Below are 57671 nucleotides of genomic sequence, written 5' to 3'. Positions count from 1 at the left end.
AGGCAGCACCCAGCTCTTGTTATCGAAGTTGAAGCGCGGCTCGGCCTTGGCCAAGTCAGCGTCTTCAGCCGACTGCGACTGGGAGCGGGCGAAGTCTTTACGCAGGGCGCGGGTAAGGTCACGCACCTGCACCAGCACGCCGTACTCCCAGCTCGGCATATTGTCCATCCACAAGCCCGGAGGGAAACGGTCGTTGGAGATGTAGCCGCCTGGCTTGTTCAGCAAGGTGCCGACCACGGTCTTGAGTGTTTCAACGGTGGTGTAACCCACCACCATCTGCTTGCCTTCCTTCTCGGCGGCAAGCTGGGCGTTTTGCTGCACCGGAAACAGCGCCGGCTCCTGGCTCCAGTACCAACCCAGGCCACCGGTGACCAGCAGGTACAAGCCGATGATGCTGAGCAACGCCCGGCTCATCAGCAGGTTGCGAAAATAGCTGCGGTTGGCCGACTTGGGCTCAGGGGCGGGGCCTTTGGCACTGCCTTCGCGGTTTTTCCAGTCCAGCATGGCGATATCCTTTCAATCACTTGAGTTCATGCACGTCAATTGTCCGGGTGCGTTCAGACATTCCGACCACAACCCTACCCCATCGTGCCCATCGGTGCGGGGCTTTTACACGAAAGTGGCGCACCGGGCCGCTTGGACTATAAAGGATGCACACCTTTTACGCTGGGCGACCAGCCGGTCAATAACTGAATCTCTGGCATGCAGACTTAATTGACGTATGACACTCATCTATCAGAAAAGAGGTGCTAGCATAGAGCCATCAGTCGACCTCAGCATGCACCCTCACAGTAGTCAGGATATGACCGAGTCAGAAGACCCCAGCCGCGAGCGTCTCAAGCAGCACTTTGCCCAGCGGGTAATTCATCAGGCACGTCAAATTCTTGAGATCTGGCAGCGCCTGCAACGCAGCGAGTGGTCGAACGCCGACTTTTCCGAACTCAGCGAAGCCAACCTGCGCCTGCAGCGCTTCGCCGAACGCTTCGAACAGCCCGAACACACGCAACTGGCACGGCATATCAGTGAGTCCCTGCAAGCCGTGGACGAGAACCGTGGCCGCCTGAGCAGCCAACTGATCACCGAGCTCAACCGCTTGATGCAACGCCTGTCCCGCACCGGCCTGCGCCAGGGCGACCAGCTTGAGCAAACCTTCCTGCCGCCGATGCGCAAGCCGATCTATGTGATGCTCGCCGACCATGACCGCGCCGAGCGCCTGGCCAAGCAGCTCGAATTTTTTGGCATGAGCGCCCACGCCCTGGACAGCGTCGCCGCCTTTCGCGCGGCCATGGCCGAGCGTTTGCCGTCGGCGATCGTGATGGACGTGGACTTCTGCGGCACAGGCCTGGGCCTGAAGCTCGCCGCAGAAGCCCAAGAGGGCCTGGAGCACAAGCTGCCACTGTTGTTTTTCAGCCTGCACGAAACCGACACCCCGACGCGCCTGGCCGCCGTGCGCGCCGGTGGCGAAGAGTTCCTGACCGGCACCCTGGAAGCCTCAAGCCTGCTGGAAAAGATCGAAGTGCTGACCTGCGCGGCCCAGTACGAACCGTACAAAGTGCTGATCATCGACGACTCGCGGGCCCAGGCGCTGCACACCGAACGCCTGCTCAACAGTGCCGGGATTATCACCCGCACCTTGATCGAACCGATCCAGGCCATGGCCGAGCTGGCGGATTTCCAACCCGACCTGATCATCCTCGACATGTACATGCCTGCCTGTACCGGCACCGAACTGGCCAAGGTGATTCGCCACAACGACCGCTACGTCAGCGTGCCGATCATCTACCTGTCGGCTGAGGACGACCTGGATAAGCAACTGGATGCGATGAGCGAGGGCGGTGACGATTTCCTCACCAAACCGATCAAACCGCGTCACCTGATCACCACTGTGCGCAACCGGGCGTCGCGTGCGCGCAACTTGAAGGCGCGGATGGTGCGCGACAGCCTCACCGGGCTGTACAACCACACGCATATCCTGCAACTGCTCGAAGATTGCAGCTTCCGCGCCCGCCGCGAGAACAAGCCTCTTAGCTTTGCCATGCTCGATATCGACCACTTCAAGCGCGTCAATGACAGCCACGGCCACCCCATGGGCGACCGGGTGATCAAGAGCCTGGCACTGTTTCTCAAGCAGCGTTTGCGCAAGACCGATTACATCGGCCGCTACGGCGGTGAAGAGTTCGCCATCGTGATGCCCGACACCGACCTGGAATCGGCCTGCAAGGTGCTAGACGACATTCGCCGGCGCTTTGCAGAAATCCACTACCCCGCCCAACCGCAGGATTTGTGGTGCACCTTCAGCGCCGGCCTGGTGGAGCTGTGCGACGATTCCGACAGCCTGATGATGGCCGCTCAGGCTGACGAAGCGCTCTACCGCGCCAAGGATGCCGGACGCAACCGCGTGCAAGCCGCTCGCACATCAAAGCAAAGTGCCATCTTTTCACCAGAATCCACCGATTCGGTCATAACGCTGTAATACAAACGCAATAAATTCAGGCGCTTATCTCTTGCCGTCGGTTGAAACCCCGCATGCGCCTGAAGCTGCTGACCAATCTCAATACCCTTCTGCTGGTGGCCGTGTGCCTGGCCCTCGGCGCGACGCTGTGGTGGTCGCAACGGGCGCTGGAGCGCCCGTACTTGTTGATGGAGCGCTACCTGGGGTTGTCCCAGATCTTTCAAAACCAGGCCGCCCGAAACATCGAGGACTACTTGGCCAGCGGCGATGCCCTGCGCCTGAGCAGTGCCACCCAGAGCCTGGAAAGCCTGCAGCTGCAACTGGGCGAACTGCCGCCCGAATTGGCGCAAAGCCTGCGGCCCAGCCTCGTGGAGTTGGAGACCTTCAGCAAGACTGACCTGTTGGCCGCCGGTAAATTAGCTGGCGACCCGCAAGCGCTGTTGCTGCAAGCCGAACGTGAACTGGGCGCAAACCTGGAACAACTGAGCCAGTACGCCAGCGGCGTCAATTCCGCGGAGGCTGCGCGCTATATGTCGCCGCTGCTCGCCGCCTCGCAACATTTGGGCAAACTGTCCCTGGCCCGCGACAAGCTGGTCAGCAGCGGGCGCCCCGAGTTGGCTGCTGATGTCGAGCGGGAGGTGACTAACCTGCGAACCCAGGCCGACCTGCTCGCGCAACTGCCCCTATTGGGAATAAAGGCCAGCGCTGAATCCAACACCGATGATTTTTCCGCGCTGATGGGGCTGGAAAACACCGAAAAAACCGAAGCTCAGGACACCGGCGTCGACCTCAAGCGCGAACTCAACAGCCTGCTGACCCGCTACCCCGCCGAGCTGCAGCGCACCCGTGAACAGATCCAGCAACGCGCCGATCTCGCCGCCAGCACCCACCTTAAAATCACTAACGTGCAACAAGCCATCGCCGGCCTGGAACCCGTGGTGCGCGCGCAACATGCCAGGATCCAGGGCGAAGTACGCGTGATGCAGGGCGTGATGATTGGCCTGATCCTGCTGATCGCATTGCTGATCGACACCCTGCAACGCCGCCTGGCGCGCGTACTGACCAACCTGGCACCCGCCTTGTCGACCTGGGCCGAAGGCGACTTCAGCCAACCGATTGCCCTGGGCAAGACCAACCGTGAACTGCACGATATCGAGGCCTCCCTCAACCGCCTGCGCGCCTACCTGGTGGATTTGGTAAGCACCATCCGCGGCAATGCCGAAGAAGTGGCGGGCAGCAGCCGCGCCCTGGCCGAACTGAGCAGCGGCCTGCACGACGGCGCCGAACGCCAGGCCGGCGACACCGCGCAAATCCGTGATTCCCTGGGTGAGTTGGAAGCCACCATCCAGCAAGTTGCCGGGGATGCCAGCCAGGCGGCCGGCGCCAGCCGCAGTGCGGGCCAGGCCGTGGAGCAAGGCCAGCGTGTGATCGGCCTGAGCCTCACCGGGCTGCATGCGCTGGTGGGCGAAGTGCAGCAAAACGCGCAGATGATCGAGAAACTTGCCGAAGAGTCCGCCACCATCGGCGGCGTGCTCACGGTGATTCGCTCGATTGCCGACCAGACCAACCTGCTTGCGCTCAACGCCGCCATCGAAGCCGCCCGCGCCGGTGAGGCCGGACGTGGTTTCGCCGTGGTAGCCGACGAAGTGCGTTCCCTGGCCCAGCGTACCGCCGGTGCCACTGCCGAAATCCAGGGCCTGATCGCCGGCCTGCAAACTGCCGCGCACCAGTCGGTAGAAGGCATGCGCGCCCAGGTCGAACACGCCGAAGCCACCGCCCAGCAGGCCCAGGCGGCGGATGGCGCGCTGGATGAAATCGTCGGCGCGATCCAGACCATCTCGGATACCGCCGTACGCATTGCCGATGTGACCGCGCAGCAAAGTGGAGCCGTGAGCGAGATTCGCGACAACAGTGAACGGATACATCAATTGGGTGAGGATAATTTACTGCGCATTGGCCAGGGCCGTAGCCAGGGCGAACACCTGCTGGTACTGGGCGGGCAACTGACTACCGCCGTGCAAGCCTTCCGCGTCTGACCCGATCTAATGTGGGAGCTGGCTGATCGTTCCCACGCTCCGCGTGGGAATGTCGCCCCAGACGCTCCGCATCCCGCTTTAAAGCCGTGACGCAGAGCATCACTGGATGCGTGCCCACGCGGAGCGTGGGCACGATCAGCTCCCACACTGACCAGATGCAGGGTCTTGGTCACAAATTTTGCGCAATCCTCGCTAATCGTGCCGGCTACTGCATAGAACTGGACAGTCACAAAGGCTTTGCGGCATAGTCGCCGGGTTCTGACGTACCCACACCAATAACAAGGAACAGCCAATGGCGACCTTACTGGTTCTTCACGGACCCAACCTGAACCTGCTTGGCACCCGCGAACCGGGCGTCTACGGGGCAGTAACCCTCGATCAGATCAACCTCGACCTGGAACGACGGGCACGTGAAGCCGGCCACCATTTGCTCTACCTGCAAAGCAATGCCGAGTATGAATTGATTGATCGTATCCATGCCGCGCGCGGCGAAGGCGTGGACTTTATTCTGATCAACCCCGCCGCTTTTACGCATACAAGCGTTGCATTACGTGACGCGCTGCTGGCGGTGAGCATCCCATTCATCGAAGTGCATTTATCGAACGTGCACAAACGCGAAGCTTTCCGCCATCACTCTTACTTCTCCGACGTAGCGGTAGGAGTGATCTGCGGCCTTGGCGCCAGCGGTTACCGACTGGCCCTGGAGGCCGCCCTGGAACACATTGAAGAACAGGCTAAACGCCCCTGACCGACCCTTGGGAGTTGATGATTCATGGATATCCGTAAAGTTAAGAAACTGATCGAACTGCTGGAAGAATCCGGTATCGACGAGCTGGAAATCAAGGAAGGCGAAGAGTCCGTACGGATCAGCCGTCACAGCAAGACCCCGGCCCAACAGTTCTACGCACCACAGATGCAAGCGCCGGCTCCAGCCGCTGCTGCTCCGGCTGCCGCGCCTGCCGCCGCCACTGCACCTGCCGCCCCAGCCGCGCCTGCGCTGAACGGCTTCGTGGTCAAGTCGCCAATGGTCGGTACTTTCTACCGCACCCCGGCACCGACCTCGCCCGCCTTCGTTGAAGTGGGCAAAACCGTGAAAGTGGGTGACACCATCTGCATCGTTGAAGCGATGAAAATGATGAACCACATCACCGCGGAAAAAGCCGGCGTCATCGAATCCATCCTGGTAGAAAACGGTCAGCCGGTTGAGTACGACCAGCCGCTGTTCACCATCGTTTGAACCGCGGAGCGCCTTCGATGTTGAAACCTGCGAAGAAACTGCAAAAAGTCCTGATCGCCAACCGCGGCGAGATCGCGCTGCGTATCCTGCGCGCCTGTAAGGAAGAGGGCATCAAGACCGTCGCTGTTTACTCGACGGCCGATACCGAATTGATGCACGTGAAGCTGGCGGACGAAAGCATCTGCATCGGCCCGCCACTGGCCACGAACTCGTACCTGAAAGTCTCGAACATCATCGCTGCGGCAGAAGTGACCGGCGCCGATGGCATCCACCCCGGCTACGGCTTCCTCGCGGAAAACGCCGATTTCGCCGAACAGGTGGAAAAATCCGGGTTTGCCTTCATCGGCCCGAAAGCCGAAACCATTCGCCTGATGGGCGACAAGGTCTCGGCCAAGGACGCCATGATCGCGGCCGGCGTGCCCACCGTTCCAGGCTCCGACGGCCCACTGCCTGAAGACGAGGAAACCGCTCTGCGCATTGGTCGCGAAGTCGGCTACCCGGTGATCATCAAGGCCGCCGGTGGCGGTGGTGGTCGCGGCATGCGCGTGGTGCACAAGGAAGAAGACCTGATCGAAGCCGCCAAGCAGACCCGCTCCGAAGCGGGCGCCTGGTTCGGCAACCCGATGGTCTACCTGGAGAAGTACCTGACCAACCCACGTCACGTGGAAGTCCAGGTACTGTCCGACGGCCAGGGCCACGCTATCCACCTGGGCGACCGCGATTGCTCGCTGCAACGTCGCCACCAGAAAGTCCTGGAAGAAGCTCCGGCTCCGGGCCTGGATGAAAAGGCGCGTCAGGAAGTCCTGGCACGCTGCGTCAAGGCTTGCATCGATATCAACTACCGTGGTGCCGGCACCTTCGAGTTCCTCTACGAGAACGGCCGTTTCTACTTCATCGAGATGAACACTCGTGTGCAGGTAGAGCACCCGGTATCGGAGATGGTCACCGGTATCGACATCGTCAAGGAGATGCTGAGCATCGCCGCCGGTAACGTGCTGTCGTTCACCCAGGACGACGTGAAGATGCACGGCCACTCCCTGGAGTGCCGCATCAACGCAGAAGACCCGAAAACCTTTATCCCAAGCCCTGGCCTGGTCAAGCATTTCCACGCGCCCGGCGGCAACGGCGTACGTGTGGATTCGCACCTGTACAGCGGCTACAAGGTTCCGTCCAACTACGACTCGCTGATCGGTAAGCTGATCACCTGGGGCGCCACTCGCGACGAGGCCATGGCCCGTATGCGCAACGCCCTGGACGAAATCGTGGTCGACGGCATCAAGACCAACATCCCGCTGCATCGGGATCTGGTTCGTGATGAAGGCTTCTGCGAAGGTGGTGTGAACATTCACTACCTGGAACACAAGCTGGCCAACCAGTAAGTGCTCCACCCAACAAAGCCGCCTTCGGGCGGTTTTGTTGTTTATGGGCCACCGACCCCTGATCGTTCCCACGCTCGGCGTGGGAATGCCGCCTCGGACGCTCCGCGTCCCGTTGTTAAGGCGTGGCGCGGAGCGCCACAAGAGGCGTTCCCACGCCGAGCGTGGGAACGATCGTCGGCGCAGTCGTCTTCTGGCTTGCTCTCGCGTAAACTTGCGCGCTTTCGCGGCCTGCCCGCCGCACATTCATTTTTTTCAAAGGTGCCCGCCATGCCTTGGCTGCAAGTCCGTCTCGCCATCAGCCCAGAACAAGCCGAAACCTACGAAGACGCGTTCCTCGAAGTGGGTGCCGTGTCGGTGACCTTCATGGACGCCGAAGACCAGCCGATCTTCGAGCCGGAACTCAATACCACGCCGCTGTGGTCCCACACCCACTTGCTGGCCCTGTTCGAAGACGGCACCGACGCCGCTGCCGTTCTGGCCCATATGGAACTGCTCACCGGCAGCCCGCTACCCGAGCATCACAGCGAAGTCATCGAAGACCAGGACTGGGAACGCAGTTGGATGGATAACTTCCAGCCCATGCGCTTCGGCCAGCGCTTGTGGATCGTGCCAAGCTGGCACGCTGCTCCTGAGCCAAACGCCGTCAACCTGCTGCTGGACCCGGGCCTTGCGTTCGGTACCGGCACGCACCCGACCACCGCCCTGTGCCTGGAATGGCTGGACGGCCAGGACCTGACCGACAGCAACGTACTGGACTTCGGCTGCGGCTCGGGGATCCTGGCCATCGCCGCCCTGCTGCTGGGCGCCAAGGAGGCCGTGGGCACCGATATCGACGTGCAGGCCCTGGAAGCCTCCCGCGATAACGCCGGGCGCAACAACATTGCCGAGGGCAAATTCCCACTCTACCTGCCTGAGGACCTGCCCCAGGTTCAGGCCGATGTGCTGGTGGCCAATATCCTCGCCGGGCCACTGGTGTCGCTGGCGCCGCAACTGTCGAGCCTGGTCAAGCCGGGCGGGCGCCTGGCGCTGTCGGGCATCCTCGCCGAGCAAGGTGAAGACGTGGCTGCGGCCTACGCCAAGGACTTCGAGCTGGACCCGATCGCCAACCGTGATGGCTGGGTACGCATCAGCGGTCGTCGGCGCTAGAATGAGCGCTTGCCTGAATCGGATGGCCGCATGACCGACAGTTTCGTCACCCAGTGCCCACATTGCCAATCGCGTTTTCGCGTCAACCACGCTCAGCTGAGCGTGGCTCGCGGCGTGGTGCGTTGCGGCTCGTGCCTGCAAGTATTCAACGCCGCTCGCCAGTTGCTGGAGCAACGGGCCCAGGCGTCTGCGCCGGAGCCTGAAGTGCCGACCACCGCCGAGCCGGCCGCCGAACCGACTGTCGAAATGCCTCCCCCGCCACCGCGGGCCATCAGCCAGAAGCAGTGGACGGCCGAAGAGCTGGACCTGGATAACCTGGACAAGGAACTGGCCAGGCTGGAACGTCGCGAGATCCAGCACACCCAGGCAGTGGGCGCAGAACGTCGCCAGCCAGGCGCCGACCGTCGGCAAAAGGAAGAGTCCTTCAGTGCCAGCCGCGACACGGTCAAGGCCGAGGAAGAAAAATGGGCGGCCAGCCTGTTCAGTGAGCCACCCGAAGAGCGTGCACAGGCACCAGAAGAAGAGCCCGAGCCGGTTAAGGCACCTGCGTCCAAACAGCGCACCGAACCGTCCATGTCGGCCCACGTCGACGAACTCGATGACGAACCAGCTCTGCACGCCACTACCGTGGATGACGACCTCGACCCGCCGCTGACACCCACCCGCGACGAGCACGATGAGCCTGAACCCGAAGACCGCGCGTTCGCGCGACGCAAGCGCGCGCGAACGGAGGCCGGTGTACACGACGAGTTGCTCCAGGACCTGGAAGACGACCCCCTGCACCTGTATGCGCAGAAGCGTCCGTCAGGCTGGGGTCGCCGTCTGCTCTGGATATTGTTGGTCGCACTCGCCGCCGCCGGCCTGGCCGGCCAGTACATCGCCTACCAGTTCGACGACCTGGCCCGCCAGGACGCCTATCGCCCGTGGTTCCAGACGCTATGCCCGAAACTGGGGTGCACCGTGCCATCGCGGGTCGACATTACCCATATCAAGAGCAGCAACCTGGTGGTGCGCAGCCACCCCGAGTTCGCCGGGGCACTGGTGGTAGATGCCATCCTCTATAACCGCGCGACCTTCTCCCAGCCCTTCCCACTGCTGGAGCTGCGCTTTGCGGACTTGAACGGCAGCCTGATTGCCAGTCGTCGCTTCAAGCCCGCCGAATACCTGAGCGGCGAGTTGGCCGGCGTGAGCGAAATGCCCTCGCAGACGCCGATCCACATCTCCCTGGACATCCTGGACCCCGGCAACAAAGCCGTGAATTACAGCCTGAGCTTCCATTCACCCGAGTGAAACGGCGCGCCCACCGAGGTTTGACGGCGGATTATTGACTTGGCCATCGTCAACCAAACCGATGGCGATAAAAAAATAACTGTTCAGATTTTATCCAATTCAGCCTTTAACCCGTCATCGAGAGCGGGTATCATGCCAACCCTTTTTCGAACTCTAATGATCCGGCCCCACAACAGGGAAGTCCTATGTCGGCGGTACGCATCGGCCCATACACATTGCAGAACGGCTTGATCCTCGCCCCGATGGCGGGTGTCACCGACCAGCCCTTTCGTCAGCTGTGCAAGCGTTTGGGCGCGGGTCTAGTAGTCTCTGAAATGGTTACCAGCGACATGAGTTTGTGGAACACCCGCAAGTCGCGGATGCGCATGATCCACGAAGGTGATCCCGAGCCACGCTCGGTGCAGATCGCCGGTGGCGATGCGCAGATGCTGGCGGATGCAGCCCGGGCCAATGTGGAGCTGGGTGCACAGATCATCGATATCAACATGGGCTGCCCGGCCAAAAAGGTCTGCAACAAGGCCGCCGGTTCCGCGCTGTTGAAAGATGAGCAGTTGGTCGCCGAGATCCTGCAGGCCGTTGTCGGCGCAGTAGATGTACCGGTGACCCTGAAGATTCGTACCGGTTGGGACCGGGACAACAAGAATGGCCTGACGGTGGCGAAGATCGCTGAACAGGCTGGTATTGCAGCGCTGGCGGTGCATGGCCGCACCCGCGCCGACCTTTACACCGGTGAAGCCGAGTACGACACCATTGCCGCGATCAAGCAGGCCGTGTCGATGCCCGTCTTTGCCAATGGCGACATCGACAGTGCCGAGAAAGCCCGGCGCGTGCTGCACGCGACCGGTGCCGATGGTTTGTTGATTGGCCGGGCCGCCCAGGGGCGGCCGTGGATTTTTCGTGAAATCGAGCATTTCCTGCGTACTGGTGAAGTTTTGCCGGCACCAGAGTTGGTCGAGGTGGAACGTATTCTGCTAGAGCATCTGGCCGCCCTGCACGCCTTCTATGGGGACGTGATGGGAGTACGCATTGCTCGCAAGCATGTCGGCTGGTATCTCGCCACCTTGCCGGGCGCCAAGGAATTCCGCGCTCAGTTCAATCGTTTGGATGAAACGCAGGCACAGGTCGCCACCGTTCGTGAGTTCTTCGCCGGACGCGACAAGAGCCTGGGAACAGGGGATGGAGAAGGGGTGGCCGCATGACGATGATGACCGAGACTTTAGTGAGTGGAACAACACCCGTGAGCGACAACGTCAATTTGAAACAGCACCTCAACACGCCGAGCGAAGAAGGCCAGACCCTTCGCGGGAGTGTCGAGAAGGCGCTGCACAATTATTTCGCCCACCTTGAGGGCGCTTCCGTCACGGATGTGTACAACCTGGTGCTCTCCGAAGTCGAGGCGCCCTTGCTCGAAAGCGTGATGAACTACGTCAAGGGCAACCAGACCAAAGCCAGTGAGCTGCTGGGCCTCAACCGTGGCACCTTGCGCAAAAAGCTCAAGCAGTACGATTTGCTGTAAGCATTCAATCAAACCAGAAAGGCGCCCGCGTAAAACCGGTCGCCTTTTTTGCTGACTTCCTTTGCTTTTGATGGAAATTGAGATGACCGACCAGACCACCCGCCTGCCGATCCGCCGTGCCTTGATCAGTGTTTCCGACAAGACCGGGATCCTTGAATTTGCCCGGGAGCTGGAAGCCCTGGGTGTGGAAATCCTCTCCACGGGCGGGACCTTCAAACTGCTGCAGGACAACGGCGTGGCCGCAGTGGAAGTCGCGGACTACACCGGTTTCGCAGAAATGATGGACGGTCGCGTCAAGACCCTGCACCCGAAAATCCACGGCGGCATCCTTGGCCGTCGCGGCATCGACGACGCCATCATGACCGAGCACGGCATCAAGCCGATCGACCTGGTGGCCGTTAACCTCTACCCGTTCGAAGCCACCATCAACAAGCCAGGCTGCGACCTGCCGACCGCCATCGAAAACATCGATATCGGCGGCCCGACCATGGTGCGCTCGGCGGCCAAGAACCATAAAGACGTGGCCATCGTGGTCAACGCCAGTGACTACGCCAACGTCCTGGAAAACCTCAAGGCCGGTGGCCTGACCTACGCCCAGCGCTTCGACCTGATGCTCAAGGCGTTCGAACACACCGCCGCCTACGACGGCATGATCGCCAACTACATGGGCACCGTGAACCAGGCGGCTGACACCCTCAGCACCGAAGGCCGCAGCCAGTTCCCGCGCACCTTCAACAGCCAGTTCATCAAGGCCCAGGAAATGCGCTACGGCGAGAACCCGCACCAGAGCGCGGCGTTCTACGTGGAAGCCAAGCCTGCCGAAGTGGGCATTGCCACCGCGACCCAACTGCAAGGCAAAGAACTTTCCTACAACAACGTGGCCGATACCGACGCCGCGCTGGAATGCGTGAAGAGCTTCGTCAAACCGGCCTGCGTGATCGTCAAGCACGCCAACCCGTGCGGCGTGGCCGTCAGCCCGGACGCTGAAGGCGGTATCCGCCAGGCGTACGAACTGGCCTACGCCACCGACACCGAATCCGCATTCGGCGGCATCATTGCCTTCAACCGCGAACTGGATGCCGAGACCGCCAAGGCCATCGTCGAGCGCCAGTTCGTCGAAGTGATCATCGCCCCAAGCGTCAGCGAAGAAGCCCGCGCCATCGTCGCCGCCAAAGCCAACGTGCGCCTGCTGGCCTGTGGCGAGTGGTCGGCAGACCGCGCCGCGGCCTGGGACTACAAGCGCGTCAATGGCGGCCTGCTGGTACAGAGCCGCGACATCGGCATGATCGGCAGCCAGGACCTGAAAGTCGTGACCAAGCGCGCGCCGACCGAGCAAGAGATCAACGACCTGATCTTCGCCTGGAAAGTGGCCAAATACGTCAAGTCCAACGCCATCGTCTACGCCAAGAACCGCCAGACCATCGGTGTCGGCGCTGGTCAGATGAGTCGCGTGAACTCGGCGCGTATCGCCGCGATCAAGGCTGAGCACGCCGGTTTGCAGGTGGTGGGTTCGGTGATGGCTTCCGATGCATTCTTCCCGTTCCGTGACGGCCTGGACAACGCTGCAAAAGCCGGCGTGACCGCCGTGATCCAACCGGGCGGTTCGATGCGTGATGCAGAAGTCATCGCCGCCGCTGATGAAGCTGGCATTGCGATGGTCTTCACCGGCATGCGCCACTTCCGCCACTGATTGATCGTTCCCACGCTCCGCGTGGGAACGCAGCCAGGGACGCTCCGCGTCCCTCGGACGCAGAGCGTCCGTAGAGGCATTCCCACGCAGAGCGTGGGAACGATCATCCTAACGAGGTTTTTGAAATGAATGTTTTGATCATTGGCAGCGGTGGCCGTGAACACGCCCTGGCCTGGAAAGTAGCCCAGGACCCACGCGTGCAGAAAGTCTTCGTGGCCCCCGGCAACGCCGGCACCGCCATCGAAGCCAAGTGCGAAAACGTCGCCATCGACGTGCTGGCCCTGGAGCAACTGGCAGATTTTGCCGAGAAGAATGTTTCCCTGACCATCGTCGGCCCGGAAGTGCCACTGGTGGCAGGCGTCGTCGATCTGTTTCGCAGCCGTGGCCTGGACTGCTTCGGGCCTACCGCGGGCGCCGCCCAGCTGGAAGGCTCGAAAGCCTTCACCAAGGACTTCCTGGCTCGCCACAAGATCCCCACGGCCGACTACCAGAACTTCACCGAGATCGAGCCGGCCCTGGCTTACCTGCGTGAGAAAGGTGCACCGATCGTGATCAAGGCCGATGGCCTGGCTGCCGGTAAAGGCGTGATCGTCGCCATGACCCTGCAGGAAGCCGAAGACGCCGTGCGCGACATGCTCGCCGGCAATGCCTTTGGTGACGCCGGCTCGCGGGTGGTCATCGAGGAATTCCTCGATGGCGAAGAAGCCAGCTTTATCGTGATGGTCGACGGCAAGAACGTATTGCCGATGGCCACCAGCCAGGACCACAAGCGCGTCGGCAACGGCGACAGCGGCCCGAACACCGGCGGCATGGGTGCCTACTCCCCGGCACCCGTCGTAACCGCCGACGTGCACCAGCGCGTCATGGACCTGGTGATCTGGCCAACCGTGCGCGGCATGGCGGATGAAGGCAACGTATACACCGGTTTCCTCTATGCCGGCCTGATGATCGACAAAGCAGGTAACCCCAAAGTCATCGAGTTCAACTGCCGCTTCGGCGATCCGGAAACCCAACCGGTGATGCTGCGCCTGCAATCGAGCCTGGTGCTGCTGGTGGAAGCCGCCCTCGCCCAGGCCCTGGACAAGGTCGAAGCGCAGTGGGACCCACGTCCTAGTGTTGGGATTGTGCTGGCGGCCGGTGGCTACCCTGCCGACTACGCCAAGGGCGATGTGATCGAAGGCCTCGACGCCGCCGCTGCGCTGGAAGGCAAGGTGTTCCATGCGGGCACCGCGCTCAAGGACGGCAAAGTTGTAACCGCCGGTGGCCGCGTATTGTGCGCCACCGCGATGGGTGCCAGTGTCGATGCCGCGCAACAACAGGCCTACAAACTGGCGGCGAAAATCGACTGGAAAGGCTGCTTCTACCGCACCGACATTGGCTACCGTGCCATTGCCCGCGAACGTGGTGAGAACAACTGAGCAGCTACACTTGCAGTAGCTATCCGTTCGGTTAGGTAAGGGCCTTTGGCCCTTGCCGTACCCTGTCGCCCCGCGCATAGTTAACCCGTGCATCCACCTACCGAAGGGATTTCGCCGTGCGCTGGCTCAGGATCGCCATAGGTTTCACAATCAGTCTACTGACCCTGCTCTGCTTGCTACCGGCCCAGGCCGCCGCACAAGGCAGTGGCTGGGCGGTATTGCTTGATGAACAGGCCGACCTGCAACTGAGCGACATCCGTTCCGCCCGCTATACCAATCAATTCAGCCCCATCGAACTGGACCGGATCACTGCCGCGCAGCCGGACGGTGCGTTGTGGGTGCGCTTCAGGCTGCAACCCGGCAAGCACGAACAAGTGCTGCGGGTGTTTGCCCCGGACCTGTCCAGCCTGAGCCTGTACGTACTGGACGGCGACACCCTGGTGGAGCAGCAAATCACCGGCACTCGCCAACCCCAGGCTGAGCGCCCGTTGCCCAGCAGTGACTTCATGTTACCGATGCCCCAGAGCCCGCGGCCCCTGGAGGTGTATTTGCGCCTGGTCTCGGAACACGAACTGCGCCCTTACATCACCCTGGAACCGGCGGTGCTGGCCGCTGCCAACCAGAACCAGACATTGATCTACGGTCTGCTGTTCGGCGTGCTGTCGATGCTGATCCTGCACAACCTCACGCGATTCGCCTACCACCGCTCGCGCAGTAGCCTGTGGCTGGCCGCGTGCGAATTCCTGTTGATGCTCAGCCTGGCGCTACTGCTCAACCTGGTGGGGCCGTGGCTGCCGAACTGGCACGCGATCCAGACCCCTGGCGCCTACCTGGCCCTACTGCTGACCGCACCCTGCGGGTTGATGTTTGCCTACCGCTTTTTCATGCCACTGGGCCCGCACCCGCTGAATAAAGTGTTGATGGCGGACATCCTGCTGATCGTCCTGTGCGGCTTGCTGTTGTTGTTCGTCAACACCTTGCCGCTGAACATCATCACCTATGCCCTGGTCGCGCTGGCGGGCCTGAGCATGCTGTTCGTCTCGGCCTATCATTGGCAAAAAGGCTACCGCCCGGCGCGCTTGTTCGTGGCGGCCATGGTGGTGTTCAACATCGGCACGCTGATCATCCTGCCCGCCCTGCTCGGCCTCACCCTGGTGGCGCCACAAGGCCTGATCGTCACCCTGCTGAGCTTTATCTGCCTCAGCGGCCTGCTGATGAGCCTGGCCCTCGGCGAGCGCCAGCGCGCCATTGTCGAAACCCGCTTCAGCCTGAGCCGCGACCTGGCGGCCAGCAACGCCGAAATCGCCGCCAAGGCCGAGTTCCTGGCGAAGATCAGCCACGAAATCCGCACGCCCATGAACGGTGTGCTGGGCATGACCGAGTTACTGCTGGGCACGCCGTTGTCGGTGAAGCAACGCGACTATGTGCAGACCATCCACAGCGCCGGTAACGAGTTGCTCACCCTGATCAACGAAATTCTCGACATTTCCAAGCTCGAATCCGGTCAGATCGAACTGGATGATGTGCAGTTCGACCTCAATGCATTGATCGACGACTGCCTGAGCATCTTCCGCGCCAAGGCCGAGCAGCAGAATGTCGAGCTGATCAGCTTTATCCAGCCTCAGGTGCCACGGGTGATCAGCGGTGATCCGACGCGGCTGCGCCAGGCGCTGCTGAGCCTTTTGGAAAACGCCCTGCACAAAACCGATGAAGGCGAAGTGCTGATCGTCGTCGCCCTGGATGAGCGCAGCCCCAAGCCACGCCTGCGCATTGCCGTGCAAGACAGCGGCGTGCCTATGGAAGCCGCCGAACGCGACGCCCTGCTGCACAGCGAACTGCACAGCAAGAACTTCCTCTCGGCGACGCGTTTGAGCGGCCACCTGGGCCTGGTCATTGCCCGCCAATTGATCCTGTTGATGAACGGCGAGTTCGGCATCAAAAGCGGCAGTCACCAGGGCAGCACCCTGTGGCTGACCCTGCCCCTGGACCCGGAACGCCTGGAGCATCCGACCAGCGACCTCGACGGCCCGCTCAAGGACGCCCGCGTACTGGTGGTGGACGATAACGACACCTGCCGCAAAGTGCTGGTGCAGCAGTGCACGGCCTGGGGCCTGAACGTCAGCGCCGCGCCTTCGGGCAAGGAGGCCCTGGCGCTGCTGCGTACCAAAGCGCACCTGCGTGATTACTTTGACGTGGTGCTGCTGGACCAGAACATGCCCGGCATGACCGGCATGCAACTGGCGGCGAAGATCAAGGAAGATCCGAGCCTGAACCACGACATACTGCTGATCATGCTCACCGGCATCAGTAACGCGCCGAGCAAGATCATTGCGCGCAACTGTGGGATCAAGCGCATTCTCGCCAAGCCAGTGGCGGGTTATACCCTCAAGACCACCCTGGCCGATGAGCTGACCCAGCGCAGCAAAGGCGCCCTCGTTGCACGCCCGGCCCCCAGCGCACCGGCAGCCATTACCGTGCCCAGCGATTTCCGCATCCTGGTAGCCGAAGACAACAGCATCTCCACCAAAGTGATTCGCGGCATGCTCGGCAAGCTCAACCTCAACCCGGACACCGCCAGCAACGGCGAAGAAGCGCTGCAGGCAATGAAAGCCCAGCGTTATGACCTGGTATTGATGGACTGTGAGATGCCGATCCTCGATGGTTTCTCCGCCACGCAGCAACTGCGGGCGTGGGAAATCAGCCATCAACGCGTGCGCACGCCGGTGGTGGCGCTTACCGCGCATATCCTGTCGGAACACAAAGAACGCGCACGCCAGGCGGGCATGGACGGGCATATGGCCAAGCCGGTGGAACTGTCGCAACTGCGCGAGCTGGTGGACTACTGGGTGGCGCAGCGCCAACAGCGCCCTGAGCACAGCACCCTTTCCTGATGATCGTTCCCACGCTCCGCGTGGCAACGCCGCCCGGTAAGCTCCGCGTCCTGCTTGAACGCGACGCAGAGCGTCACTGGATGCATTCCCACGCAGAGCATGGGAACGATCAGCAGAGCGCGGGAACGATCAGCCAGCTCCCACATTTGATCTGTGTCGGATAGACTCCTCCACACTTTCCCCGCCCGCGAGCCGCCCCCATGCTCCATGTGTTGTTCAGCGTTTACCTGAAGATGCTGGTGCTCTACAGCCCGTTCTTTGTGCTGTCCTGCTTTATCAGCCTGACCCGTGGCTACTCCAGCAAGGAGCGTCGGCGCCTGGCGTGGAAAGTTGCACTGGCCACCCTGGTATCGAGCGTGTTGCTCTACCTGTTCGGTCGGGTAATTTTCAGCGTGTTCGGCATTACCGTGGATGCGTTCCGTATCGGCGCCGGCAGCGTGTTGTTTATCTCCGCATTAGGCATGGCTCAGGGCAAGTCGGCGGTGCAGACCGACAACGTGCAGCAGGACGTGACCATCGTGCCGCTGACCATCCCGCTCACCGTCGGCCCCGGCACCATTGGCGCCTTACTGGTGATGGGCGTCAGCCAACCGCACTGGGACGATAAGCTCACCGCCATCCTCAGTATTGCCCTGGCCAGCCTGACAGTGGGCGTGGTGCTGTACCTGTCCAACCGTATCGAACGCATTCTCGGCGACCAGGGCTTGCAGATTGTCAGCCGGTTGATGGGCCTGTTCGTCTGCGCCCTGGCCGCGCAAATCATTTTTACCGGGGTACGCGGCTACCTGGTGCCCTAGATCCGGTATTTGGCGATAGCCATTTCCACTTTGTCACCGGCGCTTTCGCGCATCAGTTGGATGGTTTTCTCGTTGACCATCGAGGTACTGAGCACCAGGCAAGTCTGCCCGCTGAAGGCCTCGAACGAGGAGCTGTCCCACTCCAGGAAGGGCAGGCCCACCTGTTTATCCACACCATGGGTGCTGTAGGTCACCAGCACCATGATCAACTCGCCGTCTGTTTCAGCGCAGGAGGCCAGGCCGAAATCGCCGCCCTCACGCACCGCGCAATTGCGCTTGAACAGCTCGAAAGACGCTGGCTGGCGCTTCAGTGTGTCCAGCGCATCGGCGGCCAGCTTTGGCAATGCGCTGAGCAGTGGCCCGGACAGCGCCGTCGACGTCAGCATCGAGGCGATGATATTCAGCGCCGCCAGTTGCACCGTCAGGCCCTTGCCCGCACGCGAGACTCGCTCAAAGCGACTGCGCAGCGGCAGCCACCCCAGGCTGACCATCACCTTGATAAATTCCTCGTACCACGCCTCGCTGCCTCGCTGGACGTTCAGCACATCGCTCACATAACTGCTGGCCAGCAGATAGCTTTTGCGCACGTATTCCCGATTCAACGCCGACAAGCCTTCGGCAAACGAAATCACGCCATTGTTGACCACGGCCGCATTGCAATCATCCTCGCTATCCAACACTGCCGTGGCCTGCCTGGCAGGTGCGCCCGGTAACTTGTAGGCGGCAATCAACTTGCGCCTTTTTTTGCTGTTGATCCTTTTGTGACGTCGCTCCATTTTCTGTTCTCCACAAGCACCCCACATGGGGCTTGCTTCCACACTAGTCCAGGGAGCGGCGGGGTTTCCATGCGACAAACATCCCTTGGCCTGCCCCGCCCAAAACCAGCGTCCAGCAATGACAAGGCGCGGCGGGCAGGCGTGCGGTTTTCATCGCATAAAAAAGAAAAAGCTCCGAACAACGCCAGGGGAATCCCTGGGATATTCGGAGCTTTCCGGCAGCCAACGGGGCTGTTTCAGGAGTTGGGTTTGTTGCCATACCAACGTGGCGTGTACACCCACTCGCCGCCACCCGCACGCGGGAGCACACAAGTGGTGGATGAACCGATCAGTACCATGGTGCGCATGTCCACCTGCTCGGGCGTCAGTTGCCCCAAGGTGGTGACGCGCAGTGTCTGGCCTGGGCGGCCGATGTCACGGCCCAGCACCACTGGCGTCTGTGGCGTGCGATGCAGCGCGACGATTTCCAGGGCGCGCCCCAGTTGCCAAGGCCGCGACCGCGAGATCGGGTTGTAGAACGCCAAGGCCAGGTCGGCCTGGGAAGCCAGGTCCAGGCGTTTTTCGATGATAAACCAAGGCTTGAGGTTATCCGACAGCGACATCACACAGAAGTCATGCCCAAGCGGCGCGCCTGCCTGGGCGGCGGTGGCCAGCGAGGCGGAGACCCCTGGCAGGATTTCCAGGTCGACCTGATGCCAGGCCGGCTCGCTGGACTCGTGCAGCGCCTCGATCACCGCCGCGGCCATGGCGAATACACCCGGGTCACCAGAGGACACCACCACCACCGAGCGGCCTTGCGCAGCTAGCTCGAAGGCGTGGCGGGCGCGCTGCATTTCTTCGCGGTTGTCGGTGCAGTGTTGCACTTGATCGTCACGGAATGGCCCGGCCATGCGCACGTAGGTTTCATAGCCCAGCACATCGGTGCAACGCGCCAGTTCCGCCTTCACCGCCGGCACCATCAGTTCTGCGGCGCCGGGGCCCAGGCCAATCACCGCCAGCCGCCCGCGCGGGCGCCCAACCTGTGACAGGTCCAAGGGCTGCTCGGCCACGGTAATACTGATGTCCGCAACGGGTGTCAGCGCGGCAAAGCGCAACGGTACACCCAAGGCCGACGCGGCCTCATGCAAGGACGCGTCAGCCATCTGCAGGTCGCTGGCCAGCAGGCAGGCCAGGGATTGCACGGCCACGCCCGCCTCCTGCAACGCCGTGCGCACACGCTCGGCCAATTGCGCACCCGGCCGGCAGGTAACGTAGACATTCTGCGGGTAAATCAGCAACTCGTTGGCTGTCGGTGTGCGCTCGGCACTGCCTACATGAATCGCCAGGCGCGCTTGTTGATCCTGAGGCAGGTTAGCCTCCTCCAGCCATGGCGCCGTGCCTTCGATGCGCACGCTTTCGCCGGCCAGAAGGTCGGAGACAAAGCGTTTGCCCAACTCGATGTCGGCCAGTTGATAACCCGCTGGCGGGTTGAGCAGGCAGGTGCCAAAACGCAACTCGCCGCTGGTGGTGATGGCGGCAGACACGCCAAGTGCTGCGCCAATGTCGCGCGCCATCAGGTTCACGCCACCCAGGCCACCGAGCAACGGCACCACCGCGCTGCCGTCTTCGGCCACGGCCAGCACGGCGGGCTCTTCGCCCTTTTCCAGCAGCAACGGCGCCAGGGTGCGGATCACAATGCCCGCGGCGCACAGGGCAATCAGTGGCGTGCCCTGCTGATAAAGCTGACGCAAGGTCGCGCCGAATTCGCTGTAGGTGCGGTCTGCACCTTCAACCCGTGTGGCCAAACCGTGGATCAACGCGCCGGGGTAAACCTGCTGAAGCTTGCGCGCAGTCGCCAGGCTGCCCTGGCCCAGAATCACAATCGCCGGGGTCATCAACCTTGCCACCGTTCACCGGGCACGATGATCAGTGAGAAATACGGCGACGACATCGGCTCCACCTGATCCAGCGGCACGATCTTCTGGTTGGCCATGGTCGCGCGTTCCACGTACAACGCCCGCTCGGCCAGACCCAGTTCTTCCAACACCTGGCGCACTTTCGGAAAGTTGCGCCCCAGCTTCATGATCACTGCGGCATCGGCATCCGCCAAGCGGCGCTTGAGGTCCTCGTGGGGCAACACGCCCGAGAGCACCGACAAGCTCTGGTTGCGATACACCAACGGCGCGCCGAGTACCGAGGCACCACCGAGCATCGAGCACACGCCTGGAATCACCTCGGCGTCGTAGCGCTCGGCCAGGCGGTCATGCAGGTACATGTAGGAGCCGTAGAAAAACGGGTCACCTTCGCAGATCACCGCCACGTCGCGGCCCGCGTCCAGGTGCGCGGCCACGTCGAGGCTGGCGTTGTCGTAGAAGTCGCTGATCACTTGCTCGTAGGACAGCGGCGCGGGCAGCACTTCAGTGGTCACCGGGTACACCAGCGGCATCAGGGTCTGTTGCGGCACCAGGTGGTCCTCGATGATGCCGAAGGCGTTGCCCTTCTTGCCCTTGGCCACGAAGTACGCCACCACCGGCGATTCGCGCAGCAAGCGCAGAGCCTTGACGGTGATCAGTTCCGGGTCGCCGGGGCCTACGCCCAGGCCAAGCAAACGTCCGCGCACCTGCATTATTCGACCTCCGTGGCCAGGGCATTGACGGCGGCGGCAGCCATGGCGCTGCCGCCCAGGCGACCTTGCATGATCACGAACGGCACCCCACGGCTGTCAGCGGCGAGCATGGCCTTGGATTCGGCGGCGCCGACAAAACCCACCGGGAAACCGAGGATCAACGCCGGTTTCGGCGCGCCGGCGTCGAGCATTTCCAGCAGGTAGAACAACGCGGTCGGCGCGTTGCCGATCACCACCACGCTGCCCTCCAGGTGCGGGCGCCACAGCTCAAGGGCGGCGGCGGAACGGGTGTTGCCCAGCTCCCGCGCCAGCTCCGGCACGCTGTCGTCACGCAGGGTGCAGATCACCTGGTTATTGGCCGGCAGGCGTGTGCGAGTCACGCCTTCGGAGACCATCCGCGCATCGCACAGAATCGGCGCGCCAGCGGCCAACGCGTCACGCCCGGCCTTGCCGGCCCCTTCGGAGAATTGCAGGCCGTCGATGGCTTCGACCATGCCGCACGCATGAATCACCCGCACCGCGAGTTTTTCCAAATCAGCCGGGATGCGGTCCAACTTGGCTTCCGCGCGAATAATGGCGAAGGAGTTGCGATAGATCTCCTGACCGTCGCGGATGTAATCAATCATCGGTGTTGCTCCGTGGACGAGCGCGCAACAGGGCGCCCGCCGCTTCAATGGAAAGAGTGCGCGCGTGCAGCCGGCCAAAACCAGGCTGGGCTGCATCGCGAAAATAGAGGTCGTAGTGGCCGGGGCTCACCGCCAGCAAGGTGACTGGCGCGGTGTGCGCGGCAGCACAGGAGCGCGGGCAGCCGGACAGATGCACCTCAACGCCCGATTGCAGAGCGGCCAGTTGCACGGCGTCAGCCTTGGTGTCGGCCAGGCCTTTTGCGCAGCCGCTGGAACCGGTGCAGGCAATCATGCGCGCCAGCGGGTGGCCGAGCGAGCAGATAAAGCCCAGTTGCGCCAGGCGCTCGGTCACGGCGTGAGGCTTTTCGACGTTGGGCACCAGCACACCTTGCCAGGGGGTGAAGCGCAAGGTGCCGTCCCCATAGTCGCTGGCCAGTTGTGCGGCGCCCTTGAGCATCGTCGGGTCCAGGCGGCCCAAGGGCGCGAGGGCGGCGACGTAGAACTGATTCTTTTGCACTTGTGGATAAGTGCCCACCTGGAGCGACGCGTCGCTGGGCGGGCGTGTGAAGCCGTCGGCTGGCAGCAACGGCAAGCGCAAATGGCTCAATACGTTATCCACAGGCAAATGACGCATACGCGTTTGCTCTGGGGTGGCGAGGTCCAGAAAGGCTTCCAGCACAGCCACTACCAACTCAAGGCCTTGGCCCAATGGCACGGCGGCCAGGGGCGCATCCAGGCCCGGACAGCCGGCCAGGCCGAACGCGAGCAGGGTTTCGCCGTGGCGTACGAAGGCCGATAACCACAGGTCGTGGTGATGTTCGAGCATCGCCAGGTCCTCGCCACCATCGAGTTGCACCGCGAACTTGGCCGACAATTCATGGAAACGCGGATGGTTCTCCAGAGTGGCGAGGATCTGTGCGGCCAGCGGGCGGGTGTCGAACAGCATCTGCGGGTCGATGCCGGCGCTGGGGCTGAGCATCAGGTTGCGCACGTCGTCACCGCCCGCGTTGCTGGGGCCCAGGCCCGCCGCCAGCAGCCGGGCGATCAACGCCTCCTGCTCGGCGCCGATGCCGCGGATCTGCAGGTTGGCGCGGTTGGTCGCCTCGATCACCCCGCCCGCATACGCCTGGGCCGCGTCCGCCACGGCGTGGGCCTGGGCGGCAGTGATCGCGCCGCCCGCCAATTTGACTCGGCAAATGCCACCGTCCAACGCCTGCACAATACGCAGCAACCCCGGACAAGCCGAGGGGCGCAAGGTATTCACAGCGGGCGTTGGGTTCACGGGGCTACCGGTTGATGGGCAAAGGCGCGGTATTATGCCTGCTTTGTCCGGCGGCATGAAAAGCCTGCCCGTCGGATGTCGTTCAAGGAATTGATATGTCGCCCTGGCTGACGGTTGTAGGCATCGGTGAAGACGGCTTCAAAGGCCTGGGCAGGAATGCCCGGCATGCCTTGCTGCGCGCCACGCGGATTATAGGTGCTCAGCGCCAGTTGGACCTGCTGCCGCAATGTATTGGTGGCGAGCGCCAGCTGTGGCCGAGCCCGTTTTCCCTGGAGCCGGTGTTGTCGCGGCGTGGAGAGCCTGTGTGCGTATTGGCCAGTGGCGACCCGATGTTCTATGGCGTCGGCGCCAGCCTGGCCCGGCAAGTGGCGGCTGAGGAGTTGACGATTTTGCCCGCGCCCTCGTCGGTATCCCTGGCGGCGGCGCGCGTGGGCTGGCCGTTGCAGGAGGTGGTGACATTGTCGGTAGTGGCGCGGCCATTGGCGGCAATCAACGCGCATTTGGCCAGTGGTGTGCGCTTGTTGGTACTGAGCAATGATGGCAGCAGTCCCGCCTTGATTGCTGCGTTGTTAACCGAGCGCGGTTTTGGCCCCAGCCGCATCAGTGTGTTTGAACACCTGGGCGGCCCGGCTGAACGGCGTATCGACGGGCACGCGCAAGCGTGGGAGCACACCGCGGTTGCTGATTTGAACCTGGTCGCCATCGACTGCCTGGCGGATGCGAACGCACCGCGTCTGTCGCGTCTTGCCGGCTTGCCGGACTCAGCCTTCAAACACGATGGCCAACTGACCAAGCGCGATGTGCGCGCCATGACCCTCGCCCGCCTCGCGCCCATGCCGGGCGAACTGTTATGGGACGTGGGCGCGGGCAGTGGCTCCATCGGTATTGAATGGATGCGCACCCATCCCAGCTGTCGTGCCTTGGCGATTGAAGCCGACACCGGCCGCCAAGGCCTGATCGAACACAACCGCGACGCCCTCGGGGTGCCCGGTCTGCAACTGATTCGCGGCAAGGCGCCGGAGGCGTTAAGCGGCCTGGAAACACCAGACGCCATCTTCATCGGCGGCGGCGTCACCCGCGACGGCGTGCTCGATACCTGCTGGCAACACCTGCGCCCCGGTGGCCGCCTGGTTGCCAATGCCGTGACCCTGCAAAGCGAAATGACCTTGATGAACTGGCGTGCCGAGCATGGCGGCGAACTGACCCGCATCCATGTGGCCCAGGCGCAGCCCTTGGGCGAGTTCGATACCTGGCGCCAGGCGCTGCCGATCACGTTGCTGGAAGTGATCAAGCCGCTATGAAAAGGATTCTATTACTGGGCGGGGTCACGGAAGCGCTGGCCATCGCCCGCACCTTGGGGCCTGAACACGTCTACAGCCTGGCCGGCGTGGGCCGCGTACCCACCGACCTCACCTGCCAGGTGCGGGTCGGCGGCTACGGCGGTAGTGAAGGCCTGGCGCAGTTTGTACGTGCCGAACGCATCAGCCTGATCCTTGATGCTACGCACCCGTATGCGGCGCAGATCAGCCGCAACGCGGCCGAGGCTGCAAGGGCATGCGGCGTACCTTGCTGGGCATTGCGACGCCCGGCCTGGCAGCCGCAGCCGGGGGATGACTGGCGAGAGGTCGCCGACTGGGCCGAACTGGTCGAAGCGCTCAAACCCTTCAAGCGCCCGCTGTTCACCTTGGGTCGCGAACCCTTGCAGCACCTCGACGAAATCCCCGCCGACCAGTTCTGGACCTTGCGCGCGCTGGATGTGTATCCGGGCAACAAGCGCTGTGAAGTGATCGGCGCACGCGGGCCGTTCCTCATCGAGGACGAGCGGGCGTTATTCGAAGAACGGCGAATTGATGTGCTGATCAGCAAGAACAGCGGCAGCACCGCCACCGAGCCGAAGCTGGAAGTGGCGCGTGAGCGTGGGGTGCCGGTGTTGGTGTTGAAGCGGCCGATGTTGGCTCAAGTAGATAGGGAATTCCTGTCGTCTGAAGAAACACTCAGCGCGTTGGCAAACTTCACTCGATGAGTCAGGATCGCTCGCTTGCTTGATTAGTAACCTATTTGTTACCTTCAGGACGGCTAATGATTGAGATCGAAGAATACCAACGCGACAACGATTCCAGTCCGTTCGATGAGTGGTTTTCATCCTTGAGTGTCCCAGCGGCAACTCGAGTTTCAACCGCTTTAGTTCGGCTTGAAACAGGCAACACCAGCAACATCAAGTGGTTCGATGGGCTAGGCGAATACCGTATCGACTGGGGACCCGGCTTGCGAATCTATTTGATACGAGAAGGACATCGATTAATCATCCTGTTCGGTGGTGGTGATAAGTCCAGTCAAAAGCGCGATATCAAGGTCGTAAAGTCGCTGATTAACGAGTATCAGCGTGACAAGAAATTGAAACAAAAGAGGTGACCAGCATGGCGCTTACCCGTAGCTACAAACACACCATCGCTGAACGTGCCCAGCGAGACCCTGCATTCGCCCAAGCGCTTCTCGACGAGGCCGCTACGCTATTTCTCAATGGCGAGCCGGAAATCTCTCGCGTGATCCTGCGTGATTTAGTCAACGCCACAGTAGGCTTTGAAGGCCTTGCGAAACAAACCGCCAAACCTAGCAAAAGCCTGCACCGAATGCTTTCGGCCAGCGGCAACCCCAGCATGGATAACCTTGCGGCGATTTTTGCCGTGATTAGAAAAGCCCTGGGTGTCGATATGCAGGTCCACGGCGTACCCGCTGCATAATTTGGGAGCGGGCTCGCTCGCGAAGGCAGTGTGTCGGCCAAAACATCCAGCGACTGACACACCGCTTTGCGAGCAAGCCCGCACACACTTTGGAATTGCGTTATCAAATGACGGTAGTAGATCAGCCAGCCAAGGCGCTAGCTCAATCAACTGCGCAACCATTGGCTGGAAAAAGCCCTATACCTGACTTGATCGTTCCCACGCTCCGCGTGGGAATGCATCCTGTGACGCTCCGCGTCACGGCTTTAAAAGCGGACGCAGAGCGTCCAACGCGGCATTCCCACGCAGAGCGTGGGAACGATCAGCCCGCCTGGTACGCTGCGTCCCTTCTGCAAAATTGGCAAGCGGCCGTTCTCGTCTATCCTCAAACCCACCACTGCGACACCAAACCACACCCGCCCTTTTTACTTATCCCCCCCGATCAGGCTAAATACCCGCCTGATCGTTTAACCCTACGGATTATCCGCCATGGCCCGTCAACGCTTTGCAATTGCCTGGATCGCCTGCCTTGCAGTGCTGTTCAATGCGTTTGCCATGCCGTTGGCCAGTGCGATGCAGCAGACGGATGACCCGATCAAGCGTCTGATGTGGGGCGGGTTCTGTTCGTCCAATGGCGCGAGCCTCAAGGCGATTGCCCTGGGCAAGCTGGAAATCCCGGCGCCGCCGGATGATCACTCGGCTATGCAGCATTGCTGGTGTTGCTCGGGTTCGGCGCCGTTGGTGGCGTTGCCAGGGCATGTGCCGCAGTTGTATGTGACGCGCTTCGAGGCGGTGCAGAGCCTGCCGCCGCGCTTATTGCGCAATCCCACCCCGCGCCAGCAATGGCCAAGCCTTAACCCCCGCGCCTCTCCAACGGTCTGATCTTCTTCGCAAGTGAACTGCGTTTAGAACCGTTCTGGAGAACTGCCATGCTTAAATCTTCCCTGCTTCTGGCCGCGTTGCTGCTGCCGGTGTTCAGTGCTGCCAATGCCGATGACTACAAGGCCGGCGACTTGGAGGTCAGCAATCCCTGGTCCCAGGAATTGCCGCCGAATGCGCCCACCGTCGCGGCGTACTTTGTGATTCACAATACTGGGGAGACGGCAGATCGCCTGCTCAGTGCCGAGACGCCCTTGGCGGAGAAAGCCGAATTGCATGAGCACGTAATGCAAGGCGACCTGATGAAGATGCAACAGGTGCCCAACGTGGCCGTACCAGCCAAGGGTGAACTGACCTTCGCGCCAATGGCCTATCACGTCATGCTGCTGGGCCTCAAGGACCGCAGCCTGCTCGCCGATGGCAAGCAATTCCCGCTGACCCTCACCTTCGAGAAAGCCGGCAAGGTCGAGGTGCAAGTGTCGGTGCACAAAGCGCCACCGATGGCTGGCCACGAGCATATGCACGCTCAGTAAGCCAACCTCGATGGGCGCTCCTCGCGCCAGGTTGTCTCCCCACTACCGCGTGAAGCGCGGCAGTTGGATCAGCCTGTTCGCCATGCTGATGATCTTTATCGGTCCGCTGATTTCCCAGGCGATGCCGATGGATCATCACGCCGGTATGTCCATGGAAATGCCCATGGATATGCCGAGCGACCACGGTAAATCCCATCACACCCAAGCTCCAGCCGAACACCACGCACTCTGGGCCAAGTGCGGCTATTGCGACCTGCTATTCAGCTGCCCGGCCCTGCCCGGCAGTGTGTCGTTCGTGGCCCTCGGCACCCCGCCGCCCGCCAACGCCCTCACACCCGCCACGCGCCTGGGCCATTCCCGGCAGAGCATCTTCCCCGGCGCCCGTAGCCGTGCGCCGCCCATCGTTTCGTAAGCCCTTCACAGCGTTACTTCACCCCGGCCGACTTTAGACAGACAGCCGCAGGCTGCTGGCCGTGTTGTTTACGATTGATTGATGGAATTTGTCATGTCCAGGTTTTCTGCTGACACCCGTTTGGGAAGTACTGCCCTGCTCACCGCCTTATGCGGCGCACTATTGGCTGCCCACGCTCACGCCGACGAGCATGAGCTGAGCCCCACCGTCATCACCGCGATCGCCCCCAGCTCACCGCTGACCGTGGTCACCAACCCCAAAGACCCTCGCCAACCGGTGCCCGCCAGCGATGGCGGCGACTACCTCAAGACCATCCCCGGCTTCGCCCTGGTGCGCAACGGCGGCACCAACGGCGACCCGGTGCTGCGCGGCATGTTCGGCTCGCGCCTGAATATCCTCACCAACGGCGGCATGATGCTCGGCGCCTGCCCGGGCCGCATGGATGCGCCAACTTCGTATATTTCGCCGGAAACCTACGACAAGCTCACCGTGATCAAAGGCCCGCAAACCGTGCTCTGGGGCCCGGGCGCGTCTGCCGGCACCATCCTGTTCGAGCGTGAGCCGGAGCAGTTCGGCGAGCTGGGCACACGGGTCAACGCCAGCGTATTGGCCGGCTCCAACGGGCGTTTCGACAAGGTCATCGATGCCGCTGCCGGCGGGCCATTGGGCTACGTGCGGGTGATCGGCAACCAGGCCCATGCCGACGATTACAAGGACGGCAACAACGACACCGTCGCCTCGCGCTATGACAAGTGGAACGGTGACGTGGCCGTGGGTTTCACGCCCGACGCCGACACCCTGCTGGAACTCACCGCCGGGCGTGGCGACGGCGAGGCGCGCTACGCCGGGCGCGGCATGGACGGCTCGCAGTTTCTGCGCGAAAGCCTGGGGCTGCGTTTCGAAAAGTCCAATATCGGTGAGGTGCTGGATAAGGTCGAGGCCCAGGTCTACTACAACTACGCCGATCATGTGATGGACAACTACAGCCTGCGTGTCCCTTCGGGCACCGGCATGATGGCGGGCCCCATGGCGTCCAACGTCGACCGCCGCACCCTTGGCGCACGCATCAAGGCCACCTGGCGCTGGGCGGATGTGCAATTGATCAGCGGCCTGGATGCGCAGACCAATGAACACCGTGCGCGCAGCAGCATGGGCATCGACACGTATAAGGATTTGCCGCGCAACAAGGACGCCAATTTCCACAACTACGGTGTGTTCGGCGAACTGACCTGGTACGCCGCCGACAACGATCGCCTGATCACCGGCGCGCGCTTGGACCGCGCCTCGGCCAAGGACTTCCGTCAACGCACCGGCTCGGGAATGATGTCGCGCCCGAACCCGACCGCCGGCGACACCCGCGCCGATACATTGCCCTCGGGCTTTGTGCGTTATGAGCACGACCTGGCGGACAGCCCCACCACGCTGTATGCCGGCCTGGGCCACGCGGAACGTTTCCCGGATTACTGGGAGCTGTTTTCCCCCAACACCGGCGCGGCCGGTTCGGTGAATGCCTTCGACGGCGTGAAGCCCGAGAAAACCACCCAGCTCGACTTCGGTGCCCAGTACAAGAGCGCCGACCTGGAAGCCTGGGTGTCGGGCTATGTCGGCCAGGTGCGCGACTTCATCCTGTTCGACTACAGGCCCGGCATGATGGGTACCACCTCCCAGGCGCGCAATGTGGACGCACGCATCATGGGCGGCGAAGTGGGCGCGGCGTACAAACTGAGCCAGCACTGGAAAGCCGACGCCAGCCTCGCCTATGCCTGGGGCAAGAACAGCAGCGACGGCAAGGCCCTGCCACAAATGCCACCGCTGGACACGCGCCTGGGCCTGACCTACAGCGAAGACGATTGGAGCGCTGGTGCGTTGTGGAGGGTGGTCGCGGCGCAACACCGTATCGACCCGAACAAAGGCAACGTGGTCGGCAAGGACTACGACAAGAGTGGCGGCTTCGGCGTGTTCTCGCTGAACGCGGCCTACCGCATCAACAAGCACTTCAAGGTCAGTACCGGGGTCGACAACCTGTTCGGCAAGGCTTATGCCGAGCATCTGAATCTGGCCGGTAACGCAGGCTTCGGTTACCCAGCCAACGACCCGCAGGCCATCAAGGAGCCGGGGCGTACGCTCTGGACCAAGGTGGACATGAGCTTCTAAAAGCATCGCAGGCAAGCCAGCTTCCACAGGTGGATTACAGTCCCCTGTGGGAGCTGGCTTGCCTGCGATGACGGTGTAACAGACCAAGAAAAATCAAAAGCCTTATGCGGAGCAGCCGATGACCACACAAAAAATTTCCTTCTACAACCTGGCCTGGCGCTGGCACTTCTACGCCGGCCTCTTCGTCGCCCCCTTCATGGTGCTGCTGGCCCTCACCGGCATCATCTACCTGTTCAAACCCCAGCTCGACCCGCTGATGTACGGCCACCTGCTCACCGTGCCCGCCGCCGAACACGCGCTGAGCGCCGACGAGCAACTGCAGCGCGTCCAGGCCGCCTACCCCCACGCCGCGATCAGCAAATACCTGCCCCCTGCCGACGCCACTCGCAGCGCGCAGTTCGTGACGCGCAACGATGCCCACGAAGTGACGGTGTTCATCGACCCCTATCGCGGCACCGTCCTCGGTGAGCAGGACGCAAACAACAACCTGCAAGCCATCGTCCGCGCCCTGCACGGCGAACTGATGATCGGCACCGTGGGCGATCGCCTGATCGAATTGGCCGCTGGCTGGGGCGTGATGCTGGTGGTGTCCGGCCTGTACCTGTGGTGGCCGCGGGGCAAGTCCTCGGCCGGCGTGTTATGGCCGCGCTTCGGCAGCCGTGGCCGCTTGTTCTGGCGTGACCTGCACGCTGTCGCCGGCTTCTGGGGCGCAGCGTTCCTGCTGGTGATGTTGCTCAGCGGCATGACCTGGACCGGCTTCTGGGGCAAGCAATACGCCGACCTGTGGAACACCTTCCCAGCCGCGATGTGGAACAGCGTGCCGCAGTCCGACCAGCAGGCCCGTGTGCTCAACACGGCCACCCAGCAAACCGTGCCCTGGGCCCTGGAAAACACGCCGATGCCAATGTCCGGCGACCACGCCGAGCATATGAATCACGGCGCAATGCACGCAGGCCCGGCCGCACCCACGGTGCGCCTGCAACAGGTGGTCGACCTGGCCAACACACGCAAGGTCGAGCCCGGCTACAGCGTTACCTTCCCCACCACCGCCTCCGGTGTATTCACCGTCGCGGTGTTCGCCGACGACCCGCGCAACGACGCCACCCTGCACGTGGACCAGTACACCGGCAAGGTCCTGGCCGATGTACGCTGGGATCATTACAACCTGGTCGCACGCGCCACCGAGACCGGCGTGATGCTGCACGAAGGCAAGATGTTCGGCTGGGTCAACCAACTGATCGTGCTGGTGATCTGCCTGATGATTCTGCTCAGTGCGGTCAGCGGCGTGGTGATCTGGTGGAAGCGCCGGCCCCAGGGTGGACTGGGTGTACCGCCGCTGCGCCACGACCTGCCCAAGTGGAAAACCGCGATGGCGATCATGCTCGGGCTGGCGATCATTTTCCCGTTGGTAGGGGCTTCGTTGGTCCTGGTGTGGGCGCTGGATCGCTTGCTGCTGTCACGCATTAGCGCAAACGCCTGAAGCATTGTCGCCCAACGCCCTCTTTTGAAGCCTGCCGTGCACCCAACGGCCTCCGTGGCGCCAACCTGGTGCGCCACGGAGCGGCTTTACCTCCCGAACCCGCCGGTAAACCCGTGTCTGGCGTAGCAGGCACAGCCCTTGCAAAGCCCTGTGTATCTGCCCCACAACAATTATCGGTACACGGAGATCGCACCATGAAGCGTCGCAGCTTGATCAAGGCTTTCACTTTGTCGGCATCCATTGCCGCCATGGGTTTGACCTGGACCGTCCAGGCCGCCGAGACCATCAAGGTCGGCATCCTGCACTCGTTGTCCGGGACCATGGCGATCTCCGAAACCTCGCTCAAAGACATGGCGCTGATGACCATCGACGAGATCAACGCCAAAGGCGGGGTGAACGGCAAGATGCTCGAACCGGTGGTGGTAGACCCAGCGTCCAACTGGCCGCTGTTCGCCGAGAAAGGCCGCCAACTGCTGACCCAGGACAAGGTCGCCGTGGTGTTCGGCTGCTGGACCTCAGTGTCGCGTAAATCGGTGTTGCCGGTGTTTGAAGAACTCAACGGTTTGCTGTTCTACCCGGTGCAGTACGAAGGTGAAGAGATGTCGCCCAACGTGTTCTATACCGGTGCGGCGCCGAACCAGCAGGCGATCCCGGCGGTGGAATACCTGATGAGCGAAGAAGGCGGCAGCGCCAAGCGTTTCTTCCTGCTCGGCACCGACTATGTGTACCCGCGCACCACCAACAAGATCCTGCGCTCGTTCCTGCATTCCAAAGGCGTGGCGGATAAAGACATCGAAGAGGTCTACACCCCGTTCGGCCACGCCGATTACCAGACCATCGTCGCCAACATCAAGAAGTTCTCCGCCGGTGGCAAGACGGCTGTGGTCTCCACCGTCAATGGCGACTCCAACGTGCCGTTCTACAAAGAGCTGGCCAACCAAGGCTTGAAAGCCACCGAGGTACCGGTGGTGGCGTTCTCGGTGGGTGAAGAAGAACTGCGTGGCATCGACACCAAGCCGTTGGTGGGCAACCTCGCGGCCTGGAACTACTTCCAGTCGGTGGAAAACCCGGTGAACCAGAAGTTCGTGGCCGACTGGAAAGCCTACGCCAAGAAACACAACCTGCCGGGCGCCGACAAAGCCGTGACCAACGACCCGATGGAAGCCACCTATGTGGGCATCCATATGTGGGCGCAGGCGGCGGAAAAAGCCAAGTCCACTGACGTCGACAAAGTGCGTGAAGCCCTGGGCGGCCAGACCTTCGCCGCGCCGTCGGGCTTCACCCTGACCATGGACAAGACCAACCACCACCTGCACAAGCCGGTGATGATCGGTGAGATCCAGGCCGACGGGCAGTTCTCGGTGGTGTGGCAGACCGAAGCGCCGATTCGTGCACAGCCGTGGAGCCCCTACATCCCGGGCAATGACAAAAAGCCGGACTATGCCGTGAAGAGCAACTAACGCCCCCACAGCTCGAATGTGGGACATGGTCACTGTGGGCGCTGGCTTGCCTGCGATGCAAACAACTCGGTGTGCCTGACACACCGCAGCGATGCCATCGCAGGCAAGCCAGCCCCCACACAGCCTGCTCCCACACTGTCCCCGCATGATCAGGACATTTTGCTATGCCCACTGCCCTCCACCGCCTCATCCTCGCCGTGCTGCTGTTGCTGCCCTTTGGCGCACACGCCAGCGACGCCGAAGACTTCCTTGCCGCCAACCCGGTGCAGCAAGCCAAACTCCTGCAGGACTGGGCCGCCCACCCCGACCCAACGCGTATCGAGTTGGTGGACGCCCTTGAGCAAGGTCAACTCATGCTCAACGGCGAAACCAAGACCGTGCGCCTGAACAACCGCCTGCGCGGCTTGATCAATAACGTGCAAGCCAGCCAACAACTGCTCGCCGCCGACCCCAAGGTGCGCCTGGACGCAGCGCGCACCCTGCAAAAAAGCGCGGTGCCTGCACAACTTAAATTCCTCGACCAGCAGGTCGCCGCCGAAACGGATGAGCAGGTGCACAGCGCCCTGAGCCTGGCCCTGGCCAACCTGCAATTGGTCGACCCCGACCCGGTGGTGCGCCTGGCAGCCGTGCGCTTGCTCGGCAGCACCGGCGACCCGCTGGCCCGCACGCGCCTTGAAGCGCTGCTGGCGCCAGGCGTGGAAGCCGACGCCGCCGTGCACACCGCCGCTGAAACCAGCCTGGCCCAGGTCAAACGCAAACTGATGATGGGTGAAATCCTCGGCCAGGCGTTCAGCGGCATGTCCCTGGGCTCGATCCTGCTGTTGGCGGCCCTGGGCCTGGCGATCACCTTCGGCCTGCTCGGCGTGATCAACATGGCTCACGGCGAGATGCTGATGCTCGGCGCCTACTCCACCTATGTGGTGCAGTTGATGATGCAGCGCTATGTGCCCCAGGCCATCGAGTTCTACCCGTTGATCGCGTTGCCGGTGGCGTTTTTTGTCACCGCGGCCATCGGCATGGCGCTGGAACGCACAGTCATCCGTCACTTGTATGGCCGCCCACTGGAAACCCTGCTCGCCACCTGGGGCATCAGCCTGATGCTGATCCAGCTGGTGCGCCTGGTGTTCGGCGCGCAGAACGTCGAAGTGTCGAACCCGGCCTGGCTGTCTGGCGGCATCCAGGTACTGCCCAACCTGGTGCTGCCGTACAACCGCATCGTGATCATCGCCTTTGCGCTGTTCGTGGTGGTGCTCACCTGGCTGCTGCTGAACAAGACGCGCCTGGGTCTGAACGTGCGCGCCGTCACCCAGAACCGCAACATGGCCGCCTGCTGCGGCGTGCCCACCGGGCGCGTGGACATGCTCGCCTTTGGCCTCGGCTCCGGTATCGCAGGTTTGGGCGGCGTGGCGCTGAGCCAGATCGGCAACGTCGGCCCGGACCTGGGCCAGAGCTACATCATCGACTCGTTCCTGGTGGTGGTGCTCGGCGGCGTCGGCCAGTTGGCCGGCAGTGTCATGGCCGCCTTTGGCCTGGGGATCGCCAACAAGATCCTCGAACCCCAGATCGGCGCCGTGCTCGGCAAGATCCTGATCCTCGCGCTGATCATTCTGTTTATCCAGAAACGCCCGCAAGGACTCTTCGCACTGAAAGGACGGGTGATCGACTGATGAACCAGCCATTGATGCTTACGGCCACGCAAAAGGCCGGCCCCAAGGTCACGATTGCAGTCGGTGCAGTCATCCTGCTCCTGCTGCTGGCGTTGCCCCTGTGCTCGCTCTTGTCTGCCGACAACCCGCTGCATGTGTCGGCCTACACCTTGACCCTGGTGGGCAAGATTCTCTGTTACGCCATCGTCGCCCTCGCGCTGGATCTGGTGTGGGGTTACGCCGGGATGTTGTCCCTGGGCCACGGTTTGTTCTTCGCCTTGGGCGGCTACGCCATGGGCATGTACTTGATGCGCCAGGCGGCAGGCAGTGAGTTGCCGGCGTTCATGACCTTTTTGTCCTGGACCGAATTGCCCTGGTACTGGGCCGGCACCGACCACTTCCTGTGGGCGTTGTGCCTGGTGGTACTGGCCCCCGGGGTGCTGGCGTTGGTGTTCGGTTTCTTCGCCTTCCGCTCGCGAATCAAGGGCGTGTATTTCTCGATCATGACCCAGGCCCTGACGTTCGCGGGGATGCTGTTGTTCTTTCGCAACGAGACCGGGTTCGGCGGCAACAACGGCTTTACCAACTTCCGCAGCATCTTAGGTTTTGGCATCACTGAACCGGGCACGCGGGCGGTGTTGTTTTTCGCCACGGTGTTGTTGCTGGTGGCCAGCCTCTACATCGGCTGGCGCCTGGCGAAGAGCAAGTTCGGGCGCGTGCTCACCGCCCTGCGCGATGCCGAGAACCGCCTGATGTTCTGCGGTTACGACCCACGCGGTTTCAAGCTGTTCGTGTGGGTGTTGAGCGCCGTGTTGTGCGGCCTTGCCGGTGCGCTGTATGTGCCGCAAGTGGGCATCATCAACCCCAGCGAAATGTCACCGACCAACTCCATCGAAGCCGCCGTGTGGGTAGCGCTGGGCGGGCGTGGCACGCTGATCGGGCCGCTGCTCGGCGCCGGTGTGGTCAATGGCATGAAGAGTTGGTTCACCGTGGCCTTCCCCGAGTACTGGCTGTTCTTCCTGGGGGCGCTGTTCATTATCGTCACCCTGTACCTGCCCAAGGGCGTTATCGGCCTGCTGAAGAAATGAGGAACGTCATGCTTGAACCTATTTTCGACGCAGGCAGCGGCCGCGATGCGATTGGCATCGGCCAGGTCGCGGGCAAAGGGCTCAACACCCGCCACGGTACCATTCTGACCCTGGAAGATATCAGCGTCAGCTTTGACGGTTTCAAGGCCCTCAACGACCTGAACCTGTACATCGGCGTTGGCGAATTGCGCTGCATCATCGGCCCCAACGGCGCGGGCAAGACCACGCTGATGGACGTGATCACCGGCAAGACCCGGCCCAGCCACGGCAAGGCCTGGTTTGGCGAAACCCTGGACCTGACGCGCATGAGCGAAGTGCAGATCGCCCAGGCCGGCATCGGGCGCAAATTCCAGAAGCCCACGGTGTTCGAAGCCCTCAGCGTGTTCGAAAACCTGGAGCTGGCGCAGAAGACCGACAAGTCGGTGTGGGCCAGCTTGCGAGCGCGCCTCAACGGCGAGCAAAAAGACCGCATCGAGGAAGTGCTCGACACCATCCGCCTCACCGCCTCGGTGCATCGCCCCGCCGGCTTGCTGTCCCACGGCCAGAAGCAGTTCCTGGAAATCGGCATGTTGCTGATGCAAGACCCGCAACTGTTGCTGCTCGATGAACCAGTGGCGGGCATGACCGACGCCGAGACCGAGTTCACCGCCGAACTGTTCAAGCGCCTGGCCGGCAAGCACTCGTTGATGGTGGTGGAACACGACATGGGGTTTGTCGGCTCGATTGCCGACCATGTGACTGTGTTGCACCAGGGCAGCGTGCTGGCCGAAGGGTCGCTGGAACAGGTGCAGGAAAATGAGCGGGTGATCGAGGTTTACCTCGGCCGCTAACGCTGACACGAACGGCTGTATGTGGGAGCTGGCTTGCCTGCGATAGCGGTTTACCTGACACACCGGGTCGCCTGCATCGCAGGCAAGCCAGCTCCCACAGTTGATCCGGTTCCCGCAGGGGGATTGAGGAGGTTTTGAGAATGCTGCAAGTCGACAAGCTGCACCAGTATTACGGCGGTAGCCACATTCTGCGCGGGCTGTCCTTCGACGTGAAGGTCGGCGAAGTCACCTGCCTGCTCGGGCGTAACGGCGTGGGCAAGACCACCCTGCTCAAGTGCCTGATGGGTCTGCTGCCAGCCAAGGAAGGCGCGGTGAACTGGGAAGGCAAGGCCATCACCGGCTTCAAGCCGCACCAGCGCGTACATGCCGGCATCGCCTACGTGCCCCAGGGCCGCGAGATTTTTGCGCGGCTGACCGTGGAGGAAAACCTGCTGATGGGGCTGTCGCGCTTCCCCGGCGCCGAAGCCAAAGAGGTGCCAGCCTTCATCTACGAACTGTTCCCGGTATTGCTGCAAATGAAGCACCGCCGCGGCGGCGATTTATCCGGGGGCCAACAACAACAGTTGGCGATTGGCCGCGCCCTGGCGAGCCGCCCGCGCCTGTTGATTCTCGATGAGCCCACCGAAGGCATCCAGCCGTCGGTCATCAAGGAAATCGGCGCGGTGATCAAGAAGCTCGCGGAGCGCGGCGACATGGCGATCCTGTTGGTGGAGCAGTTCTATGACTTTGCCGCTGAACTGGCTGACCAGTACCTGGTGATGTCCCGTGGCGAAATCGTGCAGCAGGGCCGTGGTGAAAATATGGAAAGCGAGGGTGTGCGTGGGCTGGTAACCATCTAATCTGTAGCCTCCTAACGATAAGCACACGCCATGAACCTGCCCATTACCCCTGCCCTGTTCACGCCCAGCTGGCACGCCGAGCTGGAACTCGGCTACGCGCGTGTCAAAGACACCACACGCCCGGTATTGCGCCGCCACCTTGGCCCGCTGCGCGTGCAAAAACACTTGTACGCCGAAGGCCCCGAGGTGTGCCAGCACATCATCGTGCACCCACCCGGCGGGATTGCCGGTGGCGATCGCCTGGACATCAGCGCCCATGTGGGCACGGGTGCCTGGGCACAACTGACCAGCCCCGGCGCCGCCAAGTGGTACCGCGCCAGCGGCCCGGCGTATCAGCAACTTGAACTGACTGTGGAAGCCGGCGCGACCCTGGAATGGCTGCCTCAGGAAACCATCGTGTTCAGCGCGGCCCAGGCCGAACTCACCACGCGAATCGAGCTGTTGGGCGATGCACGGTTGTTCTATTGGGATGTGGTCGCCCTGGGGCGCCCGGCCAGTGGCGAACGGTTCGACCTGGGCCATTTCCAATCGCACCTGGACATTCGCCGCGACGGCCAGTTGCTCTGGCATGAGCGCCAGCGCATTGTGGGCGCCGATGGGTTGCTGGATTCGCCTATCGGGCTGGATGGGCAGCCGGTGTTTGCCACATTGTTGGTGACCGGTGAGATCGAACCTGAATTATTGGAACAATGCCGCTCACTGCCCCACGCGGTGCGCGGTGACCTGACCCAACTGCCCGGCTTGCTGGTGGCGCGGTGCCTGGCCAGTGAAGCGCTGCTGGCGCGGGGGTGGTTGATTGATTTATGGCGGCTTTTGCGACCGGCCGTACTCGGCAGGGAAGCGATATCACCAAGAATCTGGAGCACATGAAGATCAAATTGTGGAGCCAGCTCCCACATAAATCAGCTTCACATGGGATCTTCTATGTATTTAAGAATGAATTTTATGAAGGACCCTGAACCATGGACCTGACCCCACGGGAAAAAGACAAACTGCTGATCTTCACCGCAGGCCTGGTCGCCGAACGGCGCCTGGCACGCGGAGTGAAGCTCAACTACCCGGAGACCATCGCCTATATCTCCGCCGCCCTGATGGAGGGCGCCCGCGATGGCCGCACGGTGGCCGACCTGATGCACTACGGCACCACCCTGCTCAGCCGCGAACAGGTTATGGAAGGCATCCCGGAAATGATCCCGGATATCCAGGTGGAAGCCACGTTCCCCGACGGCACCAAGCTGGTCACCGTCCACCAGCCCATTGCCTGAGGCGCAGCCATGATTCGTGATGCAACCGAACACGACCTGCCGGCAATCCGCGCCATTTACAACGACGCGGTGTTGAACACCACGGCGATCTGGAACGAGCAACCGGTGGACCTGGCCAACCGCCAGGCCTGGTTCAGTGCGCGCCAGGCGCAGCAATACCCGATCCTGGTGGCGGTGGACAACGACGAAGTCACCGGCTACGCCTCATTCGGCGACTGGCGCCCCTTCGAAGGCTTCCGCTACAGCGTCGAACACTCGGTATACGTGCGCAATGACCAGCGTGGCAAAGGCCTCGGCCCACACCTGATGCAGGCCCTGATCGAGCGCGCCCGCAGCTGCGGCAAGCACGTCATGGTCGCCGCCATCGAAAGCGGCAACCTGGCCTCGATCCGCCTGCATGAGCGCCTGGGCTTCGTGACTACCGGGCAAATGCCGCAAGTGGGCATCAAGTTCGGCCGCTGGCTGGACCTGACCTTTATGCAACTGACCTTGAACCCGGGCGCACAACCGCCCAAGGAGTGACATCGATGAGCGCTGCACAACTGCGTCGAGTCAATGCGGAAAGTTTTGCCCACTACCGCCGGGGCTTGATCGAGCTGTTGCTGGACGCGGTGCAGCACGGCGCGTCGGTGGGCTTCATGGCCGACTTCGATGAGGCCCAGGCCCGGGACTACCTGAGCGGCGTGCAAGCCGGTGTCGAGGACACCAGCCTGCTGCTGTGGGTGGTGGTGCGCGACGAGCAGGTGATCGCCAGCGTGCAATTGGCGTTGTGCCAGAAAGCCAACGGTCTGAACCGCGCCGAGGTGCAAAAGTTGCTGGTGCACAGCAGCGCCCGTCGCCATGGCCTGGGCCAGCAATTGATGAATACCCTGGAACTCGCCGCGCGCCAGCACAAGCGTGGCCTGCTGTACCTGGACACCGAGGCCGGCTCCGGCGCCGAAGCCTTTTACCAGTCGCTGCGCTACACCAAAATCGGTGAGCTGCCCGACTATTGCCAAAGCCCGGACGGGCGCTACAGCCCGACCGCCATCTACTTCAAGACCCTGGGGCAACCTGCATGATTCCTGGTGAATATCAGATCCAGCCTGGCGAGATCGAACTGAATGTCGGCCGCCGCACCCTCACCCTCGGCGTGGCCAACAGCGGCGACCGGCCGATCCAGGTGGGCTCGCATTACCACTTTTTCGAGACCAATGACGCGCTGGAATTCGACCGAGCGGCCAGCCGTGGCATGCGCCTGAATATTCCGGCGGGCACGGCGGTGCGGTTTGAGCCGGGGCAGCGTCGGGAGGTGGAGTTGGTGGATTTGGGTGGTGGGCGGCGGGTATTTGGGTTTGCAGGGCGGGTCATGGGCGACCTTTAGGGCCTCATCGCAGGCAAGCCAGCTCCCACAGTTGAAATGCAACCCCCTGTGGGAGCTGGCTTGCCTGCGATAGCGATTTCACATTCAACACCTATTCTTCAGGGCACACACATGAAAATCACCCGCCAAGCCTACGCCGACATGTACGGCCCCACCGTCGGTGACAAGGTGCGCCTGGCCGACACCGAACTGTTCGTCGAAGTGGAACAGGACTTCACCGTCTACGGCGAAGAGGTCAAATTCGGCGGCGGCAAGGTGATCCGTGACGGCCAGGGCCAGAGCCAGTTGCTCGCCCATGAAGTGGTCGACACGCTGATCACCAACGCGCTGATCATCGACCACTGGGGCATCGTCAAGGCTGACGTGGGCCTCAAGAACGGCCGCATCCACGCTATCGGCAAGGCTGGCAACCCGGACATCCAGCCCGGTGTGACCATGGCCATCGGCGCCAGCACCGAAGTGATCGCCGGGGAAGGCATGATCCTCACGGCGGGCGGCATCGACTCCCATGTGCACTTCATCTGCCCGCAGCAGATCGAAGAGGCCCTGACCAGCGGCGTCACCACCATGATCGGCGGCGGCACGGGGCCGGCTACCGGCACCAACGCCACCACCTGCACCTCCGGCCCGTGGCACCTTGCGCGGATGCTGCAGGCCAGCGATTCGTTCCCGATGAACATTGGCTTTACCGGCAAGGGCAACGCCAGTTTGCCCGAGCCGCTGATCGAGCAGGTCAAGGCCGGTGCGATCGGCTTGAAGCTGCACGAAGACTGGGGCACCACGCCGGCGAGCATCGACAACTGCCTGAGCGTCGCCGATGCCTACGACGTGCAGGTGGCGATCCACAGTGACACCCTCAATGAGTCGGGCTTTGTCGAAACCACCCTCGCCGCGCTCAAGGGCCGCACCATCCACACCTACCACACCGAAGGTGCCGGTGGCGGCCATGCACCGGACATCATCAAGGCCTGCGGTTTCCCCAATGTGCTGCCCAGCTCCACCAACCCGACGCGGCCGTTCACGCGTAACACCATCGACGAACACCTGGACATGTTGATGGTGTGTCACCACCTGGACCCGAGCATTGCCGAAGACGTGGCCTTCGCCGAAAGCCGCATCCGCCGCGAAACCATCGCCGCCGAAGACATCCTGCACGACCTCGGCGCGTTCTCGATGATCAGCTCCGACAGCCAGGCCATGGGCCGCGTCGGCGAGGTGATCACACGCACCTGGCAGACCGCCGACAAGATGAAAAAACAGCGTGGCCCGCTGCCCGGCGACGGCCCCGGCAACGACAATTTCCGCGCCAAGCGCTACATCGCCAAATACACCATCAACCCGGCGATCACCCACGGCATCAGCCATATCGTCGGCTCCATCGAAGTCGGCAAATGGGCCGACCTGGTGCTGTGGCGCCCGGCTTTTTTCGGCATCAAGCCCACGCTGATCCTCAAGGGCGGCGCCATTGCTTCGAGCCTGATGGGCGACGCCAACGCCTCGATCCCGACGCCGCAGCCGGTGCATTACCGCCCCATGTTCGCCAGCTTCGGCAGCTCCCTGCACGCCACCAGCCTGACGTTTATCAGCCAGGCCGCGCAGGCGGCCGGACTGCCCGAGGCCCTGGGCCTGAAGAAGCAGATCGCGGTGGTCAAGGGTTGCCGCGATGTGCAGAAAACCGACCTGATCCACAACGATTACCTGCCGGATATCGAGGTTGACCCGCAAACCTATCAGGTCAAGGCTGACGGTCAGTTGCTGTGGTGCGAACCGGCCGAGGTGTTACCGATGGCCCAGCGGTACTTCCTGTTCTAGAGGATGGCGCTGATCGCTTGATCGGTCAGTGTCTGGTTCAAGGTGATCAGCTCGGCATTGATGCGGCCAAAGGTGTCATCGTAGTCTTGCTGGGGCATCAGGTGCCCCGGTTCACTTTCCGAAGCCGATCGGCCCAGGCGCCGGGCCGTCTGGCTGATGGTTTGACGCAGGGCCTGCCTCGCTCTCTCGGGGAGGTGGGCAGCGGCGGCCCATTGTGCCTGCGCGGCCTCATAGTCGATCAGGGCGTCGAATTTTTCGGCAATCAGCGCGTAATCAGTTTGATGCGCACGCTGCAGGAAGTCAGTCCACATCGGTTGCTCCAGCAGATTGTCACGCAACTGCGCGCCCTGATCCTGCAGCTGTACGCGCTGGAATGCCGCCTCCACCATCGGCGCCGTGACATAGTCCTCGCGAAACATCATGCTTCTGGATTGCCAGGGCAAGTCCAGCCGGGTGGCCAGCGGCACCGTATACGCCAGATAGATTTCGACTTCGTCGATATCGGCGATCACATTACCGGCGCCATCGTAATGCTCAATGCGCAGGCCCTGGGCATCATACTCGGGAAACCTGGCGCCCTGCTCCTGCAACTCGGCGACGCGAGCATGGGCAATACGCCCCAGCTCATCAAGGCGCCATTTCCTCCTGGCCAGGTTGAACACGGCCCTGCGCACGGCGTCGACATCCTCGCTGAAGTAGGCTGACCAATGCAGCACGGCAACGCCCATCGAATTGAACAACTGCGCCCCGGCGTCCACGCAGGCCGCTGGGTCCCGGGCCATCAGGAACAAGTGTTCGCGTAATTCGGCGTCTTCGCCCATCGCCTCAAGCATGCGCCAGACTTTGGCGGTCAATTCCGGCAACCATACGCCGCCCCTGCCTGTCGAGTCCCCGGAGTGCCTGACGGCACGAAGAAGATTGAAAAAGCCCTCAGAGCCAAACGAGCCTTCAAGCATGTCCCATAACACTTGCCTGGAGGGCCATTCCTGCGCCGAATAACCGGTTTTCCACTGCTCGCTGTCGAGCGCGCCCCTTTTCGGCAATTGGCGATCCGGATCCCGGCCAGCGGCCTCGATGTACCGCTTGAATTGAGCAAGCAGCTCAGGCGTCAGCTCTTCACGGGTGAGGAAGGTTTTCGCCACAATCAGTGCCTTATCCGAGCCCGGCGCGAACTCGGGAATCCGCGCTATCGGGTTCTGCCGCATATCCAGAATGAAATTTTCCGGCCTGGGCACACGGAACACACTGGCAGGCCACTCCTCCAGGCTTGTGTCATTGAGCAGCAAGGTCTGTAAGCGCGGCATGCGCCCAACATCGGGTGGCAAGCCGAGTGGGTTCATGTCCAAAAACAACTCCTTGAGACGCACCCGATCTTTCAAGCGCAGGACGTCTTCAGGCGTCAGGACAATATCGTTGCCGCCCAAATGCAACCGCTGCAAATGCGGCATCTGTTCGATGGCTGACGGCACGCTTGTCAGTTGAGCAGCCTCGATCCCTAATCGACGCAGACCGCGAAAGTTGGCGAGCAGTGGCTGCACATCCGCATCCGTCAGCTGCGAGCCTTCGGTTCCCACAATGCCCAAGTAGCTGACATGGTCGAAGTTTGCAGTCAGTGCGGGCAAGGTTCTGAGCTGCTGTGCCAGGTCGTCTTCCAACCATTCGATTTTCTGCCCCAAAAGGCGCCCATTTCGATCGTAGTGCCGTGGGCCGACCTTTCTCCAGGCGTCATCCAGCGCCGTATAAATCTTGCGCCTGGCCCTCAGCACCTGGCGTTGCTGGTCACCGAACGCCTCCATGCCCTGGGGCGGTGTGCTCAACCAGTTGTGCAAGGTGGCCTGCAGGGTCTTGTACTCTTGCTCCAACGCACGCAGCCAGCTCAGGTCCAGCGCGCCGCGCTCGTTGATCAGGGCGAGCATTTCGTCCCGGGTGATTTGCGGGTACAGGCTGCGGATCCGCTCGCGCGTGATTTTTTCCCACTCAGTGCCACCCCGCCCGCTCAATGGATAGCCGCGACGCTCACCCGGCAACACGCTGGGCGGTCGAAAAAAAGGCAGTTTTTCCGGCGACATGCCCAAGGCTTTGCGCAACGGTACTCGGCCTATTGCATGCTGCTTGATCAAGCCCTTCAATTGCTCACCCTGGCCGACGTGGGGCACGCCAATCGCGTTGCGATGGGCATCGGTCAACGCATGCTGCAAAGCACCATAGAAACCATTGAGCCCATGCAGGTGCTGGCCGCGCTCATCGAAGGCTTGGTAACGCCCATCCTCCATGCGTGCCAACACCTTGCGACTACTCGCCTCCAGGGGGCCGAAGCTGGCGCGCAATGGGCCTTCAAACCGGCCTTCGCGAACTTCCAGGCGCAAATTGTCCGACCAGCCGGGCAGTGCCGGCAGTGTGTGCAGGGCCAGGGTTTCGGTGTCTGGGCCGGCCAACGCGTCGAGGTACAAGCCTTCATACGCGAGGGTCAGGCGCATTTGCTGCTGCGCCCGGCGCGCCTTTTCAGCGAGGCGCAGGGGAATGCGCTTGGCGCGGTTCATCGTGTCGCGCTCGCTCGGCGTCGCGTCCGCCAGCACTTCGCGCGCCAAAATCGTCGGCACGCCACTGAAGTCGCGCTGGATCAGCATAATCGCGGTGTCGGAGGGTGGCTGCTGCTCGACGTAGATACTCTTCATCAACCGCTCGCGCACCTCGATGGCCCTTTGTTCGAGTTTCAATCTCAGGGCCTCGGTTCTCGCCTCGGGTGTGCGGGCGGTGTAACTGCCCACCAGAGCATCGCGCTGAGGTTCGCTGAGCGCTTCGATAATGCGTATGGGCAACTGGCCGCTCATCAAATCGGCGCGGTGGACCTGCACGGTGTCCGCCCCCGCGGCCTGCTGATTACCGTATTTGATCGACGGTCCGCTCAACTCGGTGCCGGCAAATGCCTCGATCGCCTTGCTCGCTGGCCATCCCGGCAACTCCACCGCCAGGGATGCGGCATAGCTGCACAGTGCGCTGCTGAGCGAGCCCTGGCGAATGCCCTCGGCGACGTTCACCGCATCGCGATACGCCCTGAACTGGCGCAGGGTGTCGAGCAGGATCGCCGGTACCGCCTCGCCTTCCACATGCACGCGGCGCAGCACGTCCTCACTCACAGCCGCCACGCTGCGCGCCTGCTCCAACTCGGCATCGCTGAAGCCCTCCGTCACCGGGCCCAATCGCCGCATCAACGTGGCGCCTTCCCAGGTGTGCGGGCGTTCCACTTCATGGTTCCAGAGGCCAGCGCTGTTGCTCTTCAATATCGGTTGATAGGCCTCGGCACGTGTGGGATGGAGGATGCGGAATTGCTCGGTCAGCGGGTCTTGTTGCACGGCATAGCGTTTGCCCTCCAACGGCAGCACGGTCTGGCCGTTGTGCCGGTGCAGGCCTTGCTCATCCGCCGCCACTGAAGGGAGGGACGCGGTGTGCTCATAGGCCGACAAGTCGGGTTTCCAGAGCCGAGTCTTGCCACTGGGCAGGGTAACGGCCTTGAGCTGCTCGATAAACGGCGACACGGTGAAGTGCACCACGGCTGCCTGTACCGCCAGCGCCGCCAGGTTTTCCACCACGTCGGTGATGTGCGCCCAGCCCGCTTCGCGGTCGCCTTCGCTCAGCTCGATAACACCGTCGATGACTTCGTAAAGTAGTTGCCCGGCCATCGCCACAGCCATCACCACACCCAGCGGCGGCACCGCCATGGCCACCAGGTTCAGGCCGAACAGGCCGATACTCAGGTAATGCGCAGCGCGCAGTGAACGCGAGGCCTCATCGACATCGGAGGTGCTCACCGCACGATGCCGGGCGTTCTCGAACAGCCGCGTACGCAGGCTGCCCAGGCGATAGGTCCACAGGTCTGCAACTTGCCATAGGTCCGTCAGGGTGTGGGCGCGAATGTTGAATTCAGGGGCAGCGGCATGTACGCGCACGTAGGGCTGGGGTTCGCCCAGTGTCGAAGGCGTGGCAAAGGACGGAGAAGTCAGCAAGCGCCCCCACTCCGATCGCAAGGCCTGTGCACCAAACGGCTGGGGAGGTGCGTCCAGCACCAGTTCGGTCAGTCGTTTGTAGTAGTAGGCGCGGTCTTTGTCGGCAACGAACCGGGCAAAAAAATGCTGGTTCGGCGTAGCCTTCCAGCCTTGGGAGCGGTCAGCTTGCTGGATGGTTTTCGCGCTCAGGCGCTCGGTCAAATCATTGCGAAAGTCATTGAAGCTTTCATAACGCTTGATGGGATGGTCGGGGTCATCGGGAATATAGACGATGACCCAGCAGGTGTAGCCAGGCTTGGCGCAAGTGTCGATGACCAGGCAATCGTGCACATGCAGGTTCATCAGGCTCAGGCTGCGATACCCGATGGGCTTGCCGTCGCTGAGGATGTGTTTTTCCCCGGCCGCCACGCGCATCAGCAGCGCGTGGTCGCTGTCGCCAATGTCGCCTTTGAGCAATGCCAGGTACGCCGCCGCCTTGAAGGCGGCTTTCTGATGCCGGACATAACGTTCGCGCAGTTCGGCTTGGGATTTGGCGTCGTCAGGTTTCAATTGCGCCCGCAGGTGAGCCTGGTACTGCTTGCCCAGGTCCAGGTCTCGGCACAGCTGGGTGAACGCATGAATCTTCAGGGTCGTGGTGTGGCGCTCGAAATGATCGCGCACGTCCGGTTGGGTAATGAAACCTGAGGCGCTGTTGAAATAGCCCTCTCGAGTCTCCCGTTGCTCAAAGTTGCCGAGGGCAGCGTGCAGCAGGGAGAACGTTTTGACCCTGAAGCCACCGGTCTTCACGCCAAAGGCATCTTCGACCGGTACATACAGGCGCAACCAGGTTTGATTGACGTCCAGCTCGTGGCCGATAGCCTTTAGCTCGGCTTCCAGCAAGGGTTGGGCAAACGCTTGCTCCGAGCGTATGGGACTGAAGGTTTTCTCCAGTTCGTTGAGCGACTCGCAACGGGCGTCCAGCAACACTTTGAGCTGATCTTTGCGTGCCTGGGAAGCGGCGTCATACCAGCGGGGAATAGCCGGCGGCGTGTGCTTGAGGGCCTTGCGACGGGAGGGCGAACTGTTGACCAGGCAAGTGGGGATCGCCTGCTTGATCAGTTCGTAATGCTGGCCCTGCTCACCAGGAGGCGGGGTGGCGGGGTCGATGACCTGAAAGTCCGGCATGGGATGACAACCTTTTCTTGGAAGAGGTTGTCATCCTAGGCACGCCGTTTTTGCGGCTGGCGCTAACTAAATCAATGATCTGTTCAGAACTGCTCGCGCGGATTGAACGCAGCCTTTTGCGCCAGGGCCTCCCACAACGCCTTGACCTCATCATCCGCCGCCTTGGGCATGACAGCCTTGAGCTGGATGAACAGATAACCGCGCTGCCCGGCCTTGTTCAGCAAGCCATGGCCCTTGGCGCGCATGCGCTGGCCGTTCTGGCTGCCGGCGGGCACCTTGAGATTAATCTTGCCGGTCAGCGTGGGCACCGCGACTTCCGTACCCAGCGCCAACTCCCACGGCGCCAGCGGCAGGTTGATGATCAGGTTTTCACCATCCACCTCGAACTTGGCGTGTGGTGCAAACTTGATGATCAGGTACAAGTCGCCATTGGCCCCACCACCAATGCCAGGCGCACCCTGGGCCTTGAGGCGAATGCGCTCGCCATCGGCCACACCGGCCGGGATCTTCACGTTCAGGCTCTTGACGGTATTGCTGACGTGCCGGCCGGAGGCATCGTACTGGGGCACCTGGAAGCTGATCTGCTTGGACTCGGTCGACAGGGTTTCTTCCAGCGACACCGTCAACTGCATCTCCACATCCTGGCCCTTGCGCCCGGCGGGACGGCGCTGGCCGCCACCGAAAGCGTCACCGCGCGAGCCGAAGATCGAACTGAAGAAATCCGAGAAGTCGCCCGCGTCCTGGCCACCGCCAAAGCCGCCACGGCTCTGCCAGCCCGGAGGGCCCTGGAACGGCTGGCCATGCTGGCCGTATTTACGCAGCTCGTCGTACTCGGCGCGCTTGTCGGCACTTTTCAGTGCCTCATAGGCTTCGGACGCGTCCTTGAACTTGGCTTCGGCATCCTTTTCCTTGCTCACGTCCGGGTGATATTTACGCGCCAGCTTGCGATAAGCCGACTTGATCTCCTTGTCGTCAGCCGTTGGCTCGACACCGAGAATCTTGTAGTAGTCTTTGAAATCCATGGGGGCATCACCATCCGTTATCGATATCGCGCAGCCCGCCACACGGCACGCCATGGCTGGCAGCCTGGGAATTGATGTCAGGGCGCGTCATAAGTTAAATGGCGATACACGGCATCAATGCAATGGCTGTGTACCGCCTGGATATGCCCACAAGATTGGGGCAAAACATGGACTTTCAAGATAGGACGCGTCTATTTACGACGACAGACGCGTTACCCGCAACGCAAGAATCAGGCAAATCGGCCTCTTATCATGTCTTCGGTGTACTGGTAGTCCAAACGCAACTCGGTGCCAGCGGCGATATCTTCGGTAGCGAAAATGGCATTGAGTAAAAATGGCTTGCGCTTGATCTGCGCGTCAGGCCCCACGCCCAGCCACATGTCGGCCTCGACGTCGAAAGCCACGGTCTCAACGTTGTAGCCTCCCAACGCCTGGCGCAGGGGTGTGCCGTTGGCGTCGTACTCAAAGTGGGTGTTGATTCGCGACAGGATGTTGTCACCCGACAAGTGAATCGGTTCTTCCACCAGCGTGTTCCCGTGGGCAACCCTCTGGCTGCCCACCTTCATGGTATAGGTCTGTTCGCCAGGCCCGAAGATACCGAACGGCAGCACGGTACCGCCGTACACACCGACGATTTCGCCTTTGGCGATTCGGCGGTTGGCCACCACCATCGACTGGCCGATCAACGCTTTCTCGCCCGGCACTTTCACGTCTTGTTCGGTGAACGTGCGCATTTGCAGTTGCGCTTCATAGCGCGCGCCGACCTGTTCATATCCCTCGAACTGGATGTAAGGCTTGATCTGCGCCGAGGTGTAGTGGGCGCCCGAGTCCTGGGTCACCTGCTTCTCCAGCGACCTGATTCGAATAGGCCGTCCCTGATAATCCCTCAGCGGATACTTGCCGTTGTTGGCACGGACGTAGCTGCCGGCCGGATTGGGATTGGCCGTGAAATGGATTTCACGGCGCATATAGCTGAGTTCGCCCGCCGTGTATGGCCGCACCGGCATGGACTCCGAGGCCTCCACAAATTCATCGTCCGAACCTTGCGGTACCATCCCGCCCCTCAGGCCCCGGCGCTTCCAGACCCCGGTGATATCAGGCTTGGCAATCACACCGCTGCTGGTCAACAGCAACGGATTGTCCACCGCCTGTACCCACAGCACGTAGTACTCACCGTCGCCCGCGTCGGGCATGCTCGCGACAAAATATTGCTTGCCATTGAATTCAATGGCTTGCGCCTGGGAAAGTTGCAGGTTCACGGAGGTGCTTTCCACCAGCGCCTCAAGCGTTGCCGTGGGTACCAACGCCTGCGCCACTTCATCGCGGGTCAAGGTTTCAATCAACTGCGCTTCTTCAATCGCAAACTGTGCCTGCAACTCCTCGGCCTTGGCATCGTAGGCTGCGCGCGATAACGTCCCAGCCTCGAAATCACGCCGCAAAGTATCCATTTTTTGGTGATGGGGCTCGTTCTGTACTTCAAACCGTGCGCGGTATTTGTTCGCCACATAATCTTTCCAGAAGTCCCTTGAAAGCACGGCCTGAAACTCCTGTGCGGAGTTATCGAGGCTGATGACTCGCTGATAGGCATCATTAAGCATCTCCAAGGAGACATTACCCAGACGGGCGAACCGTGGCTGTTGCGGCTGGCCCGGCAACTCAAGGCGATCCTTCAGGCCATGACGATACGCCAGCCGAATCTCCACCTCTTCCAAGCGGCTGAATTCCACCTCGCGCTGAGCGGGGGTCAAGTCGTCGCGCTTGCGGATCGCAGTTCTACGCTGATCGATATCTTGCAGTGCGATCTTCTCCAGCTCCTCCAGGCGCAACAGCCCCCTGGACAGTTTCAGCAGCGCCGCTCCCTGGGACGCGTCCAGTGCGAGGGTCCTGGCGTTGTGGGTCATCAGCAGGATCTCAAGGTTGCTGAAGGTCAGGGCCGCGCGATCACAACAGGCCGCCCGGCCCGCCCATTCAAACACTTCCTTGCGCAACTGCTCGGACTCGGCGCTGTTTTGCGTGATGCCATCGATCACGTCCCACACGCGCCGCTGCAAGTCTGCATGGCCTGCTGGTGCGACTTCCAGGTCACGCAGCACTTCGAAGAAACCTTGCGCACCGGGCAGGGCCTGCAGGGCGGCCCATTGAAGTCTGCGCTGCGCAACCTGTTGCGTGGAGAACCCGGTGGACCAGCGCCGGAACGGAGCATCAGTGGCAGCCAACACCACAGGACGATCAGCCACCCGCATGACGCTGGCGACCAGCCTGTTAGTGGCTCGTTCTCCCGCACTTAGCCGGTTGCCGTAAGCGACTATGCGTTGTCGCGTCTCGACCGACAGCGGGTTCAAATCCAGATCGGTCACACGGGTGACGCGCAGGGTCTGTGCCAGTTGCTCTTCCGGCGGGGCTATCAGCGAATCGGGCAATGTGGAAATATTGTTACCTCTGAGGTACACCGCATCCAGGCTTGGTTGGCCACCCAAGCCCGTCGGCCAGCTATCAATGCCGGTTGCCCCCATGCCCAATGAACGCAGATCCGACATTTGACTGAAATCCGGCGTGATACCCAGTGGGTTTGAATTGAGCAGCAACGCCCTGAGCGTGGTGCGTGACGACAGCATCGCTGCAGAATCGGGGGTCAGGCGTATCCGGTTGTTTTGCAGGGACAGCCGGGTCAAGCCCTGCATCTGCCCCAGCGCCGGTGGCAATTCGCGCAACCGGTTACTCGACAGGTCCAGCCAGCGCACGCCTCGAAAGCCAGAGAGAAAACCTTCAGGCGACGTATTGAGGTTCATGTTGCTCAATTTGAGTGAACCGACATGGCTGAAATCCGCATCCAGATCAGGCAGGCTCGGCAGGTTCAGGCCACTGAGGTCCAGCTCCAGACCGAAGGGGTCACCCGCGTGGGTGAGTTGCTGCGGGGTTTCCCTGCGCCAGCAACTCAAGATACGTTGCTGGGCCGTTGCGCGATCACTCAGTGCCGCCACCTCGGTGGAACGTTGCCCAACCCGCACATAGCGCTGGCGCTCACCGCCGCCGGAGAACCGCCAGCCCTCCAACTGACGCAGCAGCGTGTCAAATGCCTGCTCACGCGACGCCAGCTCTGCCTCGGCGGCCTCGCCCAACGCCCAAATCATCCCCCTGGAAAACTGCACGCTGTTGTTCGGGTATAGTTTCTGCATGACCCGAAGCCTTGGATTCGCGCTGTCGAAGGCGTCCTCAAGGGCGCCTCGCAGGAGCCGCGGATGGTTCTGCGTCAGGTTCTTCCAATACTGGTCGAACTTCTGCCAATAGTCGGCCGCAAAGGGGTTGCCATGCACGATGGTGACGTTATTCGTGCGCACGACCGCTTCGAGCTGATCCGCCGGCGGCGTCAAGTGTTGCGCGGGGACCTCCTGCAGTCGGTTATTCGACAGGTCGACACGCTTCAATCCGGTCAGGCTGGTTAATCCAGAAGGCCACCGGTCAATCTGCGTACCGCGCAAGTTCAACTCCGTGAGGTTTGGCATACCACTGAAGTCGGGCAATGTACCTAACGGGTTATGCATCAGGTCCAGGTTTTCAAGCGCGCTGAGCCGGCTTAACAAGTGCGCACTGTGCGGTGTCAATCGAAGCCCGCTGAAGGTGATGTTCAACGAAGTCAGATTTTTCATTTCCCCGATCAAAGGCGGAAATTCGGCAACGTCGCCATTGAAGATCTTCAAACCCTCCAGATGCCTGAAGTTGTCGAGAAACTTGCCCGCGTTGCTCGACCAACTGATGTCGGACAGCTCAAGGTGTTGCACATGACTGAAATCTGCACTCACTGGCGGCAAATCAAACCGTTCCCCCCTGCCGTAATGCAGCTTCAGTGACGCCCCGGTTTCCCGCCGCCAGCAACGCACGACTTGATTGACCAGCTCTGTCTGAACGCTGTAGGCATTCATGGCTTGCGGCCCTTGGGCGCGCCACCACACCTTCAAGGTTTTTTTCAGTGCCCGAAACTCTTCCTCCCGCCGCGCTAGTCCCCCAGTCACGTCATCACCCAAGGATTGGATAAACGCGGTGATTTGCTCCTCGTTGAAGCTGGGAAACAACTGCCGTACACGCCCTCTGTCCGTGCGCAACGCGTTGCCAATTTTCCTGAACAGACGAAACCCCGGCCCGCCACCCAACAGACGAACCATCGGGTCATACTCCGGTTTGCGCAGTGGGTTGGCCTCCAGCACCGTAAGCAGCTCCGTGCGTGGTAAAGGGCTGCGCTGAATCGCCTGCTTGAGCTCAGCGGCGCTGCCCAGGCCCAGGCGCTGACGCTCGTCGAGCGCCAGTTGCTCCCAGATGGCACGGTAGAAATCGCCGGGCATGGAAGCCTGGAATTCGCCGCTCTCCAGCAGCACCAAGGTTCGCTTGTGCGGGAAATCGGGTGAGCCGATGGCATCGAGCACCGTGCCCTCAGGGGAATACTGGCGTAACTCCAGCCGCGAACCTCGGTGCCATCCTGGCAACGTTTCCAGGGTGCGCACGGCCAAGCGATGGCTGTCGAGTCCGGTCTGAGTGTCAAGGTGCAGGCCCTCGTAGGCACGCGCCACACGGGTTTGCTGGGCACACCATTTCGCTTGCTCGGCCAATCGCTCAGGCAAGCGACCGCTGCTGCGCAAGGCCTCCAGTTCGTTTGCCGCAGCCCCTTGCAACAGCCGCTCGGCCGCCAGGGTCGGCAAGGCCGGGAATGCGTCCAGCACACGTTGTACATCCGCATCGGGCGCGGGGTTCAGCGCTCGGTAGCGTTCTTCCAGCAACGGACCCTTGAGACTCTGCACGGCATCGCCGAGGTACTGGCGCAGTTGGCCGCAGCGAACGTCCAGGGATTGATCGGGGCTACCCGGCCACTCCTTAAGCTGCGGGTCGACACCCTGCAAGGTGTACAGCAACTCCCTGAGCAAGCGGCCCTGAGCCACGGTGCTTTCGGTCAGCACTATCACACGCTTGCGCACTGAAGTTGGCGCATCGGCGGTTTCCCACAGCACATCGCCGGTGGGGCCAATGACTTTAAGCGGTACGTTATCGGGCAGCAAACCGCGGCGCTGGAGCATGTCAAATTGCAGCACAGGATCGGCTTTCTGGTACACCAGCGGGTCGCTGCTTTTGATTTGCTCGACAAAGGTGCTGAGTTGCCGGTGCAGTTCGAGGCGCTTGATGGTGTCGTCCAGCAAGAGCGGCAGCGGCTCATGATCGACCATGGTCTGGCGCAACGCATCGGTCTCGACGCCGCTGATACGTAGCGGTTCGGACTGTCCGACGAGGCCCAGGCGCTTGTGCAGCGTGGGCTCGTCCCACGTCAGCGGTTGCTCCAGTTCATGGCTCCAGACCCCGTTATGGTTGTGCTCCAGTTCCGGCGCATAGGCATTGGGACGGCTCGGATGCTGGATGCGGTATTGACCTGTGTGTGGGTCTTGCTTGACCTGATAATGGGAGTCGTCGAACGGCACCAACTGTTGGCCTTCGTGCTCGTACAGGCCCAACGCATCGGGCTTGGCCTCGGGCAAGGGTTTGAGTGGCGATGCATAGGGCGCAAGATCAGGGTTCCACAGCACCTGCTTGCCTGTTGGCAGCGTCACCGGTTTGAGATGATCCACCGCACTCTGCCATTTGACGGCAGGCAACACCTTGGAACCGGCGGCGATGAAGGCAACGTTCAGCGCCACGGAAGCGAAATGCGCCCACATCTGGCGCGGCTCGCCCTGTTCGTAGGCCTCAATGCCCTCGAACACTTCGTAGCACATTTGCGAAGCACCCACCGCGAGCATGATCGGCCCCAGCCCCGGCACTACAAAAGCGGCCAGGTTGAACACGCTGACAGCCGCGTCGAAAAAGCTCTCCAAACGTTCGAGCCGAGCCTTGCGGTCTTCATCTTCAGTGGGCACGGCCACGGCACGTGCATCACTCAAAATCTTGCTGATATGTGCTTGGCGACTGCGCTGCCACAGGTCACCGGCAACGACCCAGTCTTGCATCGGCAACCGCGCTAACGGTGTGCGCAGCGGATAGTCTGCCCCGCCATTTCCGTTGTTGGCAGGCTGGTACAACCAATTGAACCGGGCGAAAAAACCGCCTTGGTCGCGCACCGGCACAAAGCGGCTGAAAAAGCGTCGATACGATGCGCTGTGCAGGCGTGTGCGCAAGTCAGCCATGAACTCGCTACTTGACGCATATTCCTTGACGGGCTGCTGGGGGTCACCGGGGATGTACACCACCAGCGGCTCGGAGCGGCTCGTATTTTGACGATCGGGCCCGATCAAAAGCGGCCCTACCAACACGCTATCGAATACTTTAAGTGCGGCATAAGTCACCGGTTTCCCACCAAGCCTGGGGATATCAGAACCGGTCACCACCTGCTTGAGCATTCGATAGGCATCGGCACTCAGCGCTCCGTTCAACTGCAGCCTGGCAATCTCGATGCACACTGCAAGCTGCTGGCGCTGGTGCTCCTCGAGTAGCTGCTGCAGTGCCTGGCGCTCGCCGGCGTCTGCAGGTTCAACCACCGCCTTGATATGCGCCTGGTACAGCGCGCCCAGGTCCAGAGTGCGGCAGAGCTTGGCGAACGCGTGGGGGGCGATTGCTACAGCTTGGGCATTGACCGCCGCGAAGCTCGCAATGATGTTGGGGTTTTGCGGGTTGAAGGTGGTGATCAGTTGGCAATCGGTGCACGCGCAGGGCTGTTCTTCATCGGCCTCGAAATTGGCCAGGGCGGCTTCCAGCAATGAAATGCCGCGGTATGTGTAGGTCAGCGATGCGTCATTTTGTTGTTCGAAAACAAAGGCACCGTAGAAGTCATCGCGAGCGCCTTTGGAGCCATACTTGCGCACGAAGAACACATTGCGTACATCCAGCTCCAGATTGAACTCCTTTTTGATCGCATCTTTCAGCGGTTGCTCGGCGAATGTCAGGACGTCTTCAATCTGGCCCAGGTGCGCCTCAATCGAATTAAGCGTTTCACGAAAGCGCGAATGCTGCGCCGCCAGGGTGGTTTTGTCCGTGTGGGTGGCGGCCAGGTACCAGGCAGGAATATCCATCTCGTGCTTGCCCAGTTCTTCCTGGCGTTGCGGCGTACCTTCCTTGAACCAGTTCGGCACGCGTTGTTTGAGAAAGTCGTAATGCACGCCGCGCAGGTCGGCATTGAAGGTTGCATCAGGCATAGCAGTTCGTCCGTGAGGGCAGTAAAACCGCAGCCTAACCAAGCCCCCGCCGGTTCAAGACGTAGCTATGTAGCGCGATTACGCACTGATTTACGGATCACCGGTCTACGCATCCGCTCGCGAGTGACATACACTGCGCGGCCGTTTTTTGACCGGAACCTGTTAGACATGAAAAACGAATCTCCAGCCCGTGCCTGCGGCATTGACTTCGGCACGTCCAACTCCACCGTCGGCTGGATCCGCCCCGGCGAGGAGACGCTGATCGCGCTGGAGGACGGAAAAATCACCCTGCCGTCAGTGGTCTTCTTCAACTTCGAGGAACGCCGCCCGGTGTACGGTCGCCTGGCGCTGCACGAATACCTGGAGAACTACGAAGGCCGCCTGATGCGCTCGCTCAAGAGCCTGCTGGGTTCCAAGCTGATCAAGCACGACACCAGCGTGCTCGGCACTGCCATGCCCTTCACCGACCTGCTGGCACTGTTTATCGGCCAGCTCAAGAGCCGCGCCGAAGCCAACGCCGGTCGTGAATTCGAAGAAGTGGTACTGGGCCGCCCGGTATTCTTCGTCGATGACGACCCGATGGCCGACCAGGAAGCGGAAAACACCCTGGTGGATGTGGCGCGCAAGATCGGCTTCAAGGACATCTCGTTCCAGTACGAACCGATTGCAGCGGCGTTCGACTACGAGTCCACCATCGAGAAAGAAGAGCTGGTATTGATCGTCGATATCGGCGGTGGTACCTCCGACTTCTCCCTGGTGCGCCTGTCGCCGGATCGTCGTCACAACGACAACCGCCAGAGCGACATCCTCGCCACCGGCGGCGTGCACATCGGCGGCACCGACTTCGACAAACAACTCTCGCTGGCTGGCATGATGCCGCTGTTCGGCTACGGCAGCCGCATGAAGAGCGGCGCCTACATGCCCACCAGCCATCACATGAACCTGGCGACCTGGCACACCATCAACTCGGTGTACTCGCAAAAATCCCAGCTGGCCCTGGGCAGCATGCGCTACGACATCGAAGACACCGGCGGCATCGACCGCCTGTTCAAGCTGATCGAACAGCGTGCTGGGCACTGGCTTGCCATGGAAGTGGAAGAAACCAAGATCCAGCTCACCCATCAAGACCGCCGCCACGTGCCGCTGGACCGCATCGAAGCGGGCCTGAGCGTAGACCTGAGCCGCGCGCTGTTCGAATCGTCCATCGACAACCTGCTCGAACGCGTGCGCGGCAGTGTCACGCAGTTGCTCAATGACGCCTCGGTGAGCGTGGCCCAGGTGGATACGGTGTTCTTTACCGGTGGTTCCAGCGGCATTCCGGCACTGCGCCACAGCATCTCGGCAATGCTGCCGAATGCGCGGCATGTGGAAGGTAATATCTTCGGCAGCATTGGCAGTGGTTTGGCGATTGAGGCGAGCAAGCGTTACGGCAGCTGAGTTTTAGCTGAAACCGTGGCGCGCCCTTCGCGAGCAAGCCCACATAGTTGGATCGTTGGGGTTTCAGGTAGATAGGCTTCGGCTGGCAGGCCGTCATCGCAGGCAAGCCAGCTCCCACAGGTGATCGCATTTCAATGTGGGAGCGGGCTTGCCCGCGATGGCGTCAGCCCAGGCGACACAAGGCTTAAACCATCCCACCCAGCTTCAGCTCGCTTTTCAGATAGGCATAGTAAATCGGCCCCGCCACCACCCCCGGCAGGCCGAACGCTGCCTCAAACACCAGCATCGCCAACAGCAATTCCCATGACTTGGCACTGATCTGCCCGCCGACGATTCGCGCGTTGAGGAAGTACTCGACCTTGTGGATCACGATCAAATACCCCAGCGCCGCCACCGCCACCCAGATCGACAGCGACAGCGCCACGATGGTGATCAGGGTGTTGGAGATCAGGTTGCCGATCACGGGCAGCAGACCGAGCAGGAAGGTCAGCACGATCAGGGTCTTGGTCAACGGCAGGTGAATGCCACACAACGGCAGCACCACTGCCAGGAACACCGCGGTGAAGGCGGTGTTGAGCGCGGCGATCTTGATCTGGGCGAAGACGATGTTGCGAAACGCCTGGACCAACAGGTGCAGGCGGTCGAACAGCGCGGCGGCCAGGGGTTTGCGCTTGGTCAAGTCGGGCACGCGCTGCAAGGCGATGATCGCACCCAGCACCATGCCGATCAGCAAGGTGACGAACATGTGGGCGGCGTCTTTGCCAACCAGTTGCAGTTCGCTCAGGTGCTTGCTTAGCCAATCACCGATGGCCACGCGAAACTCCGCGGCGCTGGCGGGTAAATAGGCGTCGATGGACGGCGGCAATTGCCCGCGCGCGCGGTCGACCACGCCCATGAATTTGTCCAGGGAAGCCCCGGGGTTTTCCGCTTCGTGGAGCAAGAAGCTGATGGCGCCGGCGAAGATCAAGGCCAACACGCTGACGATCAAGGTGCCCAGCAAGGCCACCGCCAGCCAGCGCGCGCGCCGGCCTTCGATCAGGCGTTGCAGTTGAGGGGTGAGCATGTTGACCAGTTCATAGACCAACAGGCCGGCCAGCAGGCTGGGCAGCAATTTCAGCGGCAGTACCAGCAGCAACCCGCCGAAAATGATGATGTAGCTGGACAGCAACAACACATGACGCTGAGAAAACGTTGGCATACAGCCTCAAAACAAACGGCGTTGAAGGATGGGCAGTCTGCCAGCCTTGGAAGAATCA

At 61.8% G+C, this 57671-nt stretch carries 43 protein-coding genes and 1 pseudogene (1 of these 44 cut by a window edge); 34 read left to right on the top strand and 10 right to left on the bottom strand.

What is annotated here, in order from left to right; translation table 11 throughout:
- Nucleotides 1–504, bottom strand: the beginning of a protein-coding gene (locus tag RHM69_RS24255; protein ID WP_003188197.1) for a DUF2333 family protein. 564 nt of this gene lie to the left of the window's left edge; 504 of the gene's 1068 nt are visible here — the first part of the coding sequence; the start codon lies at nt 502–504; the stop codon falls past the left edge of the window.
- Between the two features lie 298 nt (nt 505–802).
- On the opposite strand from RHM69_RS24255, the gene RHM69_RS24250 reads away from it, so the two are divergent.
- The 13 genes and pseudogenes from RHM69_RS24250 to RHM69_RS24190 all read left to right on the top strand — a co-directional run bounded on the left by RHM69_RS24250 (nt 803) and on the right by RHM69_RS24190 (nt 17852).
- Entirely contained in the window at nt 803–2473 is a 1671-nt protein-coding gene (locus tag RHM69_RS24250; RefSeq protein WP_019818274.1) for a response regulator, read from the top strand.
- Nucleotides 2474–3972: 1499 nt separating this feature from the next.
- Nucleotides 3973–4488 (top strand): annotated as a pseudogene (locus RHM69_RS31165) (methyl-accepting chemotaxis protein); the annotation flags it as partial.
- A gap of 292 nt (nt 4489–4780) precedes the next feature.
- Entirely contained in the window at nt 4781–5236 is a 456-nt protein-coding gene (aroQ, locus tag RHM69_RS24240) for a type II 3-dehydroquinate dehydratase (protein ID WP_014716732.1), read from the top strand.
- Between the two features lie 24 nt (nt 5237–5260).
- Nucleotides 5261–5725, top strand: coding sequence for an acetyl-CoA carboxylase biotin carboxyl carrier protein (gene accB / locus RHM69_RS24235; protein WP_014716731.1), 465 nt, complete (start codon nt 5261–5263; stop codon nt 5723–5725).
- Between the two features lie 17 nt (nt 5726–5742).
- The gene (gene accC, locus RHM69_RS24230; RefSeq protein WP_003188188.1) at nt 5743–7104 is read left to right on the top strand and encodes an acetyl-CoA carboxylase biotin carboxylase subunit; all 1362 of its coding nucleotides are present in this window, start codon (nt 5743–5745) and stop codon (nt 7102–7104) included.
- Between the two features lie 267 nt (nt 7105–7371).
- Nucleotides 7372–8250, top strand: a complete 879-nt coding sequence (gene prmA, locus RHM69_RS24225) for a 50S ribosomal protein L11 methyltransferase (protein WP_014716730.1) — start codon at nt 7372–7374, stop codon at nt 8248–8250.
- 30 nt (nt 8251–8280) lie between these two features.
- Entirely contained in the window at nt 8281–9540 is a 1260-nt protein-coding gene (locus RHM69_RS24220) for a DUF3426 domain-containing protein (protein WP_191948849.1), read from the top strand.
- A 185-nt stretch (nt 9541–9725) separates the two neighbouring features.
- Entirely contained in the window at nt 9726–10739 is a 1014-nt protein-coding gene (gene dusB / locus RHM69_RS24215) for a tRNA dihydrouridine synthase DusB (protein WP_003188182.1), read from the top strand.
- The gene (gene fis / locus RHM69_RS24210) at nt 10736–11056 is read left to right on the top strand and encodes a DNA-binding transcriptional regulator Fis (protein WP_002555375.1); all 321 of its coding nucleotides are present in this window, start codon (nt 10736–10738) and stop codon (nt 11054–11056) included. Before dusB ends, fis begins: the two co-directional genes overlap by 4 nt.
- An 82-nt stretch (nt 11057–11138) precedes the next feature.
- Entirely contained in the window at nt 11139–12746 is a 1608-nt protein-coding gene (gene purH, locus RHM69_RS24205; protein ID WP_014716728.1) for a bifunctional phosphoribosylaminoimidazolecarboxamide formyltransferase/IMP cyclohydrolase, read from the top strand.
- A 125-nt stretch (nt 12747–12871) separates the two neighbouring features.
- A complete protein-coding gene (gene purD / locus RHM69_RS24200; RefSeq protein ID WP_014716727.1) occupies nt 12872–14164 on the top strand; it encodes a phosphoribosylamine--glycine ligase in 1293 nt (430 codons plus the stop codon).
- A gap of 116 nt (nt 14165–14280) precedes the next feature.
- Nucleotides 14281–17055, top strand: coding sequence for a hybrid sensor histidine kinase/response regulator (locus tag RHM69_RS24195; protein ID WP_019818278.1), 2775 nt, complete (start codon nt 14281–14283; stop codon nt 17053–17055).
- A gap of 200 nt (nt 17056–17255) precedes the next feature.
- Entirely contained in the window at nt 17256–17852 is a 597-nt protein-coding gene (locus RHM69_RS24190; RefSeq protein WP_003171467.1) for a MarC family protein, read from the top strand.
- Here RHM69_RS24190 and RHM69_RS24185 read toward each other — a convergent pair.
- From RHM69_RS24185 to cobG, 5 genes are all read right to left on the bottom strand, one after another.
- Nucleotides 17849–18628, bottom strand: coding sequence for a hypothetical protein (locus RHM69_RS24185; RefSeq protein WP_032904016.1), 780 nt, complete (start codon nt 18626–18628; stop codon nt 17849–17851). The two genes, RHM69_RS24190 and RHM69_RS24185, sit on opposite strands and share 4 nt — an antisense overlap.
- Before the next feature lie 236 nt (nt 18629–18864).
- Nucleotides 18865–20502: a precorrin-3B C(17)-methyltransferase gene (gene cobJ, locus RHM69_RS24180; protein ID WP_200599542.1), complete on the bottom strand. Its 1638-nt coding sequence runs from the start codon at nt 20500–20502 to the stop codon at nt 18865–18867.
- On the bottom strand, nt 20502–21233 hold the full coding sequence (locus tag RHM69_RS24175; protein WP_019818281.1) for a precorrin-2 C(20)-methyltransferase: 732 nt from the start codon (nt 21231–21233) through the stop codon (nt 20502–20504). Before RHM69_RS24175 ends, cobJ begins: the two co-directional genes overlap by 1 nt.
- Nucleotides 21233–21859 carry a precorrin-8X methylmutase gene (locus RHM69_RS24170; RefSeq protein WP_014716722.1) on the bottom strand — a complete coding sequence of 209 codons (627 nt, stop codon included), beginning with the start codon at nt 21857–21859 and terminating at the stop codon, nt 21233–21235. The genes RHM69_RS24175 and RHM69_RS24170 overlap by 1 nt, the downstream gene beginning before the upstream one ends.
- A complete protein-coding gene (cobG, locus tag RHM69_RS24165) occupies nt 21852–23198 on the bottom strand; it encodes a precorrin-3B synthase (RefSeq protein ID WP_200599540.1) in 1347 nt (448 codons plus the stop codon). Before cobG ends, RHM69_RS24170 begins: the two co-directional genes overlap by 8 nt.
- A 38-nt stretch (nt 23199–23236) precedes the next feature.
- Between cobG and cbiE the strand changes: the two genes are divergently transcribed.
- The 20 genes from cbiE to ureC all read left to right on the top strand — a co-directional run bounded on the left by cbiE (nt 23237) and on the right by ureC (nt 41622).
- Nucleotides 23237–24442 (top strand): precorrin-6y C5,15-methyltransferase (decarboxylating) subunit CbiE, encoded by a 1206-nt coding sequence (gene cbiE / locus RHM69_RS24160; protein WP_073453173.1) that lies wholly within the window; start codon nt 23237–23239, stop codon nt 24440–24442.
- Nucleotides 24439–25164 (top strand): cobalt-precorrin-6A reductase, encoded by a 726-nt coding sequence (locus RHM69_RS24155; protein WP_102665990.1) that lies wholly within the window; start codon nt 24439–24441, stop codon nt 25162–25164. Before cbiE ends, RHM69_RS24155 begins: the two co-directional genes overlap by 4 nt.
- A 56-nt stretch (nt 25165–25220) precedes the next feature.
- Nucleotides 25221–25553, top strand: a complete 333-nt coding sequence (locus RHM69_RS24150; RefSeq protein ID WP_019818285.1) for a type II toxin-antitoxin system RelE/ParE family toxin — start codon at nt 25221–25223, stop codon at nt 25551–25553.
- 5 nt (nt 25554–25558) lie between these two features.
- The gene (locus RHM69_RS24145; protein ID WP_014716718.1) at nt 25559–25882 is read left to right on the top strand and encodes a DNA-binding protein; all 324 of its coding nucleotides are present in this window, start codon (nt 25559–25561) and stop codon (nt 25880–25882) included.
- 468 nt (nt 25883–26350) lie between these two features.
- Nucleotides 26351–26743 (top strand): DUF2946 domain-containing protein, encoded by a 393-nt coding sequence (locus RHM69_RS24140; RefSeq protein WP_003188156.1) that lies wholly within the window; start codon nt 26351–26353, stop codon nt 26741–26743.
- Nucleotides 26744–26790: 47 nt separating this feature from the next.
- The gene (locus RHM69_RS24135) at nt 26791–27273 is read left to right on the top strand and encodes a copper chaperone PCu(A)C (protein WP_014716717.1); all 483 of its coding nucleotides are present in this window, start codon (nt 26791–26793) and stop codon (nt 27271–27273) included.
- A gap of 10 nt (nt 27274–27283) precedes the next feature.
- On the top strand, nt 27284–27685 hold the full coding sequence (locus RHM69_RS24130; protein ID WP_032904023.1) for a DUF2946 domain-containing protein: 402 nt from the start codon (nt 27284–27286) through the stop codon (nt 27683–27685).
- Between the two features lie 93 nt (nt 27686–27778).
- The gene (locus RHM69_RS24125) at nt 27779–29839 is read left to right on the top strand and encodes a TonB-dependent copper receptor (RefSeq protein WP_014716715.1); all 2061 of its coding nucleotides are present in this window, start codon (nt 27779–27781) and stop codon (nt 29837–29839) included.
- Between the two features lie 118 nt (nt 29840–29957).
- On the top strand, nt 29958–31319 hold the full coding sequence (locus RHM69_RS24120) for a PepSY-associated TM helix domain-containing protein (protein ID WP_200599538.1): 1362 nt from the start codon (nt 29958–29960) through the stop codon (nt 31317–31319).
- A gap of 194 nt (nt 31320–31513) precedes the next feature.
- A complete protein-coding gene (gene urtA / locus RHM69_RS24115; RefSeq protein WP_003188149.1) occupies nt 31514–32779 on the top strand; it encodes an urea ABC transporter substrate-binding protein in 1266 nt (421 codons plus the stop codon).
- A 164-nt stretch (nt 32780–32943) separates the two neighbouring features.
- A complete protein-coding gene (gene urtB, locus RHM69_RS24110; protein WP_020301609.1) occupies nt 32944–34446 on the top strand; it encodes an urea ABC transporter permease subunit UrtB in 1503 nt (500 codons plus the stop codon).
- On the top strand, nt 34446–35513 hold the full coding sequence (gene urtC, locus RHM69_RS24105) for an urea ABC transporter permease subunit UrtC (protein ID WP_034126400.1): 1068 nt from the start codon (nt 34446–34448) through the stop codon (nt 35511–35513). Before urtB ends, urtC begins: the two co-directional genes overlap by 1 nt.
- A complete protein-coding gene (gene urtD, locus RHM69_RS24100; RefSeq protein WP_014716710.1) occupies nt 35510–36343 on the top strand; it encodes an urea ABC transporter ATP-binding protein UrtD in 834 nt (277 codons plus the stop codon). Before urtC ends, urtD begins: the two co-directional genes overlap by 4 nt.
- Before the next feature lie 140 nt (nt 36344–36483).
- A complete protein-coding gene (gene urtE / locus RHM69_RS24095; protein WP_034134779.1) occupies nt 36484–37182 on the top strand; it encodes an urea ABC transporter ATP-binding subunit UrtE in 699 nt (232 codons plus the stop codon).
- A gap of 30 nt (nt 37183–37212) precedes the next feature.
- Entirely contained in the window at nt 37213–38052 is an 840-nt protein-coding gene (locus RHM69_RS24090) for an urease accessory protein UreD (RefSeq protein ID WP_014716708.1), read from the top strand.
- Between the two features lie 92 nt (nt 38053–38144).
- On the top strand, nt 38145–38447 hold the full coding sequence (ureA, locus tag RHM69_RS24085; RefSeq protein WP_003171437.1) for an urease subunit gamma: 303 nt from the start codon (nt 38145–38147) through the stop codon (nt 38445–38447).
- Between the two features lie 9 nt (nt 38448–38456).
- Nucleotides 38457–38969: a GNAT family N-acetyltransferase gene (locus RHM69_RS24080; RefSeq protein ID WP_019818288.1), complete on the top strand. Its 513-nt coding sequence runs from the start codon at nt 38457–38459 to the stop codon at nt 38967–38969.
- 5 nt (nt 38970–38974) lie between these two features.
- A complete protein-coding gene (locus RHM69_RS24075; protein ID WP_020301611.1) occupies nt 38975–39508 on the top strand; it encodes a GNAT family N-acetyltransferase in 534 nt (177 codons plus the stop codon).
- A complete protein-coding gene (locus RHM69_RS24070; RefSeq protein WP_003188134.1) occupies nt 39505–39810 on the top strand; it encodes an urease subunit beta in 306 nt (101 codons plus the stop codon). Before RHM69_RS24075 ends, RHM69_RS24070 begins: the two co-directional genes overlap by 4 nt.
- A 111-nt stretch (nt 39811–39921) precedes the next feature.
- Nucleotides 39922–41622, top strand: coding sequence for an urease subunit alpha (gene ureC, locus RHM69_RS24065; RefSeq protein ID WP_020301612.1), 1701 nt, complete (start codon nt 39922–39924; stop codon nt 41620–41622).
- Here ureC and RHM69_RS24060 read toward each other — a convergent pair.
- The 3 genes from RHM69_RS24060 to RHM69_RS24050 all read right to left on the bottom strand — a co-directional run bounded on the left by RHM69_RS24060 (nt 41619) and on the right by RHM69_RS24050 (nt 54978).
- Nucleotides 41619–46790 carry a dermonecrotic toxin domain-containing protein gene (locus tag RHM69_RS24060; protein ID WP_200599535.1) on the bottom strand — a complete coding sequence of 1724 codons (5172 nt, stop codon included), beginning with the start codon at nt 46788–46790 and terminating at the stop codon, nt 41619–41621. The genes ureC and RHM69_RS24060 overlap by 4 nt on opposite strands.
- 83 nt (nt 46791–46873) lie before the next feature.
- The gene (locus tag RHM69_RS24055) at nt 46874–47812 is read right to left on the bottom strand and encodes a DnaJ C-terminal domain-containing protein (RefSeq protein WP_014716703.1); all 939 of its coding nucleotides are present in this window, start codon (nt 47810–47812) and stop codon (nt 46874–46876) included.
- 230 nt (nt 47813–48042) lie between these two features.
- The gene (locus RHM69_RS24050; RefSeq protein WP_200599533.1) at nt 48043–54978 is read right to left on the bottom strand and encodes a dermonecrotic toxin domain-containing protein; all 6936 of its coding nucleotides are present in this window, start codon (nt 54976–54978) and stop codon (nt 48043–48045) included.
- A 168-nt stretch (nt 54979–55146) separates the two neighbouring features.
- Between RHM69_RS24050 and RHM69_RS24045 the strand changes: the two genes are divergently transcribed.
- Nucleotides 55147–56415: an Hsp70 family protein gene (locus RHM69_RS24045; RefSeq protein WP_038448682.1), complete on the top strand. Its 1269-nt coding sequence runs from the start codon at nt 55147–55149 to the stop codon at nt 56413–56415.
- 184 nt (nt 56416–56599) lie between these two features.
- Here RHM69_RS24045 and RHM69_RS24040 read toward each other — a convergent pair whose 3' ends face one another.
- Nucleotides 56600–57613 (bottom strand): AI-2E family transporter, encoded by a 1014-nt coding sequence (locus RHM69_RS24040; protein ID WP_003188124.1) that lies wholly within the window; start codon nt 57611–57613, stop codon nt 56600–56602.
- Between the last annotated feature and the right edge of the window lie 58 nt (nt 57614–57671).

Source organism: Pseudomonas sp. CCI1.1 (assembly GCF_034348165.1).
Lineage (GTDB): Bacteria > Pseudomonadota > Gammaproteobacteria > Pseudomonadales > Pseudomonadaceae > Aquipseudomonas > Aquipseudomonas paracarnis.
The sequence above is the reverse complement of the archived record's forward strand: the minus strand, read 5'-3'. Positions and strand labels throughout refer to the sequence as shown.

Coding starts and splice junctions, on each gene's coding strand:
- RHM69_RS24135 (WP_014716717.1), top strand. CDS start 26,791: ATGCTTAAATCTTCCCTGCTTCTGGCCGCGTTGCTGCTGCCGGTGTTC.
- cbiE (WP_073453173.1), top strand. CDS start 23,237: ATGTCGCCCTGGCTGACGGTTGTAGGCATCGGTGAAGACGGCTTCAAA.
- RHM69_RS24185 (WP_032904016.1), bottom strand. CDS start 18,628: ATGGAGCGACGTCACAAAAGGATCAACAGCAAAAAAAGGCGCAAGTTG.
- urtE (WP_034134779.1), top strand. CDS start 36,484: ATGCTGCAAGTCGACAAGCTGCACCAGTATTACGGCGGTAGCCACATT.
- RHM69_RS24220 (WP_191948849.1), top strand. CDS start 8,281: ATGACCGACAGTTTCGTCACCCAGTGCCCACATTGCCAATCGCGTTTT.
- ureC (WP_020301612.1), top strand. CDS start 39,922: ATGAAAATCACCCGCCAAGCCTACGCCGACATGTACGGCCCCACCGTC.
- RHM69_RS24140 (WP_003188156.1), top strand. CDS start 26,351: ATGGCCCGTCAACGCTTTGCAATTGCCTGGATCGCCTGCCTTGCAGTG.
- RHM69_RS24080 (WP_019818288.1), top strand. CDS start 38,457: ATGATTCGTGATGCAACCGAACACGACCTGCCGGCAATCCGCGCCATT.
- RHM69_RS24145 (WP_014716718.1), top strand. CDS start 25,559: ATGGCGCTTACCCGTAGCTACAAACACACCATCGCTGAACGTGCCCAG.
- RHM69_RS24120 (WP_200599538.1), top strand. CDS start 29,958: ATGACCACACAAAAAATTTCCTTCTACAACCTGGCCTGGCGCTGGCAC.
- RHM69_RS24170 (WP_014716722.1), bottom strand. CDS start 21,859: ATGATTGATTACATCCGCGACGGTCAGGAGATCTATCGCAACTCCTTC.
- RHM69_RS24250 (WP_019818274.1), top strand. CDS start 803: ATGACCGAGTCAGAAGACCCCAGCCGCGAGCGTCTCAAGCAGCACTTT.
- RHM69_RS24125 (WP_014716715.1), top strand. CDS start 27,779: ATGTCCAGGTTTTCTGCTGACACCCGTTTGGGAAGTACTGCCCTGCTC.
- ureA (WP_003171437.1), top strand. CDS start 38,145: ATGGACCTGACCCCACGGGAAAAAGACAAACTGCTGATCTTCACCGCA.
- urtB (WP_020301609.1), top strand. CDS start 32,944: ATGCCCACTGCCCTCCACCGCCTCATCCTCGCCGTGCTGCTGTTGCTG.
- RHM69_RS24075 (WP_020301611.1), top strand. CDS start 38,975: ATGAGCGCTGCACAACTGCGTCGAGTCAATGCGGAAAGTTTTGCCCAC.
- RHM69_RS24070 (WP_003188134.1), top strand. CDS start 39,505: ATGATTCCTGGTGAATATCAGATCCAGCCTGGCGAGATCGAACTGAAT.
- urtC (WP_034126400.1), top strand. CDS start 34,446: ATGAACCAGCCATTGATGCTTACGGCCACGCAAAAGGCCGGCCCCAAG.
- dusB (WP_003188182.1), top strand. CDS start 9,726: ATGTCGGCGGTACGCATCGGCCCATACACATTGCAGAACGGCTTGATC.
- cobJ (WP_200599542.1), bottom strand. CDS start 20,502: ATGACCCCGGCGATTGTGATTCTGGGCCAGGGCAGCCTGGCGACTGCG.
- RHM69_RS24040 (WP_003188124.1), bottom strand. CDS start 57,613: ATGCCAACGTTTTCTCAGCGTCATGTGTTGTTGCTGTCCAGCTACATC.
- RHM69_RS24190 (WP_003171467.1), top strand. CDS start 17,256: ATGCTCCATGTGTTGTTCAGCGTTTACCTGAAGATGCTGGTGCTCTAC.
- urtA (WP_003188149.1), top strand. CDS start 31,514: ATGAAGCGTCGCAGCTTGATCAAGGCTTTCACTTTGTCGGCATCCATT.
- accC (WP_003188188.1), top strand. CDS start 5,743: ATGTTGAAACCTGCGAAGAAACTGCAAAAAGTCCTGATCGCCAACCGC.
- RHM69_RS24175 (WP_019818281.1), bottom strand. CDS start 21,233: ATGCAGGTGCGCGGACGTTTGCTTGGCCTGGGCGTAGGCCCCGGCGAC.
- cobG (WP_200599540.1), bottom strand. CDS start 23,198: ATGCCGCCGGACAAAGCAGGCATAATACCGCGCCTTTGCCCATCAACC.
- accB (WP_014716731.1), top strand. CDS start 5,261: ATGGATATCCGTAAAGTTAAGAAACTGATCGAACTGCTGGAAGAATCC.
- RHM69_RS24045 (WP_038448682.1), top strand. CDS start 55,147: ATGAAAAACGAATCTCCAGCCCGTGCCTGCGGCATTGACTTCGGCACG.
- purD (WP_014716727.1), top strand. CDS start 12,872: ATGAATGTTTTGATCATTGGCAGCGGTGGCCGTGAACACGCCCTGGCC.
- RHM69_RS24090 (WP_014716708.1), top strand. CDS start 37,213: ATGAACCTGCCCATTACCCCTGCCCTGTTCACGCCCAGCTGGCACGCC.
- RHM69_RS24060 (WP_200599535.1), bottom strand. CDS start 46,790: ATGCCGGACTTTCAGGTCATCGACCCCGCCACCCCGCCTCCTGGTGAG.
- fis (WP_002555375.1), top strand. CDS start 10,736: ATGACGATGATGACCGAGACTTTAGTGAGTGGAACAACACCCGTGAGC.
- RHM69_RS24155 (WP_102665990.1), top strand. CDS start 24,439: ATGAAAAGGATTCTATTACTGGGCGGGGTCACGGAAGCGCTGGCCATC.
- RHM69_RS24150 (WP_019818285.1), top strand. CDS start 25,221: ATGATTGAGATCGAAGAATACCAACGCGACAACGATTCCAGTCCGTTC.
- urtD (WP_014716710.1), top strand. CDS start 35,510: ATGAGGAACGTCATGCTTGAACCTATTTTCGACGCAGGCAGCGGCCGC.
- prmA (WP_014716730.1), top strand. CDS start 7,372: ATGCCTTGGCTGCAAGTCCGTCTCGCCATCAGCCCAGAACAAGCCGAA.
- RHM69_RS24050 (WP_200599533.1), bottom strand. CDS start 54,978: ATGCCTGATGCAACCTTCAATGCCGACCTGCGCGGCGTGCATTACGAC.
- aroQ (WP_014716732.1), top strand. CDS start 4,781: ATGGCGACCTTACTGGTTCTTCACGGACCCAACCTGAACCTGCTTGGC.
- RHM69_RS24055 (WP_014716703.1), bottom strand. CDS start 47,812: ATGGATTTCAAAGACTACTACAAGATTCTCGGTGTCGAGCCAACGGCT.
- purH (WP_014716728.1), top strand. CDS start 11,139: ATGACCGACCAGACCACCCGCCTGCCGATCCGCCGTGCCTTGATCAGT.
- RHM69_RS24130 (WP_032904023.1), top strand. CDS start 27,284: ATGGGCGCTCCTCGCGCCAGGTTGTCTCCCCACTACCGCGTGAAGCGC.